This is a genomic window from Hydrogenophaga sp. GW456-12-10-14-TSB4, assembly GCF_059424305.1.
Genome location: NZ_JBWKZH010000004.1, coordinates 56,388 through 109,368 on the forward strand (window position 1 = coordinate 56,388; position 52,981 = coordinate 109,368).

Consider the following 52,981-nt stretch of genomic DNA (forward strand, 5'->3'; position numbering starts at 1 on the left):
AGCCAGTCGTCGCCGCCCGAGGGGTAGTGGCCCTCGACGCCGACGGGACAGCCGAACAGGTCGGCGCAGCGCCGCGCGTTGTCCAGCATCTGCGGCAGCGTGGCTTGGCTGCGGCGTCCCGCATGCGCGGTGTAGGCAGGGGCCTCCAGTCGCCGGCTGATGCGCGCCGCCTGGACAAACCAGTCGGCGTGCAGTGCGAACCCTGAGAGATCCGCCATCACGTGCCGGGACAGGACGCGCACATTGGCGTGGAGCCGCCAGCGGGTGCCGGGGCAGGCCGCACGGAGGGCGTCGACCAGTGCGTCGTCGAGCACGCCCATGCTCTGGGGCACGAGCTGCACGTGCGCGGTCGACAAGCGGCCGAAGCAGGGCTCGTTCGGCGGCTCAGCGAGCCGCTGCACCGCGTCCGCGTGGCGCAGGCCAGGCCAGCAGGCCAGCGAGACATGCACCTTCACAGTTTCGTCTCCGTGAAGTCCGACTCCGTGCGGTACTCGGCGTGCTCGATGCGCACCGTGTCCGACGCGCAGTCGAACACCACTTGGCCGCTGCCGCCTTCGCCGTCGTACCAACCTTCGTGGCGGCTTTCCACCGCCTCCATCGCGAAGTCCGACAGCGCCTGGTGAAGGGGTTCGTCGTCAAGCTCGGTCCAGGTGTGCCATTGCTGGTCAGCGTAGCGGCTGCACTCGGTGAAGACGTCGACGGTAGTCGACAGATCGACCGTTCTGCCGTCGGCGTCGACAGCGCAGGTTTCATCGGCAGCGCCTTCGTCTCCGCCGCCGCTGTAGGTAACCGTGGCGCGCACGGCTCCGAGGCCTTTGAGGGCCTCCAGCAGAAGCGCCTTGTTCCGCCGCATGCGTTCTTCCGCAGGCAGGGCGGGGTGTTCTGGGTTCAGTGTGTCAGGGGTCATCGTTGTTTCCCCAAAGAGATCGAGGGACGGCCCCGCCCCGGAGGGGCGGATGCCCCTCGGGGTTGCATGGCGGCCGCCGGTCAGGGCGGACGGTTTCTTGAATCGCTAGCGCCGCGAGGCGCTGCGGTTCCTGGCATTGCCGGGCTTCATGGCGGCATGCCGTTGGCCGGAGGGCTCTGCCCTCTGCGGGGGCGAGCCGGGGTCATTGGAAGATGCGCGGTTCGACGGTCTCGCCGCGCATGAAGGCGACGTAGGCGCCGGCCTTGCCGATGTCGGGGAAGCGGGCGAGCACGTCTTCGTGGTCCAGCACTTCCCAGGCGAGCTTCAGTTCCCCGCCGCGCCGGATCGACAGTTCAGGTGCGCGCCAGGCCGGGTGGCGGTACAGGAATGCGCCGCTGTCCCAGTCCACGATTGCCAGCAGACTGGCCGTGAGGATCGCCACGCCGCCATCGGCGCCGGGCTCAACCAGCAGCGGGACCTTGAGCGGTCCCGTCGAGCGGCCGATCCTGCCGACCACATCGTGTTTATCGAACCAGACGCGTCCCGTGGACGTGTCACCGGGGACGAGGCGAACCTGGGTGTCCTGCTGCCGGCAGCGCTCCAGCACATGGGCGGCCTTCGGATCGGTCCCCGGGGCGAAGTAGGTCTGCCGGCTTTGCGGGGCCATCGCCCAGGCTTGCACGGCGGCCTGGTACTTTTCGTAGCCGCTGAACGCGCCGAAGTCGCCGGCGCTGAAAGCCAGCTCCGGCTGCTGCAAGCGTTTGGCGATCTGTGCGGCGTGGTCTCGCGCATTGGCGAAGCCGAAGCAGGTGTAGCCGTCTTCGCAGGGAATGACGTACAGCCGCTGTTCGGCATTCAGAGTCACATTCATGGTGGGTTCCTCTTGAGGTCGAACGGAACCCGCCCCGTGGGGCGAGCCCCGCGGGATGGTGAAATGGAAGACAGGCGCCGGAACGCCCGCCGGGTGGCTCAGGCGGCCAGGGCTTGTGGCCGTGTCTGCACCGGGATGACGAACAGGCGCCGTAGCGCCGTGAGGTCGCCCTGGCTGAACTCCGTGCAGGCCTGCGCGACTTGCGGCTCGACCTCGGGCGTGAGCGGCTCGCACGGCGAGATGCTGGCGACGAGCACGTCGCCGCCGCCCAGGAAAGCCAGTTCGCCGTTGGCGGCACAGTGCGTCACCTCCCACACCGGCTGGGGCCGCTCGGCCAGGTGCTGGCGCACTAGCTGGGCGGCCGAGGCCAGTGTCTCGACGAGGGCCGCGCGCTCCAGGTCACCGAGTTCGTGGCCGTAGAGATGGACCAGGTACTGGTCCGGCTGGAGCGGCTCCAGCGAGTCGATCGGGAGCAGGGGAAGCTCTGGTCCCCCGGGCGCGGAAGACGGCGCGGCGGGGCAGGCCGCAACGGTGTCGACCTGCTGGCAGCGTTCCAGATGAGTCAGCTTGAGCAGCAGCGCATCGGCGTGCGCGCGGTCCGCGAGCGTGAGCTGGGTCCGCAGTGCGAGGATCTCCTGCGTCATCAGGTGCAGTTCCTGCACGATGGCGCGCTCGGCGCGACGCTCGATGGCGCACAGGGTTTCGGTGATGGTGGTCATGGGGATGGCCTTTCTGAAATGGATGAGCCCGCCCACGCCCTCAACGGGGACGGGAACGGCATGGCGCGGCCAGGCCGCGGGTGAAGAAGGGGAGTGCGCCCAGAGGGCGCCGGAACTGGGGCCGGGATGGCCGGCGAAAGACGGCCGCAGGTGCGGCGGAGGCAACTTGGCAGCAGAGCTGCGCCAGGCGGGTAACGACCGCAACGCCCGAGGTTCTCGGGGAAGAGGATGGTCAGCAGCGACCACCACTCGGAAGATGGCACCAGTCTGCCGCGATGGGAACTGGAGGGAAAGCCGTCGCAGGTCCTCGGCATCCGCAAGGGACGGAAGACTCCGTCGTTTGCCGGTGGCGACTGCAGGGACCGGTGTCCCTGCGGATGCTTTGGCCCCCGTAACGGGCGGGACCGGCTGTCAGCTTGCGTGCAGGAGGACGGGTGGCCGGTCGAGGTGGTGCTCAACCACCCGGTTGTCCGACGGGATACTTTCAATCGACGCGAAGAGGACGGCAGGATGGAAGAAACCGAATTTCTTATGGGGAAGACGATCAAGTGGGCTGGCATCCTGGTCGACCAAGCCACTGGTGACGCTGAGTTCGTCATGCAGTTCACGGATGGACCCAGCGTCTCGGTCGGAGCGTGGCAACGAGAAGGCTACCCCGTCGAAATGAGCGCAAAGCGCCTCACCAGCTAGGGCTCGTACTGCCTGACGCAAAGTCGATGCCACACGATATTTCGAATGGGTGGACTCCCGACCCGCAGCGATGGATCGCCGAGGGGGATGGGCTGCGGGCGTCCGCGCTGGCGATGCGAGAGCAATGGGTCGCCCTTCGAACGCGGATTCGGCATGTCGACGATGGCGAGACACATCCCTTGCGCCATGCCGCCACGGCGCCGCGCACGTGGTCAGAGCTGCAGGGCTGGCCGCGCGCTTCGATGCTGCTGCTTGGATATGCGGTGGAGATGTACCTCAAGGCCGCTCTGGTGAAGGCCTACAGGGGATGCCGTGGCGCGTATGGCCAGCAGACGGGTATGTTCGATCGCGATGTCAGGCGATTCGGGCATGGCTATGTGCGGCTTGCCGCCGCGATCGAGTTCGCCACCTCGGATTCGCAGCGCCGCGAGTTGGGGCTGCTGCACGAAATGGTCGTGGATTCCGCGCGGTACCCGCTGATGCCGGATCACGCCATGACCGGCACCGACCCGCACCGTGTCGACGCGCTCAACGCGACGACACGTGCGATCTGGAGCGAGGATCAGTTCGTTTCCCTGGACGACTTGGTCGGGCAGGTTCGCGAGCATGCCAGCCGGATCGACCAGGATTCGAAGGTCCCGGCGCACTTCGGGCCTTGTGTCCGGATCGATGACGACGGCTATTTTGTCAGCCGTTCCGGCGGACGTCTCTCGCCGCGCATCGTGTTCCGGTACAGCCGGAAGATGACGCAGACGGGGCGTGGCCACCTCGAGGCCTTGCGCGAGGAAGTGGTCGCGAGCTGCGACTGGCATGCCGCTCACGTGTGGAATTCCGCCACGATTCTCGAAGCCGGAGCGCAGAGGACGCATTGCCGGCGGGGCGATGGATCGTTCGCGCCGGCATGATCGAACTGTGAAGTGCTTGAGCGGCTCAGCGCGACTTGCCTGCAGCATCACTTGATCGAGGTCGTGTGTGAGGGAGAGTGGAGGGGCGGCACTTTGGTGCTGCGCCATTGGACCAGCACATGGGCTACCTCAACCCTCTCTTCAATCTACCTGCCGCGCAGGACTTGCTGTCGCTGGGCGCGCCGGAGAAGGCCGCGCTAGGTCGCCTGATGATGGATCTGCGGCGGCAGGCGAACGACGAGGCCGAGCAGGCCTGGAAACGGCGCAAAGGCCCGATGGCCTGCTACTGGAGGGCAGTTTCGACCTATGCGCGGCATGTCGCCCACGTGTTGAGGCATGGTGGCGGCACGCAGGCCAGCGCCGTGGACAGTGTCGAGGCGGCTCGACTGCGACGCGAGCTCGACATCGCACGGCGACAGGTGGCTCTGTTGGTGGACGCGGCTTCGGTGGCCATACCGCCCGCGGCGCATCCAGCGAGCCCCTCCCCGGAAAGCTGGGCCTGCCAGTTGCGTGCGCTTGCGCGCCGCGATGGCGCGACGATGCTCTCGTGACGAGCTTCGAGGCCGACACCGATGTGTTGCGCCTCGATGCACAGGACGCCGGACAGGGGATCGCTTGAAGGCAGAGCGCCAATGCCTTGGACCCTGGTTGCGCCGCTTTTGGGTTATGGTGGATATGATGAATCTATGGTAACCTTGATCATCAAATCTGGAGCATGCCATGACTGCCGTTCACGAACCAACTGCCCTTGGCCCCTTGGTGGGAACACCCCGGGAGGTGCGTGATCGCCTGGGCAAGTTCAAGGCCGATCAGGTCATCGTCATGCCCGTGGCACGGGCCAGCGCCGCGCATGCAGGCGTGCTGGCGCAGACGCTGACCGACGTCCTGGTGTTCATCGAGACGGCGCTGCGCGACCAGACTGCGCAGAACGCGCAGGCCCTCAAGGCCCTGGTCAGCGCGGTGGTACCCAGGACCCCGCCCACGCCCACCCTGCTCAAGGAAGCCGCGATGCTCGCGCGTTCGCGCAAGGCGGTCTTGGAGGGAGCGGACTGGCTGACAGCGGCCAAGCTGGCCGAGCTGGCGGGCCTGAGCACGACCAATCCGAGTGCTCAGCCCAACAAGTGGAAGCGCTCGCAGCAGATCTTCGCGATCCAGCACAACGGCGTCGACTACTTTCCCGGCTACGGCCTGGACCCGCAGGCCAACTGGCGGCCGCGCAAGGCCCTGAAGGCCGTCCTGGAGGTGTTCGGCAATGACAAGGACGGCTGGGGGCTTGCCTACTGGTTCCTCTCTGCCAACAGCTTCCTCGGCGGGCGGCGCCCGCAGGACGTGCTGGCGACGGACCCGGAGCAGGTCGTTGCCGCCGCCCGCGACGAGACGGAAGACGTCGCGCATGGCTAAGGCTCCAAAGGCCCCGGGGACGCGGAAGTCGCCGTCGCCGGCCCGTGCTGCCGCGCCCGAGGGCGCCGGCAGCCAGGCCACTCCGGAGCCTCCGGACACGCTCCACGTCACGCCGTGGACGCTGTCCAGCAAGCAGGTCTTGCACCGGGTCCACCAGGACCTGTACGCAGGCGACCAGTTCAATCCGGGGCTCAAGGGCAATGCACGGTTCAGCCCGATCCGGGACGCCGAGGGGGATCCCATTCCGACCCTCTATGCGGCGGCTACGTTCGACGCCGCCGTGATGGAGTCCGTGTTCCACGACGTGTCCCACGCACCGGGTTTCAAGCACTACGACAAGGGAAAACTGAAGGGGCAGTTGCATTCCGAGGTCAAGGTCACGCGCGACCTGAAGCTGGCCGATCTCGGCAATGTCGCGCTGCGCAAGCTGGGTGTGCAGCGCAAGCAGCTGATCGACACCGAGAAGGACCAGTACCCGAAGACGCGGTCCTGGGCCGAGGCCATCCATGCCAAGCACAAGGACATCCAGGGCCTGTCCTGGATCTCCCGCCAGGACGACTCGGCGCGCGCGGTGATGTTGTTCGGCGACCGCATCCCCAAGGGGGCGTTGCAGCAGGTGGGCGACTCGCGCAGCCTGCTCACGGACGAGCGGGGCTATGCGCAACTGCTGGATCTGGCCGATCGCATCGGCGTCGATCTGGTGCCGGGCAAGGAGTAAGGTGGCGCAAGGGATGAGCCGACAACAACCGCCGCCGCCCATGCAGCCGTTGTCCGACGTGGAGCGCCAGCACTATCGCGACGAGTTGCGCGCGGGGCGCTATGCCGCGCTGGCGGACGCGGAAGGTTTTGAGCAGATCTGCTTCGCGCTCGAGGCGCTGGGGTTGCGTCTCCTGGGCAAGGAGGGCGACCTGGGGCAGTACGAGCACCGGATCGGCTCCTACGCGCGGCTGTCGCCCGTGCTCACCGAACTCGCCGGGACCCATCCCTCTGGATTCAAGCCTTTCGAGGCGCTCTATGCGACCGTGCGCAAGGCACGCAACGACAACATGCACCTGGGTGCCTATGCGCGCCATGCCACGCACGCGGCCATCGAGTTGTGCATCGGATTGGAGGAAGCGCTGATGGCGGATGTCACACCCACGGTCGGCCACGTCATGGTCAAGTCCGTCATCACCGTGGAGCCCTGGCGGCCCGTGGCCCATGCCCGGCAGCTGATGCTGATGCACTCGTTCTCTTTTCTCCCGGTGCGGCATGGGCAGAAGTGGTTTCTGCTCTCCGAACTGGCGCTGGCCCAGTTTCTGAACGTGCGTCCGGCCGACGTCCGGAAACGCCGGCTCGGGATGGTGATCGGGGAGGCCGTGGCGCATGTCCCGCCCCTGGAGCTTGAGGAGGTCCCGCCGGATCGCCTGCTCGCCCCGTCAATGACCATCGATGACGTGCTCCAGCGCGCCAGGGCCGGTAACGGTCCGACGCTCTGGCTGGTGGTGGACGCAGGGCGTGAGGAACACCTGGCGGGCGTGCTGTCGCCGTTCGAGCTGATGTAGCCGGTCCATCCGCACCGGCGGCTGCAACGGTTTGCAGTCCTTGCTCGACGACAGGCAATGTCTGCGGATGTAAGCCATTGATGGGATTGGATTTTCTTCCAATCAGCACGGTCAGGTGGTAAGATGCGCCCAGAGGCTCCAGACCATGAAACTCCAGGATCGCATGCGTCTTTCGGTCCGGCGTCGCGCCGGGCAGGTCGTGCTGCGCGCCGAACTCGCGGAGTTGGGCAGCGCTTCGCAGGTGTCGCACGCCCTCAAGGCGCTGCAGCGCGACGGTGAACTGATCCGCCTGGGGGTCGGCGTCTACGCGAAAGCCCGCAAGGACGAGAAGACCGGCGCGATTCGGCCGCTGGCCGATTTCGAGACCCTGGCACGGGAGACTGCCGCCAAGCTCAAGATGGACTTGGCTTCGAAGAACCGGGATGCGGCCGGCGCCATGAAGAGCCTGAAGGGTTCCCGTGATTCCGTTGTGCTGGATACGGGCCACCGCCGCGTCTCGCGCAAGCTGCGCCTGGGCGATCGCACCGTGGCCTACGTCAACGACCGGACGCGCAAGCACCCCGATGTACTCCTTTCAAAGCGGCGGCTGGCGATACCGACCACGGGCGTGGCCCAGTTCGTCCGTGATCTCGCGCGGCAGTTCGGGGTGAGCTACGCCCGCACGCCCTCCGACCAGTGGGCCGAGACCGTGACCCGCCTGGCGGGCGACGAGGTGCGATCCGGGCCTGTGCAGGATCTGTTGGTTGCGCTGAAGCGCGCCGGCACGCTCTCGACCGACGACATGGCCGCACTGCTGGTCAACTACCTGCGGGAGCGCAAGCAGGGTGTTCGATCCATTTAAGGATTTCGCCCAGGCCGGCTATCTGCGCAACCGGTTTGGCGAAAAAGACCCGAAGATCGTCCAGGAGCTCGAGCACCAGCTGTTCCGGGCGAGCCTCGACGACGCGATCGCCTACCTGGCCAAGCGCAAGGCCCTTGCCTACGCGGACTTCCTCGAAGTCCACCGCATCCTGTTCTCGGCGTTCTACCCCTGGGCCGGCCAGGATCGCGCCGTCACCGCGCCAGACATCGCCGTGACCAAGGCCGGCACCTGGTTCAGCCACCCGCGCGCCGCCAGGCTCGCCGTGGAGGAGGGGCTGCGGATCGCGAGCGACGAGCAGCAACTGGCGCGGCGGCCGGGCGAGGTCATGGGGCTGTTCGCCTACGGCCACCCCTTTCTCGATGGCAACGGCCGCACCATGCTGGTGGTCCACAGCGAACTCTGCCACCGTGCGGGCTTCAGCATCGAGTGGCACCGCACCACGAAGGCGGACTACCTGGCCGCGTTGAGCCGGGAGATTGAGTCACCAGGGCGTGGCATCCTGGACGCATACCTGTTGCCATTCGTGGGTGCTCACCAGGAGCGCCAGCTGTGGGGCGGGGCGATCGGCGCGCTGCCGGGGCTCGATGGCAAGGGGGCGGAGGACACGGTGGCCGGTGAATACCGCGATGCCAGCGTGGCAGAGCAGTACCGGGAGTTCGAACAGCGCCGCGGCTACCGGATCGAGCCTCATGATCCAGGAGCCCGAGGATGACGCTCGCCGTTCGGTCAAGGGCAACCCGTGGACGACGGTCGGCCAGCGTGCTCACGCAGGCACTGGAGTCCTTCCTGCTGGAGCAGGGTTACCGTGAGCTACGGGTGATCGGCGACGTGCTGTGCGGGCTGCGCCGCTACAACTTCACGACCGGCCTGGCGGTCGGGCTGACGTACGAATGCTACGAACGGCGCTACTGCTATGAGCACAGCGAGGAAGCACTGCGGGCGCTGCTCGATTGGGATGGGCTGGGGCATCCTGCAGGGCCGTGGATCAAATGCAAAGGCGCAGGCATCGACCTGCTCAATCCCGCGCTGACGGCGTGAGCGACTGGTATTCGACCGGCAGCGGCGGCAGGAGAAGCATTGCGCGCAGGTCCGTCAGTGCGTCAGTCACGGCGGCTTCCAGGCTGATGACGCCCGAGAAGAAGGAGCCGATGATCACGTAGTCCTGGTCGAGCGTGTCGTTCAGAACGGTCTTCTCCCCGGCGGGCTCGATCCCGCCGTCCACCGCCCACGACAGCGCGTGGTGCGCGAGCATGTAGCACCAGCGCAGGCACATGCCCTGCTGCGCCTTGAGCTGACGCGCGACGGCGAGTGAGGCGCCAGCACTCTCCATGTAGGCCTGGTAGAGGCCGTCCCCGATGTTGCGCGCGACGATGACCTTGGTCAGTCTCCCGGTTTGCGGATCCCTGCATGACCGCAGCTGCCTGCGGCAGCAGCTTGCTCCGGATTTCGCGGACGCGGCCGACGAGCTCATCCTTTGCTGCGGCCGCGTTCAGGTCGTGCGCGGGAAACCCGGCGCGCAGCGACGGCATGCTCGAGCGGATCCTGGCCAGGGTTGCGTTGCCGTCGGATGCCTGACTGCCCTCGATCGCGTCCCGCAGCAACTGTGCGAAATCGTCCGGCAGCAGCAGTTGGTGGCTGCTTTGCCCATGCAGAAGCTCCAGTTCCCGGGCTTCTTGCACAGACAGCGACATGAAGCATCGCGAGGCGTGGGCCTGGAGCGGCGCGAGGTTGCGGCGGAAGGTGTGCTCCCATTGGTCGCTCTTGCTCATCTCGACCAACGCCGTATCCGGGAGCACGAGGTTGGCTTGCGGATTCTGGCGGATGAATTGCGCCAGCGCCGGCCGTTGCATCACGTTCTGATCGAGCACGAAGAGCCCCTGCATCGGATCGAATCCTTGTTGCTAGGGCGCGATCCCGCGCAGAACCCGGCTTGCGCCAAGCTGCGTGCGCGATAGGTCTTGCCATGCCGTTGCCGTCATCACGAAATGATAGTGGCGCGCAGGGCACGCGACGGCACCCTCCATGGCGGCGCAGTTGGGGCTGTTGCATGAGCGAGGTTCACCAAGACGGTCAACCTTGCAGCGAGGCGGTCCACTGGGAAGCTCAGGCCATGGACACCACTACCGATGGCCGCCTGGGGCCGCTCTACCATGGCACGCGCAGCGCGAGCGGGCGGCGCATCTTGCGAGAGGGTTTTCGCCGTTCGGCCTCGCTCAGCTACACCGGAACCGGGATCTGCCTTAGTGAGTCGCTGACCCTGGCTTACGAGTACGGCATGTACGAAACGGGCGGCTGTGTGCTGGAGGCCTGCATCGCGCCAGTGGCGCGCTGGACCGACGGGATTGACGCGGAGGGCGGGCGCCATACAAAGGGCGAGTCCTGGGACCGGTTCTTCCTGAACTCGGGCAATGACGCGGTGCGAGGCTTCGGCGGCAACGTCTGGGTGGTGTGGAACCCCGCGGTGCTGGTCGCCGTGCGCCGGCTGAGCCATCGCGAGGCGCTGCAGCGCTTGTGCGCGGAGTTCGAGGAGGACGGGCCGGACTGCGGCTACAACGGCGTGGTGTCGGACTACGCCAGCATATGGTGGGGCGTGGAAGCCAGCGACCCCAACCTCAGGCGATTCCCAGAGCCCCTGTCCACGCTGCAGATGCGGCTGCGGCTGCGACGCATGGTGGGGCGGTGCAGGTCGGAGCGCGTGGCGGTGACAGGACCGCCCGGCTGACCGGGCGGCCGCTGCCGGTCCGCATCAGAGCGCGGCGTCCTTGAGCTTCTTGAGCGAGCGGACCTTGATTCGCACCGTGGCGGGCTTGGCGGCGAAGACCTGTTCCTCTTTCGTGAACGGGTTGATGCCCTTGCGCTTGGGCTTTGCGGGCACCTTCTGAACGCCGATCTTGAGCAGACCGGGCAGCGTGAACTCGCCTGCGCCCTTTTTGTTGACCGCGCCGAGCACGGTGGCTTCCAGCGCGGCAAGCACCGCCTTGACGGCTTTGGGCTCGACGCCGGATTGCTCGGCCAAATGGTTGGTCAGTGCGCCCTTGGTGAACGTGTCCTTGATCGGACGGATGCCGGCGGTGGCTGGGGCCTTGGTGGCCTTTTTCGCTGGCGCGGCCTGGGTGGTCTTCTTTGCAGTTGCCATGGTTCTCGATGTTGATCTTTGTGATGAAGGGATCGCGCAGCGCCGGATGGCACATCGCGCGAGGATCGATTTTATCGGGCTGGGGTGTGCGTCTCGGGTCGATGGCGGTGGGCTTGCATCGGCCGGAAGGCACGAGATCCTGACACGGCGGCGATGGTGCCGCCGTTCACGGATCTACTTCTCATGGACATCCCACACTTTGCCGACGAGATGCGGCGCCAGCTCCAGGCCGACGGATACCAGGTCCACCATGGGCATCGGGAGGATGGCCCGGAACTGGCCGGCGCATTCTGGTTCACCTGGGCCAAGCCGGGCATGGCCGACGCCGAGGTCGGCCCCTCCCTGGGGGGCGAATGGGCTGCCTGGGCTTCGGCCTTGGCGCACCGGCTCTCCCAGAGCGCGATCGCGCTGCACAGCGGCTTGCTCCCGCTCCTTCGCCCGCAATGGGGCCGTTCCATGCGGCGAGCCTGCCGCTCAGCGCGTTCGACGCCGACGTGCTGGTGGCGCGCCACGGTCTCACGCGCGAGGCGGCGATGCAGCAGGTAGAGAAGCTGCGGCGGCAGTCGGTCTACATGAACGAGCGCTACCAGGTGAACGTCGAGACGGTCTCGACGCCCTTCGGACCCGACACGGGCGACGTGTTCTGGCTGTCGATCAAGCGCCGGGACCGAGAGGCCATCCACGATTGGCGCGAACTGCAGGCGATCAAGAACATGATCGTCGGCGACGAGCATGAAGGTTTCGAGGTCTACCCGGCCGAGTCTCGCCTGGTGGACTCCGCGAACCAATTCCATCTGTGGGTGTTCGCGGACCCCCGTGTGCGGCTGCCGGTCGGGTTCCGCGAGCGCGACGTGATGGACGCTCAGGCTGCGGCCGCTGAGGGCGCCCGCCAGCGGCCCTTCGCGGTCAAGCCGGCTGTGACTGATTCTTCCCGCGGTACCGGACACTGAGCGGCGCTGCCGCCTTCATTTCAGAGGAGATTTGCGATGCAGATCAGGATCACGGACGCGGCTGGATTCGACCGGATGTCGCCGGGCGCGGACCTCGCCGTTGTCGTCATCTCGCGCGCGGACATCGAGGACTTCCGCGTGGGCAGCACGGTCGGGCACCTGATGCTCTTCAGCGACGACGCGGCCCAAGTCCGCCGCTTCGCGGGCCGCATGGTGGTGCAGGTCGAGGGCTACGACGATGATCCTCGGCCGCTGCTGCTGATCCCGGAATGCGTGCGGTTCTTCCGGGCCGTCGATGCGCAGTGGAACCACTGGCTGCACTTCCTGCTGCCGCTGCCGGATCAGCTCAAGCTGATCCTGCTGATGCTGGTGGACGTGGACCTGCAGGAGGACAGTGGCACCCAGGCCGGCTACCGGCTGCGCCAACCTGCGCAACTCGGTCGCGTGCTCGAGCGCCTGTTCGCGTCGATGAACGTCTTGCATGAGACGTTCGACGTCCCGCAGGCGCACAACGAGTCGATGACGGAAGCCGTTGTCGCGGCGCTGGGGCTGTCCACCTGAGGCCGGCTTACGGCCGGGAATCCAGCGTGGCAGGCACTGCTTCGGCGCCCGGTGACGGCTGCGATGCCGACTGGGCAGGGCGGGGCAGGGTGGCCTCCAAGGTCGGATGCTGCGGTCCGTGCAGGCGCAGCTCGCCCACGTTCGTGCAGGAGCGGATGCGCAGGCGCAGTGCGATGTTGTTGCCAGGTCCCAACTGGTTGTTCAGCCATCCCACGCAATGTGCGTCCTCGGTCTCATGGCACGCCATGATGTGCAGCGGCGCATCCGGGTCCGGCAGCGCGCCGGGCGCGGCGATGGTCGACGCCAGCGCCGAGTGCTTGTCCACGCAGTAGCCGTTCGGAATGGTGCGCGGGTCGACGTCGACGCGCCACGGGCACTTGGGGCATTGGGCGGTGCGCTTCAGCGACCAAGCGCTCATTGGGCCTCCGCTACGGCGGTCTGTGGGCTGTCGTCCTCACTGAGGGGCGTGCCGTAGTTGAAGCAGCCATCGTGGGCATCGATCGCCGTGTCGTCGTGCTCCATGTCCCAGGCGCAGTCCTCGTGGTAGGCGCAGCGGTACAGGCCGGGCGACCCGTCGTCCAAGTGGCCCTCCACGTACAGGGCTTCGCCATGGATCGTTGCGTCTCAGATGCAGCAGCGCAAGTGAGGCGGCGCCAAGCGCAGCGCGCGAGAGGTTTCGACCAGTTGGACGTCGCACATGGGCGCATTGTCGCGCGGCGTCGGCATGCGCAACCGTGCCCGTTGATGCAGCGCACCTGCTGCCTATCCTGGAATCAGGAGGCACCCCGTGCAACAGATCCAACTGCCAGGGCTCGCGTTGGCCGAGCCCCAGGCCCCGCGAAGTTTTCCGTCGGCATCCGGCCAGCGCTTCGGCATCGCCCGCGATCCGCAGGTCGACGTGGCGCTGGCGGGCCACGCGCCGGTGTATGTCGGGGTCAGCGGCGGCAAGGACAGCCAGGCCCTGGCCTATCGCGTGCAGACCCATCTGGACCACATTGGCCATGCCGGTCCCCGGGCCTTGATCCACAGCGATCTTGGTCGCATCGAATGGCGCGATTCAGCACCCGTCTGCGAGCGGCTGGCCGAACGTCTTGGGTGGGAACTGCTGACCGTGCGCCGGCCGGCCGGGGACATGCTCGACCGTTGGCTGTCGCGATGGGCCGCGAACGTGGAGCGCTACCGCACGCTGTCGTGCGTGAAGCTGATCATGCCGTGGAGTTTCGCGTCCCATCGCTTCTGTACCAGTGAGCTCAAATCGCAGATCATTTCTCGCGCGATCCGTGCCCGCCATCCTGTCGGTCCGGTGGTGTCGGCGGTCGGGCTGCGCTGGGACGAAAGCCCCGCGCGCAGGCGCCAGCCGGTGGCCAAGCCCGATGCCGGCCTGACCCGCGTCCGCGGTGTCGGATTGTCCTGGCACGCGGTCATCCACTGGTCGCGCCAGGACGTGCTGGACTACATCGCGCAGCGAGGCGGTGTGCTGCACGAGGCCTACCGCATCTACGGCAGCAGCCGCGTGTCCTGTGCCTTCTGTGTGCTGGCGTCCCGTGGCGACCTGCAGGCAGCGGCGCGCTGCGAGGACAACGCCGCGATCTACCGCGAGCTGGTCCGCCTGGAGGTCCGCAGCACCTTCTCGTTCCAGAGTGCGCAATGGCTGGCCGACGTGGCGCCAGGGCTGCTCGATGCCCCGCTGCGTGCCCAGGCCCAAGAGGCCAAGGAACGCGCCGCGCGGCGGCAGGCGGCCGAGATGGAGATTCCCGCGCATCTGCTCTACGAGGCGGGGTGGCCGGTCTGCATGCCGACGGCAGCCGAAGCCCGGCATCTTGCATCGGTGCGCCGGCGTGTCGCGGAGGCAGCGGGCATCTCGGCCGACTGCCTCGACGGCGATGCCGTCAGTGCGCGCTATGCCGCGCTGATGTCGGAGCGCGACCAGCGCCGGGTCGCTTGAGGCTTCAGTTCAAGTGCTGATGCACCAGCCGCCGGAACTCGGGGCGCAGCGCCGCATCGGGATCCGCCAACAGTGCGTTCCGCCGCCCGTTGTGCCACCGCAGTTCACCCCGCTGTCCGTCGAGCGCCAGGACGGCGCCATCGAACACGCGCAGCGTGGGCGTGCCTTCAATGGCAGGGTGCAGCAGCGTCACCCAGTTGGGCTCGATCCAAAGCCAGCGGCGTTCGCCGCGCGGCATGTCCGGGTGCGCCAGCTCGATCTCGACGAGACTCCCCTGGGCGGAGTCGAACAGCTGGAGCATGGCGAAGTGGACGGGCATGGCAACGGAGGACTGCGAAGCAATGGCCGTATTGTCCCCGCCACCGCTTCGAGTCACCTCCTTCGGCTTGGTATCGCGATCCGACGATACCAAGGCACTCAAGCTCTCAGGATCGCCTGGGCCTTCGCACGCGCCTGGCGGTGCTGGTCGTGTTCCATTTCGGGCAGGACGAGTCCTTCGTCGCCATCGACGTACAGCGGCCCGCCAAAGTCGCTGTCGTAGAACTCGCCGTCGTTCGAACCGCCATCGTGACGCGCAGCCAGCGTGGAAAGCGTCAAGTCCTTCCCGCGCGCCAGCCCCACGTACTGCCAGATCCAGGCGCGCACCGGATCGCCTTCGGCGAGGGCGCGCTCGGCGGCGTCCCGCAGCCAGTGCATGCTGGCGCGGGGAGCCATGCGCTCTTGCGCCCAGGGGTCGCCGAGGTCGGCGAGGTCTTCCAGTGCACGGCGAGAACCCGCTTCGGCGGCATGCCGCAGCCACCGGGCTCGGGCCTCGGGGCTTGAGGCCACCTGCGCCATCTGCTCGGGGTCGACATCGCCATCGAGGCGCTCGGCCAGGGCAATGAACTCCGGACGCTGGAAGACCGTCCCGTATTCCAATGCGGCGGCGCGCACGCCGGCTTCGGCTGCGGCCTTCAGGTGCGCCTCGTAGCGCACGTACCGGGGTGCCAGCAGCAGGTACTGCTCGACCCAACCGCGTTCGCTGGCGGTGAGCTGGCGCCCCTTCAACGACTCTTCGTAGAGGTAGGGGTTGGGCTTGCTGCAACGGAGCAAGGCAGCGAGCAGGTAATGCGCGCGCGGATCCTTCGTCGCGGCCGCCGCCAAGCTGTCCAGCAGAAGAGCGGAGGCGAGAAAATGCTCGCGGGGGAGGGCGGTCGCGTTTTGGACTGGGCGGGGTGCATCGTCCTGGCCCGCCAGGTCTTCATCCCATTCATCGTCCTCGTCATCCTCGCCGAGTCCCTCGGACGGCGTAGAAATGGGCAGCAGCGGCGCCAGTGCCGTCCAGCGCACCAGCCCCAGGTGCTGGTCGGCGATGAACTGCATCAGCGCGCCTGCCATGGCCAGCGCCTCGGTCTGGCCGTACTGCAGTTGCAGCGCCCGCCCAGTGATCTGCGGCCCAGCCGAAGCCTGCGGCGCCTGCCCGACGCCCTGGTCGGCCAGCAGCGCGTCCGTGGTCAGGGCGGCCCAGGTTCTGTAGCCGAAAGCTGCGGCCAGCAGTTCGTGAACGTGGCTGTGGCGGATATCGCAGCCCGCGCGGGACTGCAGGGAGTGGTGCGCGGCGCGCGCCAGTGCTTTGAACGTCATGCGTCTTCCTTTCGGTTCACCTCGTCGCATCGGGGCAGACGCACGCGTTTAAGTCCCCGGCGACGAGGCCCGGAAGGGAAATCGATGACGATGGAAGGAAGAACCTGTTTCTACTCGCGTGCAAGTACGGCGGGCGCCTTGCACAAGATTGTAGTGAGACGGATGTCGGTTGGTTCGCCGCAGCAGAGATCGGATTGGTTCGTGTCGGATAATTGACACCTGTTTCACCGTTGGATTCTGTTGAGCGACCGTGCATGCGCCTCGACGTCGATAGGACGTGGATGTGCCGGGGCCGCACCCGGCCGTCCTTCCATGCGCAGGCTCAAGCTCCTTACCCACCGTCGCCGTCTTGTCGCCAGCAACCGGGCGCTGGGGTTGCTGCTTGCCTTCAATGCCGGTGCGGTGAACGCCGGCGGCTTCCTCGTCCTGCACATGTACACCTCGCACATGACGGGCTTCACCTCCCAACTGGCGGACGGGCTGGTGCTGGGCAATGCGACGCTCTGGCTCAATGCCCTTGGCGCCATTCTGGCGTTCGTGCTGGGGGCGGCGGTCTGCGCCATGCTCGTGAACTGGGGCCGGCAGCACCGGCTGCACAGTGTCTATGCCTTGCCGCTGATGCTCGAAGCGGCGCTGATGTTCCCATTCGGCCTGATGGGGGCCATCACGCTCACTTGGCCAACGCCGTTCGCGGTGCCGATCACGGTGCTGCTGCTGGCATTCATCATGGGCCTGCAGAACGCCGTCGCGTCGAAGGCCTCCGGCGGCAGCATCCGCACCACGCATATGACCGGCAACATCACCGACGTGGGCATCGAACTCGGCAAGATGCTCTACTGGAACCGTCGACGCAGCGACGCGCAGACGCAGGTGCGGCACAACCCGGCGCGTCTGCAGCAGGCCGGCGGTCTGGTCGGGATGTTCGTTCTGGGCGGGATCGCGGGAGCCGTGGGCTTCAAGTACGTCGGGTTCATCTGCGTCGTTCCGCTCGCGGCATTGTTGCTGGCCCTGTCGCTGCCTCCACTTTACCGAGATGGCCCGCAATTGCTGGCGCTGGTGCGCAGGCGCCCGGCCTGATCCCCATCGGGGCACGAACAACCCTGCCGACCTGACTTTTGGTGACCTACATGAAGAGGCGATAGGGATAGCTGTGCGCGGGCAGGCTTGGCACATTCGAGATGGTGCGCGACAGTCGTTGCGAGTACATGATCGTCACCGGCAAGGGGTCGTAGAGCGCATCGTTGTTCCAGTCCATCTTGGCGAGCGCCATGGCCTCGGAGGCGAGGAGCTCGAAGGGGCCGCGCCCCATGTGACGACGAAGAACAATGGGTTTCGGGATGCTCTTGCCACCCTGGAAGTAATCCCTGCCGCCAACCGCTGACGGTGCATTGCCGGCGAGCCACAGGAGCGCCGCGTTGCCCGAGGTCATGACCAGGGTGCCGCGTGGAACAGGGAAGCGCGCTGGCTGGATGCTGGGTTGCTTGCCTGGCGCCTCGACCATCCAGACGCCTCGCCATGCCGAGCTCGAGCCGATCTCGATGCACTCGACTTCCGGGATCGACTGCGTCGCGTCCTGCACTCCCTTGAGCTCGCTCTCGGTAAAGGCGGTGGTCTTGTGAATCACAAGGCGACGCGGGACGCGGCCTGCATGTCCTTCGAGGTAGAGCCGGACGCTGCGCGTGAGGACCGCCCGCATGTCGGCTTGCGACAGAAAGGGGTTGCGCCGTGCTTCGGCTTCGTCGGTAATCGCATCGTTCGCCTCGAAGGCGATGAACTGCATGCCGCCTCCTTCCATGTCGAAGACCTGCGAGCAGCAGGTCACATAGTGGGCCTCGTCCGAGGATCGACGGATGGCATAGGCCAGCCCGATGTAGGCGGTGTCCCCGGGAATGCCCTCGATCGGCGCCAGCTTCCAGGGCGTCCCACCAGCTTTGGCATACAACGCCACGGACAGGCGCCATGCGCGTGCCCCCCAGTTGCCGAACTTCAGCGACTTGTCGTTGATGACCTGGGTCGGAATGCCCAATTGAGCCCCAAGCGCCTTGAGTTCGTCGTGCGCATCGAACTCCTTGGTTCGAAGATGCGGAAGCCACCGGTCGGGAAAGTACACCAGGGCCACGTCAAACTCGGCGCGCGCCGCCTCAAGGCGCCGGAGTGCGTGATGGAGCGCTGCACGCACCCGCTCGCTGACCGTGTCGCCCTGACCGAGGTCGAACAGTTCCTCGGGCCACACGACATGGGCCTGCTTGTCGGCACTGAGCAGGTCTACCCCGAAGAGGTCTTCGAATCCCGGATAGGCTTGCGCGTAGCTGTTGTTGTCGGTGTTGCGCTGCGGTCCACGCAGGCTCTCTCGCATGTCACGCACCAGCGCGGCGCCCGACCTAGGGCCCACATACGCGACGCGAAGGTCTCGGCTGTAGTGCCGGTACGATGCCTGGTCGAACGCGCCGAACCGCGACAGTCCCAGCAGTGGATGCCGGTGTCGGGCCTTGGGGTCTCCAGATGCGAAGGCCAGTTCGGGCTCCTCCAGCAACGTGAAGGCGGGCAAGCTGATCGGGAGTGGCTTCTCGACACTCATCGTTGCCCCCGCTGCACATGAAAGAAGTCGTGGTCGTGCGCGGGCCTGCTGCGCGCGGTCTTGGCGCCCAGCTCGAATATCGCGTCGACACCCGTCTCAGTGGCCAAGCCGTAGGCACTGCGCCGGGGACCTTGGGCATGCGTCAGTAATTCCACCCAGGCATCCAGGATGGCGGACCAGCGGTGGTTGTACTTCTGCACCCAGCGCTCCCTGCGCCAATCCTCGGCCTTGCGCCATTCGGCGGTCATCTGCGGGGTATCGGCGTCAGCAGTGCGGCGGTCAAGGTCGATAAAGGTCGCAGGCTCGAACACGGCCCACCAGCGATCGTCTGCCTGCTCCAGCCGGATCGACAGGCCTTCGGAGTACTTGCCGGAACTGCCCGGGACAGGCCCGGTCAATTCGGAGCCATACGCAGTCTTCAGGCGGGACAACAGGTCTCGCCTGGCCTGGGCCAGTTCCCTGGGAAGTTCACTGTTAGGACGCGACACCGACAAGCTGTGGCCTCGGCCATGCAAACGTGCAAACAGCGGCAGTTCCCTGCAGAGCGCGCGAAGGAGGGCGTCGTAGATCACGCCTTTGGCCCAGGAGTCCTTGGCGATGTCAAGCGCGACCTCGCCGGCCAACTTCGCGCCGAGGGGAGCGAGCGCCTTCTCCAGTGGCGCGTCAGCTCCGAATGCGGCCAGTACACCCAGGCCTCCCGCTTGCCCGACGGTGGCTCGCACACCGGCCTGCTTGAGCAAGGCGCGAATGTCGGCGATGCCCGCGTTCGCGTTCAGGCTGATCTTTCGGGCCGACCTGGGCATCTCGATCAATGGCATCGCCGACAGCCTCAGCACCGGCGCTTTCAGTGCTGCCTGCCGTTGCAGCGGTACCTGCGCGACAGCGGTGCTGCTGCGGTCGCCGAACACATGGGCGACCAGAGAGGCGGGGAGGTCCGTGACGTCTGCGATGTCTCCGCACAGCTCATCGAAGGTGGTACCCCTGACCAGATGCACATCCACCTGTGCCAATTCGGCCTGTTCAAGTAGTCCCCGGACCGCGGGAAGCAGGCTGTCGGCGTCACGGCACAGCCAGTAAATGCCCTTGGGATAGCGAACGGGCGATCGAAGGACCGCGTTCAAGGCTTGCATGATGGAATCGTCGCGCCCGCTGTAGCCGACGACGACCAATCCGAACCGCTGCAGCGATTGGGTCAACACCAGCCTCAACTGGGCGTCCTGCTGCGCCAGTTCCTGATCGGTGTTCTTGAGTTCGACAGACTGGTAGTCGCCGTGCAGCTTCACGATCAGCGGCCACTCGCTCTCGCGCAGGCAGGTTTCGGCGCGGGCCGCGTTGTCGATGGCGGCGAGGGTGGGCGTGCCGCGCTCGCTGGCGGGCAGCAGCTGGGACGCAATGGTGGCAGCGCTCTCGACGAGCGAATCGAAATTCGTCGTGAACACGCAGGGAGTTTTCCGTGCTCCCAGCAGCGAGCCCAACACCTTGTGGCCGAGCGACGGGCTCCCCTTGCTGACCTGGTTCCTGATGAAAAGCCGCCGATCCTCCGGCGTGGGGTACAGGGCCTCGAACGCCCGGCTGTATTCCGAGGGGTCTCCCTTGGGCGGGAGGACCCCCTTTCTCTCATGGTGCAGGTCGATGCGCGACTGCCAAACAGGGTCCGCCGGATCGATTTCGCGCAGGCTGATGCCGGTTTCCGAGGCAAAAAGGCGTGTGCGGAACTCCTGGATCATTTGATAGCCGGTCGGTATGCCCGCGGTGGCGGAAGCTCCGGCACCGAGTAACCACGCAAAGCCCGAAGGGTTCAGAGCAAAACGCTCTGCAAAGGCCCGGCCACTGATTTCCTTCATCCTGAATTCCTTGTGATCGCTTCTTCTTGCTGGTTTGTAACGTATCACAAGCACAGTCCGGTGCAGGCGTGGTTCGCGTTGGGCATGGCCGGGCGACGTCACGCGTTGGCTCGCGTACGCGCAACGACTGCCTGGCTTTACCATCTGTGCCAAGCACTATTGATCGAGTTGAATGTTTGGAGGCAGTTGAGGCGATGGCAAAAAGAGATCCCGCAAAGACCCTGCGCAATCAGAAGATCGCCAAGTTGACCGATGAAATCAACGAGCTTCTTGAAGATGTGCTTGATTTGACGGACTATGAGAACGAACACTCTCTGAATGCGACTTACGGCGGAAAGTACGCGGAGTACATCGACATCAAGAACGAGGTGATCGACACGCCGGAACAGTTCGTGGCCTTGTACCTCCAGGGCTTTCTGCGAACTCTGGAGGGCTTGGGCATCTACGCACGGGCAGGCAACCGTTACTACGATGCTTATGTCCATGTCCGACAGCACAGGAAGGTGCTCAAATGGCTCAAGCTCTTTTTGACGCGCACCTATCTCAGGAACTATGACGCCCTGTCCAGGAAGCGGCCAGAAGTCGAAGAGGCGGAGATCTGGATCGGCCAGAAAAACGCCGCCTATGGAATCTTCGTGACGCCGAGGTTCAAGAACGGGGCATGGGAGAACGACAAGAGCGAGATCCGGCATTTCAAGCCGAAGTACTGGACGATCGGACATATCCTGGAGACTGGATTCGTCATACCCGATGAGGACGAGCGCATCACGTTCAACGACGTCGAGCAGTACCTTTCGTTCTTTCGCAACACCCTTGTGCGGAACTCAGGCTCGGCCCATGAGCTTGCCATTGCCAAGCTTTACTGCGAGTTCGTTCGAGACAGCGCAGTACCGGAAGATGTGCCTCTGCTCATTCCCGAACTGCGCTACGGCGGGAAAGATGTCAAGCACGAGCACCGACTGGATTTCACTGTCATCGACCCGTACACGCTGTCGAAGGTTGGTTTCGAACTGTCTCCCTGGTCGACGCATGGCCTTCTGTCCGGTACCAAGGGCAAAACCCAGAAGGCCATCAACGAAGAGGCGCAAGCCAACTTCGAGAGGGAGATGTCGAAATTGAAGGCGTACTTCCGCAAGCGTGGGATCCCCGTGATCGTCTACACGGACAAGGATCTCCAGGACCATGGCAAGATCTTTTCCGATATCGAGGACTACCTGACGCCGGCCAAGCTACCCAAGCAGCTGGAGTTCCATGCGTTAGAAGACTTTCTTGCGTTCAAGCCACCGAAGTGATGCCAGGGCGCGGCGCATGGCGCTGAGCATTCGCAGTCGACCGGCCGTCTCCAGCTGCGGGCTCCGCTCTACAAGGTGAATACTTGGTCCTGTCGGGAAACCACTGCGTTCCAGCCGAGTTCGCGCTCCACGCGCTTGCGCAGGGCGTCCGCGGCATCGGGCTCTCCGTGAACAATGAAGACCCGCCGAGGTGCACGCCGGAATCCACCCAGCCAACGCAGCAATTCCTGGCTGTCGGCGTGCGCGGACAGCATGGGAAGTTCCGCGACCTCGGCGCGAACCGGGACCCACTGGCCGTGAATCTTCACCTCTTGCGCACCCTGGAGCAGCGAGCGGCCCCGGGTACCGGCCGCCTGGAATCCCGAGAACAGGATGGTGTTGCGGTGGTCTGTCCCGAAAGCGGCGAGGTGGTGGAGTACCCGCCCGCCGGTGGCCATGCCACTGGCGGACACGATCACCTTGGGAAAACGGTTGGCTGACAGCGCCTTGGATTCCTCCACGTCACGCACATAGGTCACGGCCCCGCACGCTGCCTCGTAGTCCCGTGCCTTGAGCTTGTGGTCTTTCGGGTAGTCGTGCAGCAACTGGCTGGCGCTCCCCGCCATCGGGCTGTCCAGGTAGACGGGGAGGTTGCGCAGACGCCCGGATTCCTTGAGTTGCCAGAGGTGGTAGATCAGGGACTGGGCACGTCCGACGGCAAAGGCCGGTATCACCACCGTCCCCCCGCGCTTGACGGTACGTTCGACCACGGCACCGAGTGCCTCGACAGGATCGGCCACCTCATGGCGTCGGTCGCCGTAGGTGGATTCGATTACCACGTAGTCCGCTTCAGGTACGGGCTCGGGATCGTTCATCACAGGATCGTCATAGCGGCCCAGATCGCCCGAGAACACGATGCGCCGTCCGGCGATGTCGATCTGCGCCGTCGACGCCCCCAGGATGTGACCCGCACCGCGCAGGAGCAGGGAGGCGTCGCCCGGCAGCGCGACGGACTTGTGCGATGGCACCGGTACGAAGGCCTGAAAGGCACGCTCGGCCTCGCGCACACCATACAGCGGCAAGGCGGGATGGTGCTTGGAGAATTCCTTGCGATTGGCGAAGTCGGCATCTTTTTCCTGGAGGTGGGCGCTGTCCTTCAGGATCAACTCGGCCACGGCCCGGGTGGCGGGGGTCGAGTAGATGCTTCCGGCAAAGCCATCCTTCACGAGTTTCGGCAGATAACCCGAATGGTCCAGGTGTGCGTGCGTGAGGACTACCGCATCGATGGAGCGGGGATCCACAGACAACGGCTCCCAGTTGAGCTCGCGCAGATTCTTCAGGCCTTGGAAGAGACCGCAATCGACGAGCAGGCGTGTCTGGCCGTGGGTGAGCAGGTGTTTGGAGCCGGTGACGGTGCCGGCACCACCCAGAGAAGAGAGCGTGAGCATTCGGTTTTCGTGCTGATTGATCAGGCGCGGGACTAGGAGAACCGGCAGGGCGCTGGGCCGCAGGAGTCGGCCGTGCTTGATCTCCGAATGGAACCTCGCAAATGCCGAATCCGAAGGTTCTCCCAGGCGATCTTGCGCACCGCCAGGGTCCGAACCCCGCTGGCCGTGTTCTTTTCAAAGTGACAGTAGCACGAAAGTTGCGCTCTCTAGGCTACGCACCGGCCTAATGGCCCACCTCGACTCGGCGCTTGGCCTGGTCGTTGACATGGATCAACTGAACGGAGCCGGTCGGCCCGGATACTGGTCCCAGTTCAAGGCATGCGCTCAAATCGCGTCCTGCCCGGTGGGGCGGGGGGTGCCGTGTCCCTGCGACGTTCAATGAAAGCGAAGGCGATCCGATGTTTCCTGAGTACCGAACGCTCATCACAGCGCTCAAGCACAGCGACCAGCACTTCACGCGCTTGTTCGACCATCACAACCACCTCGATCAGAAGATCAAGAACATGGAGGCGCAGATACAGCCAGGAACCGGCTTGGAGATCGAAAGCCTGAAGAAGGAAAAGCTGCGACTCAAGGACGAGTTATACGCTGTGCTCAAGAAGGCCAGCGGCCACTGAGCCCGACATCCTGTTCTTTGAAACCGTACCGGGAGTGCATATGGCCGCGCTGATGAAAGCCGCAGTGTTCGTCGAGAAGGACCGCATCGAGGTGGTCGACAAGCCGATCCCCGACGTGGGCCCCAACGATGCGCTGATCCGCATCACCACCACGACCATCTGCGGCACCGATGTGCACATTCTCAATGGCGAATACCCGGTCGCCAAGGGCCTCACCGTCGGCCATGAACCGGTTGGCGTGATCGAGAAGCTGGGCAGCGCGGTGCAGGGCTACGGCGAAGGCCAGCGCGTGATCGCAGGAGCGATCTGTCCAAACTTCAACTCTTATGCCGCACAGGATGGCGCGCCTTCGCAGGACGGCAGCTACCTGGTCCCTCAAGGCCTGTGCGGCTGTCACGGCTTCAAAGCCACGGCTGGCTGGCGCTTCGGCAACCTGATCGATGGCACCCAGGCCGAGTACGTGCTGGTGCCGGATGCGCAGGCCAACCTGGCCCCGATCCCGGATGGCCTGACCGATGAGCAGGTGCTGATGTGTCCCGACATCATGTCCACCGGCTTCAAAGGCGCGGAGAACGCCAGCATCCGCATCGGCGATACCGTGGTCGTGTTCGCCCAGGGGCCTATCGGCCTGTGCGCGACGGCAGGGGCGCGCTTGCTGGGCGCTTCCACCATCATCGCGGTGGACGGCAACGACCACCGCCTGGATATCGCAAAGAAGATGGGGGCGGACCTCACGCTCAACTTCAAGGACTGCGATGTGGTCGACGAGATCATGAAGGCCACCGGCGGACGCGGCGTGGATGCATCGATCGAGGCGCTGGGGACGCAGGCCACGTTCGAGTCGGCCCTGCGCGTGCTCAAGCCGGGCGGGACACTCTCCAGCCTGGGCGTGTATTCGAGCGATCTGACCATCCCGCTGTCTGCTTTCGCGGCAGGCCTGGGCGACCACCGGATCGTCACGGCGTTGTGCCCCGGCGGGAAGGAGCGCATGCGCCGGTTGATGAACGTCCTCGCTTCCGGGCGAGTCGACCTCGGTGTGATGGTCACCCATGAGTACAAGCTGGAGCACATCGTGGCCGCCTACGACCTGTTCGCCCACCAGCGCGATGGTGTTCTGAAAATCGCCATCAAGCCCTGAGGCCAGTGCCTGCAGCAGTCGCACGCACGGCGCAGGCGCCTGCGGCGGCAGATCCGAACCGCTGACCAGTTCTGCATCAATACGGGAGTAAGGCGGGAGCATTGGCGAGTCCTCTCGCTTACGCCCTCCCCATGGTTCGCCCTTGAAGCCTTTGCGCGTCCCGCAACGATGGGCGCATGGCTTCAAGTAGAACCGACCATGACGACCCATCTCACGGCGATGGCCACGGCCTTGGCCGTGCGCAATGCCTGCGCGCGCCAGAGCGAAAACGACCGCCCACTCGACAACCTCGACCTCGACGCCATCGTTCGCCGGGTGATGCACTCGTTTGCGCAATGCCTGCCTTGCGCGGATGACGTGTTCGATGGCATCGCGCAGGCGATCCAGGCACAGAGCCATTGCACGCCCCTCCAGGCCTTCTCGCAGGTGCTGGGCATGGTGGACCCGGCGCGACCGTTCGACTACTCGCCCTGGCGGCACGGTGGCTGGTATGTGAGCGGGGTTCGCTATCCGAGCGGTGCCTGTGGTTGCGTCAGCCGCAACTACCCCGACAAGAAGTGGCGCATCGTTTGCGACAGCCGCAGGGGCGACTTGAACGCGCCCGGTGATGTGACCTTTCGCTCGCGGGACGAGGCGGCACGCGCCGAACAGGTGCTTGCGCTGCAAGCCTGGGTGGCGGTGATCCGTCCCTCGGCCGAGGGGAACGGCCATGGGACTTGAACATGCTGACCTCGGCGGGAGCATGGGGGCATCCCACCCGATACAGCCAGGAGGCCCCGTGACCCCAACCACCCAACCGACCCTGCCGATCCGCCGGATCGTGCAGGGCAAGAACCCCCGCGAATACTTCGATCCCGACGAGATGGCCGAACTGGAGGAGGGCATCCGCGCTGTCGGCGTGCTCGAACCCATCGTCGTGCGGCCCGTGCCGGGCACCGACCTCTTCGAGATCATCGCCGGTGAGCGCCGCTGGCGCGCCGCCAAGAACGTCTTCGGCGACGACTACGACATGCCGGTGGTCATCAAGGACGCCAGCGACGAGACGGCCGAAGCGATGTCGGTGATCGAGAACTACCACCGCGCCGCCATGTCGCCGTCCGAGGAAGCCCGCGCCGCGCAACGCCAGTTGCTGCGCCAGCGCGGCGACAAGGAAGAAACCGCCCGCCTGATGGGTTGGTCACCCGAGGTGCTGGAGCGGCGGCTGGCGCTGATGGCCTGCACGCCCACGGTGCTCAAGGCATTGACCACGCGCAGCATCCAGCTTGGCCATGCCGAACTGCTCTCGGGCATCCCCCCGGAGAAGCAGGACAGCGTGCTGGCGGGCGTCCTGGCGCAGAAGGTGCCGGTGGCCGTGCTCAAGTCGCAACTCGGGCGCTTTGCACGGCGGCTCGCCGACGCGATCTTCGACACGGCGCAGTGCAGCGGCTGCGCCCACAACTCGGCGCGGCAGGCTGGGCTTTTTGCGGAATCCCTGGGCGAGGGCTACTGCCAACACCCCAGCCACTTCGAGGAAGTGACGCTGCAAGCGGTCCAGGCCCGCGCCGACGCGCTGCGCGACGAGTACCCGGTGATCCGCATCGTGAAGGTGTCGGACGGCTTCACGCCGCTGCCGCTGACTGCCGAGGGCGAACTCGGTGTCGGCGCGCCGCAGTACACGTCCTGCCAGGGGTGCCAGTCCTTCGGCTGCACCGTCTCGGCGATGCCCGGCAGCTACGGCGAGGTCAGTCGGTCCCTGTGCTTCGACGCCGCGTGCAACAGCCAGAAGGTGGCCCTCTGGCGCAAGGCCCAGCGCGATGCGCAGGCAGCGGTGGACGAGGCGTCAGGCAAGGGCGCGAAGCAGTCCACCGCGAAGGTGTCTGGCAAGGCGGGCCAGAAGGCCAAGGCCGGGCACAAGACCGTTGCAGCATCGGCCCCGACGAACCAGACCCCGCAACGCGTGGTCGCGCATCGCCTGACCGAGTGGCGCAAGTGGCTGGCCAAGGCCCTGATGGCGCAGCCGCAGCGCAGCCAGCGCGTGCTGATCGCCCTGGTGCTGGCCGGTCGTGGCGCCGACCTGCGCGAGGCGCAGTTCCGCAATGCCTTCGACCGGATGGCAGGCCAGACGGCGCCTGCCGCGTTCGGTGTGCGGGGTGGGCTCCAGCGCGCCGACGCTGCGCCCGAAGCCCAGCTGGATCGCCTGCTGCAAGCCGCCACGGCATCCGCTGCCTTCGGCGTGAACACCAGCGACCTGGAACTGCTGCTGAACTACGCCGAGGTCGATGAAGGTCGGTACTTCCAGTGGGACAAGGCGTTCCTCGACCTGTTCACGATGAGCGAACTGGAGAGCCTTGCGGCCGAAGTCGGCCTGAAGAAGGCCATGGGCACGGGCTTCAAGGGGGCGCGCGCCAGCAAGAAGCAGGAGTTCATCGCCGCCTTGCTCAAGGTCCAAGGCTTCAGCTACCAGGGCACGGTACCCGCCGTGATGCGCTACCGGCGCCAGCGGGTCCTGTCCGATGGCGCGCAGGACGGCGCCGGCGTCGAAGCGGATGAGGTGGAAGGCTCCGAAGCTGCCGCCAGCCATTCGGACATTCAGCCGGAGACGGCTCCGGCCTGACCGCCATCCACACCCTGGACAGCAGGGGGGCCGGTCCTAGCATGGTCTGGACGGCCCCGGCGGGGGACACGTCCCCACATTCCCAAGGAGCATGACATGACGATGTTTGAAGAATTGTTCGCGCTGGCTTGCAGCACCACGCTCACAATGACGGTGAGCGCCGACGAGAAGTCGGGACGACTGACGGTCAACGTGATCCCGAAGCCCAGGCCGGATGCGGGCGAGCCCGCGCTGGCGCAGCCCCTGAGCCTGACGGCCACCCCGCAGGAGTTCGACACAGGGTTCATTGACGCCCTGCGCGGCTTCCGCGAAGTCCGCCAAAGCCTCGCGGAGCAGGCCGAAGCCACCAAGGAAGTGATCGAGGCGGCCAAGGCGGCCTCCGTGAAGAAGGCCAGTGACGCGACGACCGAGGCCGCAGCGCCCAAGCCGACCATCAGCAAGCCCGCACCCACGCCCACGGCCGCGCCCACTGCCACAGCCACGGCCACGGCCAGCCCCGCGCCGCAGGACGACGACGAAGGAGCGGACGGCGCCGATGCCCGGCCCCAGGCGGCAACGGCAGGCGCTGCCACGGGGGATGGCGAGTCTTTCGACCTGTTCGGATGAGCCGCCGCAGCGCCCTTGCGCCGAGGGCGTCCGGCGAGAGACTGACTGCAAGGCCATCGCCGTGGTGGCCGCACCGACCCGCTAGGAGCCATCCCCATGTCGATCCAAGTCACCCCCATCGTCCGCACTTTCACCTACAACGGCATCCTGCTGCCGGACGTGCCCGGCCTCGAACCACGCGAAGTGCGCGATCTGTACAGCGCCCAATACCCCGAACTGGTCAGCGCCGAGGTCGAGGCCGGCGTGGTCGCCAACGGGCGGCAGGACTTCACCTTCCGCAAGGCGGTGGGCACCAAGGGCGCGGGCACCCATGACCCTGCGCGGCAGCTGCCGCCCGGCCCGCGTCTCGCCGCGCTGCTGGCGCAGGTTCAAGCCACAGAGAGCGGCACGCAGAGCGCCACCGGCAAGCTGTCGCGCGCCTTGTCGCGGCCCACCGTGCAGGCCCGCTCGGCGGCCTGGAGCCGCTTCGCTAACCGCACGCAGGAGAAGGCGCGTCAGGATGCCGCCGTCCACCGCACCAGCGCCACCAGCGACATGCTGTCGCCACTGCCATGAGCATGTGCGCCACACCCACCGCCGCGCCGATCCTCGCGCTGCCGGTCCTGTCTGCGGCGGTGCCGCTCACCGTCGCATCGACCACCCAGGCGCAGGCCAATGCCTCGCTGTGCCGTTTCCTGATCGATGCCGGTGCGGTGCGCGAAGAGGACTTGCCGCAGGCGGAGCCCGACCCCCTCAAGGCGTGCGAACATGCCATCGACGCATGGATCAAGCGGCAGGTCGGCAGGCTCCAGTGCCTGGAGCCCCGCTTCGCGGTCAGCGTGCTGGACGAGCACGGCCACTACCCGGCCATGCGCGCCGGGCGGCAGACCGCCTATGCCCAGCTCGACGTGTACTGGTGCGAGTACCGCGAGGCCGAGTGGGCGGTCGGCGAGCGCCTGGAGGCACTCAACGCGGCCATGCCGAACCTGGGAATCACCGTCCTGCAGGTGCTGCGCGAGCAGAGCCGCTATGTCTACCCGCTGTTCACCCCGGACATTGCCGTCGACGTGGCGTCCTATGTGTACTGGCAGGGGGAGATGGATGAGGAAGCCGCGCTGGACATGATGTGCGAGGACGGCGAGGAGGCCGACCGCGAAGCCATGCGCGAGGAATTGGTGACGCGCCGCATGTTGGATGCGGCCTACCCGGAGTGGGCGCGGCGCTGGCAGCACCGACCTGCCAAGGGAGAGCGACGGCGCAAGGGCGCTGCGGCGTGGCGGCCATGCAGCCTGCGCCAAGCCGCCAAGACGCTGGCCGACCCGCATCTGCGCCAGATCGCCGCCGATGCGCTGGCGCTGTCCCGCCTCACGCTCACCGACGACTTCAAGCCCGAGATCGAGGGCGAATACATCGGCTTCGGCGCGGTGCTGTCCTGGGACGAGGGTGACGTCACCACGCGCATCTATGACGACCTGCTCAATCTCGCGCATCAGGCAGAGCACTGCGACCGCATGGGCGAGGTCCAGATTCCCCTGAGCGACCCCGGTGCGCTGGGTGCCTGGTTCCACCGGATGGGCCAGCGCTTCGAGGCCATCGGCCTGATCGACCGCTTGATCTATGCGCTGTCCCTCGGAGACTGAACGCAGGAGGTTCTACCCATGACTGAAGCGGAGTTTTCCATCCAGACGCCGACCGACAACGTGCTGACGCTGGACAAGGCCGTGCTGTTGTACCACGGACGCTCGGGCGGCGCGCTCGCCACCGTCCACGAGGTCCTGACCGTGGAAGGCGCGCCGGTGATCGGCGCGGGCCGTGCCATGACGGCCCAGGCCGCACGCGAACTGGCTTCGGCCTTGCTCCAGCGGGCCGCGCATGGCGGCTTCCTGCCCGAGACGGTGCTGTACGTGCATGGCGACGTGCTGGTGTGGTGGGTGCCCCCGGCGCGCCGACACATCGCATTCCGCGTGGGCGACGATCATGCGGAGTCCTTCGGCGGCACGGAGCGCGGCGAAGCCGTCCCAACGCCAGGACTCGTCTTTGCCGCATCCAGCCGCGCGTGGCGGGTGTGGGCAGTCAAGGGCACGCGCCGCCCGACGCCGAAGACGCCGCTGTTCCAGGCACCGTTCTTCAATGTCGATGGCCACGGCCGCATCTGCCAGGGCAACGTGCCAGTGCCGGAAGGCACCACCGTGGAGAAGATCGGCGCTTGGAACGACGCTTTCCTGCGCTCCTACTTCACCCATCCCAACGTGGCAGGCAAGCTGCTGCGCTACCGGGGCGGCTCCTATGCCTTCTGGCGCGACCTGCTCGACCAGCGGTTTGTCCGCTTTCCCGAGCGCGTGCTCGTCGATGCCAAGACCACGCTGGGCCAACTGCTCGGTGAGCCGGAGGACGCATGATGGACATGCTCGACCCCAGGGACCAAGCTCTGCTGGCCGCATGCCCGGTGGTGGCTGCGCCGCGCTTCGGCAAGCTGCCTGACATGGCGAACGGCCAGCGCATCATCGTCGCGCGCAACGGGTGGTTCGTGCAGACCCGCCTCGACTGGCTCGACAGCATTTCGGCGCTCGGTCTGGACGCGCCAGCCATGCGCCTGCCCTACGGCGAGGTCCAAGAGCGCCTGCGGTTCAGCTTCGGCCCGCTGCCGATCAAGTTGATCGAGGAATTCGTGGCCTACGGCCGCGAACACCTTCCCAATGAAGTCGCCGGGGTGTTGATCTACTCGCGCAGCACTGGGCGCCTGCGCCTGGACTTCTGCGATGCCGAGTGGTCATCGCCGGTTCGCATCGACTACCGCAGGCCGCCGATGGCGCGTGACGAGACGGTGGCCGTGGACCTGCACACGCACGGTCGTGGCCCGGCGTTCTGGTCAGCCGACGACGATCGTGACGATCAGGGAATCGCGGTTGCGGGCGTGTTCGGCCTGCTGGACCAGCCTGCGCCGATGGCGTGTTTCCGCCTCGTGATCAACGGCCTGTACAAGTCGCTGCCACGCCACCCTTGGCAGGGGCCGCCGGCGCTGCCCTTCACCCCGGAGAGCGGTGATCCCGGCTACGCAGGCGACGGCTGGATGCGGCGCGTGATGCGCCGCTGGCACCGGGCTTGAAGGCGACGCCCATCGCGCGAGACTGACCGCAGGACATTGAACTGGAGCGACTGGTGGAACACCTGATTCATCCGAAACTGCTGGGACGCCGCGTGGCGGTGCACTTGGTCGGCATGGGCGGCAACGGCGCGCAGATGGCGGCCTGCCTCGCCCGCCTGGACATTGCGATGCGCGCGCTGGGCCATCCCTACGGCCTGCACGTCACCGCGTTCGACGCGGACCGTGTGAGCGAGGCCAATGTCGGGCGGCAGTTGTACAGCGCCGCCGACATCGGCCGCCACAAGGCCCTTGTGACCATCCACCGCCTGAACCAGTTCTACGGGCTGGATTGGGAGGCCCATCCGATGCGCTACGAGGACCACGTGAACGGCGAGCGGTTCTCAGCCGGCGCCGATTTGCTGATCAGTTGCGTGGACAGCCGCTCGGCGCGGGGCATGCTCCATCGCATCGCGTGGCGCGACAGCAGCCGATACCGCTACTGGCTCGACCTGGGCAATACCGAGGCCACGGCGCAGGTGGTGCTGGGCGAGCCCGAAGGTGGGTCGGCGTCGGAGCCGGGCGCAACCGGGCCACGGCTGCCGTGCGTGACCGAACTGTTCCCTGAATTGCTCGACGACAGGGCACCCGAGGACAACCTGCCGTCCTGCTCGGTGCGCATGTCGCTGGCCTCGCAAGGACTGTTCGTCAACGACGTAGCGGTGCGCTTCGCGGCGCAATTGCTCTACGAGTTGTTCTCCAAAGGACGCCTGTCTGCGCACGGCGTCGTTGTCAACCTGGAGTCCAAGCGCAGCGGCCCCATCGAGGTCGACCCGCGCACTTGGGCGCGATTCGGGTTCCAGCGTGAAGTCGCGGCGGCCGAATCCACCGACTCAGAAAGCGTCACCGAAGCATGAAGCGAATGGGAATGACGCGATGGAATGTGCGCGTGCTGCGCGAAGGGCAAGGCATCCACATTGGGCAGGTGGCCGAGTCCACGGAGGCATTGGCACGTTGCGCGGCGCTCTCGCACTATGGCTTGTGCGAGGACGAGGTAGAAACCGCTGGGATTCGATTGCGCACGGCAGTCATCTATCCCGACGAGGACTTTGAAGTATCCATGGCGATCTGAGTCGCCAGCGCTGGAGTTGGGTCGCATCCAGGGCGTGCTATAGACTCCCACTGCGGTTTGGACGTACACGTCCTTGCCGATCATTGGGTTCTTTCAAGTCCACTCGCACCAATACTTTCATGGCTCGCAACAAACTGACGCTCAAGGAAATCGACGCGGAGATCGCCAAGCTCCAACAGCAGGCGCACGCCATTCGTGATTCGGAGAAAGCGGATGTCATCGCGCGTATAAAGGATGCCATCGGCTACTACGGCATCACCGCATCGGACTTGGGCCTCGGTTCCGCCGCTCGCAAGGGGAGCAAGGCCGTCAAGTCAGACAAGGCAGCCGAAACGGCTGGCAAGACCAAGCGCGGAGCCGGGCGCATCAAGTTCAAGGATGGTGCCGGCAATTCGTGGTCAGGCTTCGGCCCGAAGCCCAAGTGGTTCAACGAAGCGCTGGCCAGCGGCAAGACCGCTGACGAACTGAGGGCTGGCTGACCGCGCATCTTCGCTCGGTCGCGCACTGGCATCTGCAACGCTCAGGTGCTGCGGTTGCTGGGGATCGGTCGTGGCAGCATGGCGCCGATGTAAGCCGTGCTTGCTCTCATCCTCGAATGGCCGGCTCGCTCGGCCACGGCGAGTCGGGCCGCCCGATCCAACTCTGGCGCCACGGGTCCGCCGCCTCGCACTGGCGATGGCACGCCCGTCACGTCCTCATAGAGATCATTGAAGTTGCCGTGGCGCAGCCCGTGGCCCGTGGTGCCCGCCAGGCGCTTGGTGATACCGAACTTCTCCAGCGCGTAGTCGAGCCGACGCAGGTTGCGCTTCAGGCTCAGCGCCGGATCGCCCATGTGCGCGTCGCGGCTCGTGACCAGCGAGCGTGCAAGCGCCACCGCTGCGCGCTGCTGCTCAGTGGCCAATGCGACCCAGCGCGCCCGGCCGCCCTTGCCCTTGGTCCACACATACTCATCCGCTTGGCGTTGCTCGGCCGGCAGGCCTGTCTGCTCGAACGCCACGACGTGCTCGAACGGGCGGAACATCACCGACTCCTTGCGCCGCAGCGCCAGCACGTCCCCCAGCCGCATCGATGCGGCGATCCGCGCATCGTATTGCGCCACCTGGGCGAGAACGGTGTCCACGTCGATGCCTTGCGCGCTCCAGCTCTTGTCGTGCTGGGCGTACTCGTGCCGCTGGTACTCCTCCAGACTCAGGCCGTAGCGCGCGGGCGGGAGGACGAGGCCTGGCTTGTTCATCCACGACGCGAGCCCACGCAGGAAGCTCATGTAGGTCTGGATAGTCGCGGGCGCCAGCACTTCGCGCTTCCATACCTGCACCATGGCGTGCAGGTGCTTCTGCCCGAGGTTGCGCGGATCCGGCACGGTGTGAAAGCCAGCCTTGAGTTTGAGGTCCAGGAAGAAGCGCCGCAGGAAGCGCGCTCGTTCGGCGCGGGTCTTGTGCGAGACGGTCTTCTCTCGCGCCGTGTGCCGGGTGTTGAACAAGCCGATCAGGGTTTCCAGCACACGCATCGGATCGGCATGACCCGGCCGCAGGCGGGCGAGGATTTCCTGGGGTGTCTTCCCCGCCCAGGCTTGGGGGCGGGGTTGATCCATGCCCCGGATGCGTCCCGGGCTCCCAAAGTCGGCCGGGCGGCGTGAAGTTTTCGTCGTCATCATCTTCTCCAAGTGAAGTGAACGACGCGCCGCCCGAACGGCGCGCCGGCAGGAATCCGGTAAGACCGGCTCCAGCGACGGATTCCGTCATCCGCTGGAGCGGGTGGTCAGGCATTCGCGGCAGCGCGCGCGACCACAGCGCGCGCCGCCGACCCAGGGGTTGCGCCAGCCACATGCGTGTGCAGGGGCCAGCTCGGTCGGTCTTAAAAATGAAAACGTGTGATCCGGCTCCGTACGTGCATTTCTGCAACCACGGAGGCTGTTGACGCGCCACCGCCTCTGGGGCGGGCAGCCGCGTCGGCGCCGAGATCGGGTCTCGCGCCTACTGGTGGATCAATCCTGGAATTCGCAGCGCCATCTGCGCGCATGGGTCCGCCCCTGACCGAAAGTCCAGGGCGGTGTCGAGCAATTGAGCGGGGACCAGCGTGGAGCCCATGAGGGCAAGCACAACCGCTGGCGGCGTGGAACACGCGTGCTCAGGTGATGGCGGGATCGGGAACCGGCATCGGGTGCCGGGTCAGTCAATCGACGGCCTTGACGCACTTCCAAGAGCGCCCAGCCACAGGGCTGGCGAAGGTCGAAGGCGCATGCACTACGAAACATAACCTCGGGGCGGTCGCCTCGGGGGCGACGGCCACCCCGGTTCAGGACCGGGGCTTGAAGGGCAGGTAACGACTGCGACGCCTTTTGCTCCGCGATGGAGCGGGCCAAGGTAGGCCCTCGGGAGTCTGTAGTGGATGACGAAAGGGGCTTGCAGGTCAATGCGGGCGTAGCAATGCGACGGCATGAAACCAGGGTTGCCGTTGGCGCTTGCGGACACGCGACGGCGTGATAGGGCCGATTTAGTGTCCCGCAGGGCCGCAGAGCGAAGCTGCATGCGGGCTTGACAGGGAAAAGCTCTGCCTCTGGTCCCGGACCGGTGCGCTCAAGGTGGGCGAGGGCGGCGGCGTCGCGCCGGTCGTCCGCGTGCGGGCGGGGTTGACGGGTATCGAACGGGTGAGACCGTGGTGACACACATGCGATCCGAGGCGGCTTGGAAGCTCGGAAGGTGTCAGGGCGCTGTGGCTGTTCTCACATCGAAGTGACGGTCGGAAGTGCCCGATGCCGAAATCCGGTTCATTTCATTCGGATTGCAGGTGGCATGGATGCGTCGGATTTTCGATGCTGATTGGCATGGTTTTTCACTTCTGGAGCACTCTCATGGAATTGATCGTCAGGGCGGTGGATGTCGGGTCCGGCAACACCAAGTTCGTCACCGGCGTCACAGGCGCCGACATTCGCTGCGGCAGTTTCCCGTCGGTCGCGTATCCGTCCAGCGGCGAGACGCCGCACTGGCCGGCCAGCGAGCGGCGCAAGACCGTCTGCATTCCGGTTGGGCCGTTGTTCTACGAGGTCGGTCCGGATGTAGGCTTGGCTGCAGACACATTCCGGGCTAAGCAATTGCATGACGAGTACACCGACTCGCCGGAGTACATGGCACTGCTGCGCGGCGCGCTCAGCATGATGAAGGTGCCCCACATCGACCTGCTGATCGTCGGACTGCCGGTGGCGCTCTTCACGCTGAAGAAGGCGGCGCTCGAGAAAGCCATGGTCGGCGACCACCAGGTCGGCGGCGGCAAGACCGTGACCGTCGCCAAGGCGATGGCGGTAGCCCAGCCGCAAGGCGCGTTGGTCCACTACGCGGCCGAGCACGAGAAGATGACGACCATCGGCACTGAGCAGAGCTTGGTGATCGATCCCGGCTCGCGCACCTTCGACTGGCTGGTCACGCGCGGCATGCGCCTCGTGCAAAAGCAGTCGAACTCGATCAACCGCGGCATGTCCGACGTGTTGCGCCTGCTGGCGACTGAGATCTCCAAGGACATCGGAACGCCGTACCGTGACTACGACGCGATCGACCTGGCCCTGCGCACCGGCAAGGCGCCCGTGATCTTCCAGAAGCCCTACGACATGAAGCGGCACCTGCCGCTGGCCGAGAGCGTCGCGCAGCAAGCGGTCTCGACGATGCGCCAGTGGATCGAGACGCCCGAGAGCTTGCAGAACATCATCCTCGTGGGCGGTGGCGCCTTTCTGTTCAAGAAGGCGGTCAAGGCCGCATTCCCGCAGCATCGCATCCACGAGGTCAAGGAACCGATGTTCGCCAACGTGCGCGGATTCCAGTTGGCGGGACAGAACTACGCCGCCAGCGCGCTGGCCTCCGGCCGCGACCGCGGGGCAGGGGAGGTCGCATGAACGGGAACACGCAGCAAGACCCCAGGCCGGTCCGGCTGGTGTTCGAACTGGCGCGCGCGGACAACCCGCGGCTGTACGACGAACTGGTGCGCTTTGCGCAAGGTGCGAAGCGGGTCAACAGGCTGCGCGTGCTGGCATACGACGGGCTGCTTGCGCAGTACGGGGTCTTCGGCCAGGCAGACGGAGTGGTGACAGGGCCGGTACGCAGAGAGACTGCGCCTGGATCGGCGGCGGTGACCAACGAGGTCTTCGCGCCCGGGCTTGCCGAATGAGGTTCACATGTCAAGGCACCGGGTGGACCGCCGGGGTGAGGTGAGTGCCAAGGACTTGGCCGAGATGGGCTTTTGCGAGAAGCGGGTACTGCTCGCGCAGCTGTACGGCGACCGTGCAAGTCCTGCCCAACGCGCGGCGATGATCCGTGGGCGCGACCTGCACGTTCAGTACTACCGAGAAGGCCAGGCCTCAGCAACTGATCGCCGGTGCTTCGTCGCGACTTTCCTTTTCGGCGAGTCTGCCCCTGAGACGCATGCGTTGCGCAGGTACCGGGACGTTGTGATGCTGCGCAGGCCATGGGGCCGTTGTTTCGTTCACTGCTACTACAGCATTGGCCCGACAGCTTGCTGGATCCTTGACCGGAGTGCACTGCTGCGGAGGTTTACGCGTCGAGTGCTCGCTGACCTCTCGCAGCGATGTGGACAGGCAGTAGGAAGGAGGGATGCGGGATGACGACGATATTTTGGATGTTGATGCTCGCGTTCGTCGCGGCTGTCCTGTTTGCGTGGCGCCGACGGGGTGGCCTCGGCGCTGGGGAACTCGCTTCCCGACCACGTGAGCTGGAGGGAGCCTGGCTCGTGTACATGGAGAAGCAGTTTCGCTCGAGAAGCCCTATCTCGCTGGTCGCCAGGCTTGATCGAGCCTACCGACTGCCGAATGGACGCATCGTTCTCGTGGAACTGAAGACCAGATGGGCCGACCGGGCTTACCTCAGCGACATCATTCAGCTGTCGGCGCAGAAGCTCGCCCTGGAAAGCCAAACTGGAGAGGTGGTTGAGCCGTACGCGTTCGTCACGGTTCTTCAGCCGACCCACCGTCGCCGCTGGCAGTCGCATCGCGTGATGCTGCTCGACGCGGGTCAGCTGCTTGCGTTGGCGCGACGCCGTGAAGCAATCCTGGCTGGCCGAGTTGCTCCGACATATGCGGCTTCGAGTCGCGCGTGCGTCGACTGTGCGTTTCGCTCCCGTTGTGATCGGGCCGATGCACGGGGTTGACACGCGTGTCTGACGTGCTTTCATGTAGGGGCGGGTCCGTAGTGACGTGAATCCTGCGTACTGAAAGGAGAAGTAGAGATATGGCAGCAGGGATGGAGAAGTTGACTGCGCTGAAGGTGGCGCCGCTGAACAAGCCCGGTCGCTATGCGGACGTCCACTCCGCCATCAAGTTCTTTTTAATTGTTGACTTGAAAGAAAAATGCCACCTTCGGGTCAATGCCAATCAGTTAAGCCCTGACTGGCATTTTTTGTAGGGAAATTTGCTGCGAGAGCGCTTGACCTCGCGGGGGAAGCTTCGCCCGATACGACGTGCTGGAAGCACGAAGTAACGGGCTTGCTCAAGCAACCGTTGCAGGTGGTTCTTGCACCACTTCATGGCGCAGATTGTCCTTGGCACGCATGAGCCAATAACGCTGGGCGCCGGCCTGCTGCCAGTCCATCAAGAACGCTGCGGAGAAATACGCGCGGTCAAACAGCGTGATGGAATGATCCAGGCCGCGCAGATCGGCCCCCAGCGTCAACTCGCCGCAGTCGTAGCCCCCCGGCTTGGCATCGAGCAACTCGTGGCTATCCGTATCGAGCAGGCACACGCCTCGCACCATGGGCCAAGGCTGAGGGCCCTATTGGGTCAAACCACTGCCCAGCACCTGGCGGTTGTCCCGGCTGTCGGGCGCAGACCAAACCACACCATCGACTGCCAACACGCGCAAAGACTCTGGATGCACCGGCTGGGCTCGCCCCAGGCGTCGGTGAGCAGGCCAAACAGATGTGCCAAGGGTTCAGCCCCCAGTCTTGGACGGGCCTGAACACTGCGGCTGGGCACAGGTAAATCCGGCCCATCGAGAGTGAGCGCCATCTCTTGCACGCCCTGCCACAGCGGCATATGCGGGAGGTTGAAATCAGGCGGGCAGCGGCACGAGAGAGTTGTCGAACATCGGGTCCGCCTCCTTTGACGCCAGCGCCTTGACCAGGTCGATGCCCAGCGCCTTGGCGACCCCAGCACCGTAGGCCGGGTCGGCGGCGTGGCAGTTGCGGATGTGGCGGAACTTGATGAACTCGGGCGCGTCGCCCATGGCGCGGCCGGTGTTGCCGAACAGCGCTTCTTTCTGCGCACCGCTCATCAGCTGGAACAGCTTGCGCGGTTGTTCGAAGTAGTTGTTGTCGTCTTCGTGGTACGACCAGAACTTGGCCGCGCCGGTCAGTTTGAGCGGCGGCTCTTCAAACTGTGGCTGGGCCTGCCACTGGCCGAAGCTGTTGGGTTCGTAGTGCGGCCGGCCGCCGTAGTTGTCATCTACGCGGCCCAGGCCATCGCGGTGGTTGCTGTGAACCGGGCAGCGCGCGCGGTTCACCGGGATTTGCTGGTGATTCACGCCCAGGCGGTAGCGCTGCGCGTCCGCATAGTTAAACAGGCGAGCCTGCAGCATGCGGTCGGGGCTGACACCGATGCCTGGCACCAGGTTGCTGGGCGAGAAGGCGCTTTGCTCGACGTCGAGGAAGAAGTTTTCAGGATTCTTGTTCAGCGTGAACTCGCCCACCTCGATCAGCGGGTAGTCGCCCTTGTACCAGACCTTGGTGAGGTCGAATGGGTGCAAGCGGTACTGCTCTGCCTCCAGTTCGGGCATGACCTGGATGTACATCGTCCACTTGGGGAAGTCGCCACGCTCGATGGCGTCGTACAGGTCGCGCTGGTGGCTTTCGCGGTCCTTGCCGACCAGTGCCTCGGCTTCTGCATCGGTCAGGTTCTTGATGCCCTGCTGGGTACGGAAGTGCAGTTTGACCCAGAAGCGTTCGCCATCCTGGTTCCAGAAGCTGTAGGTGTGCGAGCTGAAGCCGTGCATGTGGCGGTAGCTGGCGGGAATGCCACGGTCGCTCATCACCACGGTGACCTGGTGCAGCGCCTCGGGCAGCAGCGTCCAGTAGTCCCAGTTGTTGCGCGCGCTGCGCAGGTTGGTGCGCGGGTCGCGCTTGACCGCCTTGTTCAAGTCTGGGAACTGGCGCGGGTCGCGCACAAAAAACACCGGCGTGTTGTTGCCGACCATGTCCCAGTTGCCCTCTTCGGTATAGAACTTCAGGGCAAAGCCGCGGATGTCGCGCTCGGCGTCGGCGGCGCCGCGCTCACCGGCCACGGTGGTGAAGCGGGCGAACATGTCGGTCTTTTTGCCGACTTCGCTGAAGATCTTGGCGCGGGTGTATTTGGTGATGTCCTTCGTCACCGTGAACGTACCGAAGGCGCCGGAGCCCTTGGCGTGCATGCGGCGCTCGGGCACCACTTCGCGCACGAAGTTGGCCAGCTTCTCGTTCAGCCAGACATCCTGCGCCAACAGGGGGCCGCGTGGTCCGGCGGTGAGGCTGTCGCGGTTGGTGACCACCGGCGCACCGAAGTCAGTGGTCAGGTGGGTTACGGGGCAACGCTTGGCATCATCTTTCATTGTGGGACTCCTGGGGGTAGAAAGACCAGCGGGACGCCGGATGGGCGGCTGGTCGGGGTATGATAGCTAACATGTATTAGTACGTGGATTTGATAGTTTTTATTGCGCCCATAGTCGACAGCCCAGGACCGCTCGGCGACGCTGAGCACTCGGCCAGCACCTTCCAGCCCGGCTCCATCACACGCTGGCACAAAAGGGCTCGATCGCAGGTGGTCACCCGGCCAGTGCGTTGCGGTTCCAGGGCATGTGCATCAGCACCCGAGCCAGCCCGCAGAACCCCGAGGCGCCGGCGAAGACCAGTCCCGCGCCCACGAAGCCCGAGAGCGCATGGAACCACGGCGAGACCGTGGCGCCCAGCACCGCCCCCAGCACGATCAAAGACCCGGCAGCAATCTGCACCTGCCGTTGCAACTCCAGGGGTTGAGAGGCATCGGCCACGACGGGCAGGCCCGCTTTCTTCCAGGCGTCCAGCCCCCCTTCGAGAACGTAGGCGTCGCAGGCCGCGCAGGCCCCCAGCGCCGACGCGTTCACCCGCGTCCGGTTGCCCGAGCGGCAATGGAAGATGACGGCCGAAGCGCCGTCGAGCGGCAGGCCGCCGCTTTGTAGGCGGTCCATGGGCACATGGCGCGCCTGCGCGATGCGCTCACGGGCGTGTTCGTCCGCGGCACGGATGTCCACCAGGATGGCACCCTGGTTCACGAGTTCGCTGGCGGCTTGGGGCGAGATGGATTTCAGGGACATGGGGATGGCCTCCGTTGGCAGATCATGGGCAGAAGATGGTCTTGAGCGTGGCGATGAGCTGCGCCACGTCCGGGTTTTCAATGCGGTAGTGCAGGGTCTGCGATTCGCGCCGGTAAGCCACCAGGCCTTCCTCGCGCATCTTGGCCAGGTGTTGGGACAAGGCGGACTGGCTCAGTGCCACGTGCTCGTGCAGGGCGCCGACGGTCATCTCGCCGTGCTCGATCAGCAGGCAGAGAACGAGCAGGCGATGCTCATTGCCGACCGCCCGCAGCATGGCCGCGGCTTTGCTCGCGCCGTCCTGCAAAAACGTCTGGTCTTTCTTGTTGAGCGTCATGGCAACTTGTACTTCATTAAATTCTAATTTAGTATAAACTAATAAATAGTCAAAACACCTCTTCCAAAACAGGACACTCCCCATGCAATCCGCTGCCCAGATTCAGGCTTTCTTCGATGAGGCCACGAACACCGTGACCTATCTGGTGTCCGATCCCGCGACGCGGCAGGCGGCCGTGATCGACCCGGTGCTCGACTACGACCACCGCAGTGGCAAGGTGTCGACCACATCGGCCGACCAGGTGCTGGCTGCTGCGAGTGCGCAGGCGCTGGAGGTGGTCTGGATCCTGGAGACCCATGCCCATGCGGACCACCTGAGCGCGGCACCCTACCTCAAGGCACGCACCGGTGCGCGGGTGGCCATTGGGGAGCACATCCGCGATGTGCAAGCCATCTTCCGGCCGGTGTTCAACCTGGACAACGTGTCCGGCGACGGCGGGGAGTTCGACCGCCTGCTGCGCGATGGCGAGACCTTGAGCATCGGCAGTTTGGCGGTGGACGTGCTGCACACCCCAGGCCACACGCCTGCGTGCGTGTCCTACCGCTTGGGCGACGCCGTGTTCGTGGGCGACACCTTGTTCATGCCGGACTACGGCACCGCGCGTGCCGACTTCCCGGGCGGCAGTGCCCACACCCTGTACCAATCGATCCGCAAGCTGCTCGCGTTGCCACCCGAGACGCGGCTGTTCATGTGCCACGACTACAAGGCGCCCGGCCGCGACAGCTACGCCTGGGAGAGCACGGTCGCCGAGGAGCGCGCACGCAACGTGCACGTCCACGACGGCGTGGGCGCGGACGCGTTCGTGGCCATGCGCCAGCGCCGGGATGCGACGCTGGCCGCGCCCACGTTGCTGCTGCCTTCGATCCAGGTCAACATCCGGGCGGGCCGGTGGCCCGAGGCCGAATCCAACGGGGTTCGCTATCTCAAGATCCCGATGCGCCTGCCCGCATGAGCGCACCGCAGGCCACCTGATCGCACGTTTCGGCAAGATCGCCATCACGGCACTGGGGCTGGTGTTGATCGCGGCCTCGGGCCTGCTGGCGCTGGCCGGACTCGCACGGCTGCACTTCTGGGGCTCGCTGATCGTGCTGGACGGAGGTTGGAACTTCGGCTTCATCGGCGCCACGGCCAGGGTGACCGACTGCGACCCCACGCCCGAGCGCGCCAAGGTGCAGGCGCTCAACGACTTCCTGGTGTTCGGCACGGTGGCCGCCGCTTCCTTCGGGTCGGGCAGGTTGCTCAACACCTCGGGCGGAGACGCCATCAACAGCCCGATGCTGCCGCTCATCGCGGTTGTGCAGGCCATGCTGGCCTGGCACAACCGCGATCACTCGCCGGTGACCATCGCGCCATGAAGCCTTGTGCCAGGCCGATTCAGACAAGGCTTTCCGGGGCCAGTGCGGCAATGGCCTGGTAGTGGGTGAGGTGGATTCGTCCGCCGATGTGCGCCAGGAAGGGCGTGCGTGAGAGCCGGTCCATCATGGGCCCCTTGACTTCCGACAAGTGCAACTGGATGTCGGCCTCGCGCAGCCGCGCCTCGATGGCTTCCAGGCTCTCCAGCGCGCTGGCGTCGATGTCGTTGATGGCCGAGCATTGCAGCACCACGTGGCGCAGTTCGCCTGGTGCCTCAGCGACTGCGCCGTTGATGCGGTCCTCCAGGTAGCGCGCATTGGCGAAATACAGGCTTTCGTCGATTCGCAATCCCAGCACATGCGGGCTGGTGCGTACCCGGTGCCGCAGCACGTTGCGGAAATGCTCCGTGCCCGGCACCTGTCCGACCACGGCGATGTGCGGGCGGCCGCTGCGGTACAGGTGCAGCGCCAGGGCCAGGCCCACGCCGGCCACCAGGCCGACTTCCACACCAGCCAGCAAGGTGGCGACCAAGGTGGCCGACACCACCGAGAAATCGAAGCGCGAGTAGCGCCAGGTGCGCCGCAGCATATCCAGGTCCACCAGCGCGAGCACCGCCACGATGATGGTCGCCGCCAGTGTCGCCTGTGGCAGGTGGTGCAGCAATGGCGTGAACAGCAGAGTCGCCACGGCGATGCCGGCCGCCGTGTAGATGCCCGCGGCCGGCGTCTGCGCGCCCGCATCGAAATTGACGACCGAACGTGAGAAACCACCGGTCACTGGCAGGCCGCCACTGAAGGCGGCAGCCACGTTGCTGGCGCCGAGTGCCACCAGTTCCTGATCGGGCTCGACCCGCTGGCGCCGTTTGGCCGCAAGGGTCTGCCCGACGGAGATCGACTCGACGAAGCCGACCACGCTCAGCAGCAAGGCCGGCGCGGCCAGTTCGGCCAGTTGGGTCCAAAGGGCCGGGCTCCAAGCGGGAGGCGTGAAGGGCGGCAGGCCTTGCGGAACCACCCCCACCACGCGCACGCCATGGCTCGTGGCGAGGTCCCAGTGCCACACCGCCACCGTGGTCGCCGCGATGGTCGCCACGGGGCCGGCCTTGGCCAGCGCGTCGGCCAGGCGTGGACCGATGCCGAGACGAAGGAGCAAGGATTTGAGCCGCTTCCGCGCCCACCACAGGAAGGCCAGGACCGCCAAGCCAAGCGCCAGTGCATGGCCATTGGCGTGCGGCAGGCCCCGCCACAGCGCGGGCAGCAGTTCGGGCAGGGTGTCGCCCGACGCCGCAATGCCCAGCAGGTGCTTGACCTGGCCGACGGCGATGAGAACGCCGGACGCAGAGATGAAGCCGGAAATGACGGGATGGCTCAAGTAGTTGGCGAGAAAGCCCAACCGCAGCAAGCCCATCGCGGTCAGCATCAGGCCGGACAGCAGCGCCAGCAGCAGGGCCGCTTCTCCATAAGCGACGGAGCCCACCGCCGCCACCTGGCCGACAGCCGCCGCCGTCATCAGCGAGGTCACCGCGGCCGGCCCGACCGCCAGCATGCGGCTGCTGCCCAAGACCCCGTAGGCCAGCAGTGGCAGCATGCTGGCGTACAGCCCGGCCTGGGGCGGCAGGCCGGCGAGCAGCGCATAGGCCAGGCTCTGCGGGATCAGCATCAGGGTGACGATGCCGGCTGCCAGCAGATCGCCGGTGAACTGGTCCCGGTCATAGTGCCGACCCCACGACAGGATGGGGAGCCAACGATCGAACGGGCGTGAGCTGAAGGAGCGCGGAGCGTGAGTCGAGGATCGCATGCGGGGGGCTTGAAGCAATATATGTTTTTATAGTTTATATTTTTATGAATCAAATGAGAGGGCAACCCCCATGAACGGCCAGAAGACGCCCAGCCACACGCCCGAACAACTCCGCGAGCACGCGGGCGAGGCCTGTGCCTTGCTGAAGGCGCTCGCCAACGAAGACCGGCTGATGCTGTTGTGCCAGATCGCGCCCGGCCGCCAGAACGTGGGGGAACTGGAAGAGGCCACGGGCATCCGCCAGCCCACCTTGTCGCAGCAACTGGCCGTGTTGCGGCAAGAGGGACTCGTCGACACCGAGAAAGAGGGGAAGTTCGTCTACTACCGCCTGACCAGCGACAACGTCGTGCGCGTCATGCGCACGCTCTGGGACATCTATTGCGCCCCGAAGTGACGGGGCCGACACCATGAAGAACGACCAAGACCTGATCGGAGGCACCGTCCTCGTGGGCTCGACCATCCTTTTCTACATCGTTGGCGGCTGGGTGGTCTCGGCGCAGCTCGCCTGTCCGGCCTTGATTTCGATCTGTTGTCTCAACCAGCGAAGAGTTTTTGATGACGACGACTACAACAAGCAACTGACCCAGGACCTGATGGCCAATCTGGCTCGGCTGCGCAAGGGCGTGCCGCAGGGGGGCTGCTCCTGGCGATGCGAGCGGAGCCGCGCTTGCCGGCACGGTTGCTCCCCGGCAGAGCTGTGCTTTGCGGTCGAAGTGCGACCGCTTCGACAGGCGCATGTGAGGCCGCCGCCTGTCGGCTATTCGTTGGCTGCCGCTCTCATCACGAAAGCATGAGGCAGCTGTCTCGGGGCGTAGATGAGCGGGCCCTCCTCAGTATTCCGCTTGGCTGCCTCGACGGCATCCGTTGGGAAGTGGACCGGCTGCCCCCTGCTGATCGCGCCGAGCATCTCGCCCCAGCGATGCAGTGCCTTCCTCCTCTCGACGAAGTAGTCGTGCTTGTCGTAGACCGCCTGCCTGCCAGGCAACTTGTGGTTCAGCGCCCGCTCCGCGACGAAGGGATCGACGCCGAGTGCGCTCAACTGGGTCCTGGCGGTGCGCCGCATGTCATGTACCGTGAAGTGCTCGATGTCATCCATGGGCAGCCTTTTCAGCGCGACGTTGAGGGTGTCCGGGCTGATGTGTTCAAAGCGGTTCTTGCAAGGAACCCCGTTTCTCTTGCGAATGAGACGACGCGCGGGGAACAGGTGCGGGTTCCCGCACGCGAAGAGGACCACTTCCTTGAGCCATTCGACCACTTGCAGCGACAGCGGGATCTCGATATACGACTTGGTCTTGGTCCGGTTGGGAAGCAGTCGCCACACACCTCGTGCGAGGTCGAAGTCCGTGACCCTGGCGGACAGCAGTTCCATCTTTCGAACGCAGAGCGCCAGCAGAAGCCAGACCGCCAATTCGTTGATGCGGCCGAAGTTCGGCGTCTCCCGCATGTCCCGTCCAAGCGCCATCAGCTCCTCGTAGCTCAGGAAGCGGTCCCGGGGCGCTTCGGTACCTCCTGCGTCCGACAGGTCGAAGCCCGCGACCGGGTTCGCGTCCGTCCATTTGCGCTTGGCCGCGTAGTGGAACATGCGGAACATGTAGCGCATCGCATCGTTGGCCACGGTCGGCGCGCCCGCATCGACGATTTTGCCGAGAACCGCATCGATGTGATGGGGTCGTACCTCATCGATGGCGAGCTTGCCGATCACTGGATAGATGTGGCGGCGCAGCACGCGCTCGACAACCTGCGGGTGCTTGATCTTCGCGAGGATGTGCCGCTCGTACCAGACCTGGCCCAGCCCCTTGACGTCCTCCATCTGCAGGGCTTTGAGCTTCTCCTGGCGCTTCTGGGCGTTGACGTCGATCCCTTGCTGGATCAGCGCCCGGTCGCGACGGGCAAGCTCCCGCGCGTCTTTGAGAGAGATGTCCGGGTAGCGCCCCAGCACCTTCTCGTGTCGCCGTGTGGCGATGCGGTATCGAAGGATCCAGCTTGCTTGTCCCTGGCGCGCGGCTGACTCTTTCGCGAAGAAGATCAGTCCGCCTCCGATCCCCTTGTCCACGGACCCGGCGCTTAGCCAAGCTCGCAGCGTTCTATCTGAAACATTTTGTGTAAACCCAGTCATGGTGCGGCCTCCAGCAGTGTGTGGCGGGTTCGTGATCTGGAGGGTCGCGAAAGATGGATTCGGCATTCCGAACCCGCCAACGAACCCGCCAAAAAACCCGCCAGAAAGCATGCGCCTGTCTGGGATGGTGTGCTACCGCTTGGGAGAGCTTTCCATTGAAAATCAACGACTTAGAGCGTCGTTTCAGGGTGGCATAGGCCCCCCTGAAACCCTACTCAATGTTCTGGACCTGCTCGCGCATCTGCTCGATGAGCACTTTCATGTCCACCGAGATGCGGGTGAGTTCGAGGTTGGACGACTTCGAGCCCAGGGTGTTGGCTTCGCGGTGCAGTTCCTGGATCAGGAAATCCAGCCGTTTGCCGATCTCGGCGCCCTTTTTCAACAGGCGCTCGATCTCGGTCAAGTGGGAATCGAGGCGGGTGAGTTCTTCGGCGACGTCGATGCGGATGGCGAAGGCGGTGGCCTCGGTCAGGGCGCGGTCCTGCGCCATCTCGGAGGTGATGGTGCTGCCCTGCGCCGTGGCCGACGCACCGGCACCCAGGGCCTCGTTCCAGCGGTCGATGAAGCGCTGGCGTTGCTGCGCGACGAGCTGGGGGATCAGCGGCTGTGCGTCCTTGGCGAGCCGGCGCAGCTGGCCCAGGCGGTCGAGCAGCATGGCGGCCAGGCGCTTGCCTTCACGCTCCCGGGCGTCGGTCAGCCCGTCGAGTGCGGTTTGGGTCACGGCCACGAAGGTTTCGGTCAAATCGCCCGGGTTGCTCTGTTGCCGCGAGGTGAGCTGCAGCACGTCGGCCACCGACAGGGGCGAGGCCGTGGGCAGCCAGGCGCGCACATTGTCCTGCAGGCCCACGAGCTTCTGCAGGTCGAGCGCGCTGGGCGTGCGGGGAACCGTGTCGGAGCGGCCTTCGATCCAGGCCCGCACCTCCACCTTGCCGCGCTTGAGGCGCCCGCCCAGGAGTTCGCGCAGCGCGGGTTCGGTCGCGCGCAGGTCGTCCGGGAGTTTGAAGGTGAGGTCGAGAAAGCGGCTGTTGACGGAGCGGATTTCGACGCCCACACCGGCCTGTGACTCGGCGCTGGCCGGGGCCGCGGACCCGCCCGAGTGGGCCGTGGCGTAGCCGGTCATGCTGTAAACTGCCATTGAACTTTGCCCATCAGGGTGAGTGGTCCAAAACGAGGCGTTCCGGAAACCATCCGAATTATGTCAAAGGTCAAGCCCGCACCGCTGCCGCCGGACACCGTGATCGGTGGATACCGCATTGTCCGCAAGCTGGCGGCCGGCGGTTTTGGCGTGGTGTATCTGGCCGTCGACACGGAAGGCCAGCAGGTCGCCGTCAAGGAATACCTGCCTTCGTCGCTGGCCTCGCGCGGCCCCGGCGAGTTGCTGCCGCAGGTGCAGCCGGAGAAGCTCTCGCTCTACCGGCTGGGCCTCAAGAGTTTCTTTGAAGAAGGCCGGGCCCTGGCCCAGATCTCCCACCAGTCGGTGGTGAGCGTGCTCAACTTCTTCCGCGAGAACGAAACCGTCTACATGGTCATGAACTTCCTGGAGGGCGCATCCCTGCAGGAGTTCATCATCACGGCGCGCGAACTCAAGAAGCAGAAGGTGTTCCGCGAATCGACCATCCGCTCGCTGTACGACGAGGTGCTGCGCGGCCTGCGCATCGTGCACCAGCACAAGATGCTGCACCTGGACATCAAGCCGGCCAACATCTTCGTGACCGACGACAACCGCTCGGTGCTGATCGACTTCGGCGCGGCCCGCGAGGTGCTGAGCAAGGAAGGCAACTTCATTCGCCCGATGTACACGCCCGGCTTTGCCGCGCCCGAGATGTACCGGCGCGATTCCTCCATGGGCCCGTGGACCGACATCTACGCGATCGGCGCCTGCATCTACGCCAGCATGCAGGGCTACCCGCCCAACGATGCCCCCCAGCGGCTGGAGAAAGACCGCCTCTCGCTGGCGCTCTCGCGCCTGCGCGGCGTGTATTCCGACAACCTCATCGAGGTGGTCGAGTGGTGCATGTCGCTGGACCCGCTGTCGCGTCCGCAATCGGTGTTCGCGCTGCAAAAAGAGCTGAGCCGCGAGACCGAACGCAGCTACACCAAACTTACCGTGGCCGAGAAGATGCGGCTGCAGTTCGACAACATCGTGTCGGACAACAAGAAGTCCCTGCGCAAATCCACCAACGCCGCGACCAAGTTTCGATGAAGTTTTCGGTCTACCAGATCAGCCGCCAAGGGGGCCGGGAGCGCAACGAAGACCGAATGGGCTATGCCTACACCCGGGAGTCGGGCCTGTTCGTGCTGGCCGACGGCATGGGCGGCCACCCCGAAGGTGCGATGGCGGCGCAGCTCGCGCTGCAGACCTTTTCGGCCTACTTCCAGAAAGCCGCCAACCCCACGGTGCGGGAAGTGCCGGAGTTCCTCTCCAGCGCCCTGATGGCGGCGCACCACCAGATCATCCGTTACGCCGCTGAAAAAGGCATGCTCGACACCCCGCGCACCACGCTGGTGGCGGCCGTGATGGAGCGCAACCACGTGCACTGGGTGCACTGCGGCGACTCGCGCCTGTACGTCGTGCGCCACGGCGAGATGCTCACGCGCACGCGCGACCACTCCTACATGGAGCAGCAGCAGCACCTGGGCCGCGCCACCGATCACATCAACCGCAACATCCTCTTCACCTGCCTGGGCTCACCCGCCAAGCCGGTGTTCGACCTCTCCGGCCCGGTTCACCTGATGCAGGGCGACCGCGTGCTGCTGTGCTCGGACGGCTTGTGGGGCACGGTCAGCGACGAGGAGATCACGGCCGAGCTGTCCAAGCGGCCGCTGGAGCAGGCCGTGCCCGAGCTGGTGGAGATGGCGCTCAAGCGCGGCGGCCCGCGCTGCGACAATGTGACCGTGCTGGCGATGGAGTGGGAGACGGCGGACGAATTCCAGTCCACCCGCGTCTCCACCGAAGACATCGACGACGGCGTGTTTGCCTCCACCATCCAGTCGGGCATTCCCGACCCTTCCATCGAAGACATGGACGACGCGGCGATCGAACGCTCGATCGCCGAAATCAATGCCGCGATCCGCCGCACGGCCGAACGCAATTCCTGAACTCCCGAGGTTTCCCATGAGCGATATGACCCGACCCGGCCAACGGGCCGCCGATGCGTTGCGCCCGGTGCGCATCACCCGCCACTACACCATGCACGCCGAAGGCTCGGTGCTGATCGAGTTCGGCAACACCAAGGTGCTGTGCACCGCCTCGGTGGAAGAAAAAGTGCCGTCGCACAAACGCGGCAGCGGCGAAGGCTGGCTGACGGCCGAGTACGGCATGCTGCCGCGCGCCACCCACACCCGCAGCGACCGCGAAGCCGCCAAGGGCAAGCAGAGTGGGCGCACGCAGGAGATCCAGCGCCTGATCGGCCGTTCGCTGCGCGCCGTGTTCGACCTGAAGGCCCTGGGTGAGCGCACCATTTCGCTGGACTGCGACGTGATCCAGGCCGACGGCGGCACGCGCACCGCGAGCATCACCGGCGCCTACGTGGCCGCGCACGACGCGGTGGCCAAGCTGATGGCGCAAGGCAAGCTCCCCGTGTCACCGATCCGCGACCAGGTGGCCGCGATCTCGGTCGGCATCCTGCGCGGCAAGCCGCTGCTCGATCTGGAGTACGTGGAAGACGCGGCCTGCGACACCGACATGAACGTCGTCATGACCGGCGCCGGGCACTTCGTGGAAGTGCAGGGCACGGCCGAGGGCGCGGCCTTCACGCGCAGCGAAATGAACGAGTTGCTGGCGCTGGCCGAAAAAGGCATCGCCGACCTCGTGGCGGCGCAGCGCGAAGCGCTGGGTCTGGCATGAAGCTGGTGCTGGCGTCCAACAACCCCGGCAAGCTCGCCGAGCTGCAGGCCTTGTTCGCGCCGCTGGGCGTGGAGCTGGTGTGCCAGGCAGACCTGAACATCCCGGAGGCGCCCGAGCCGCACCGCACCTTCATCGAGAACGCGCTGGCCAAGGCGCGCCATGCGGCGCGCGAGAGCGGCCTGCCCGCGCTCGCCGATGACGCCGGCCTGTGCGTCGAAGCCTTCGGCGGCCTGCCCGGCGTGGACACCGCCTACTACGCCACGCAATTCGGCTATGCCAAGGGCGACGGCAACAACGTGCGCGCGCTGCTCGAACAGATGGCGAGCGTGACCGACCGCCGCGCTGCGCTCGTCAGCACGCTGGTGGCCCTGCGCAGCGCCGACGATCCCGAACCGCTCGTGGCCAGCGGCCGCGCGCCCGGGCTGATCACGCAGCAGCCGATCGGCGACAAGGGCTTTGGCTTCGATCCCGTGATGTACCTGCCCGAATTCGGCCAGACCTTCGCGCAGCTGCCCACCGAGGTGAAGAACGCGAACAGCCACCGGGGCCGCGCGGCGCGGCAGATGCTCGAACTGATGCGCGAGCGCTGGTTCTCGCCCGCGCCCTCGGAAACACCATGAGCGAACCCACCGGCGTGCCGATGTCCTGGCCCGGCGGCCAGCCGGCCGCCGCAGGGCAGGCCGACCCGGCCTGGAATGACGTGCGCCACTGGATGCGCCCGGGCACGCTGCAGTTGCAGAGCCTGCCCCCACTGTCGCTCTACATCCACCTGCCCTGGTGCCTGAAGAAGTGCCCCTACTGCGACTTCAACTCGCACGAATGGAGCGCCACCGCCGCGCCCGGCGAGGCGCTGCCGGAAACCGCCTACCTCGAGGCCCTGCGCGCCGACCTCGCGGCCTCGCTGCCGCTGATCTGGGGCCGCACGGTGCACAGCGTGTTCATTGGCGGCGGCACGCCCAGCCTGTTCTCGCCCGCCGCCATCGACCGGCTGCTGGGCGACGTGCGCGCGATGCTGCGGCTGGAGGCCGACGCGGAGATCACGCTGGAAGCCAACCCGGGCACCTTCGAGAAGGACCGTTTCCGCGCCTTCCGCGATGCGGGGGTGACGCGCCTGTCGATCGGCGTGCAGAGTTTTAACGACGCCCACCTCAAGGCGCTGGGCCGCGTGCACGATCGGGCGCAGGCCCTGGCTGCGGTGGAAGAGGCCGCGCAGGCCTTCGACACCTTCAACCTCGACCTCATGTACGCGCTGCCGGGGCAGACGCTGGCCGATTGCGAGGCCGACGTGCGCACCGCGCTCTCGTTCGCGCCGCCGCACATCTCCATCTACCACCTCACGCTCGAGCCCAACACCTACTTCGCCAAGTACCCGCCTGCGTTGCCGCCGGAGGACGAGGCCTGGGACATGCTGGACCGCATCACCGAACTCACCGCCGAAGCCGGCATGCGGCGCTACGAGGTCTCGGCCTACGCGCGCGAGGGGCACCAGTGCTGGCACAACCTCAACTACTGGCAGTTCGGCGACTACCTGGGCATCGGCGCCGGTGCGCACAGCAAGCTCAGCTTCGCGCACCGCGTGGCCCGGCCGGTGCGCGTGCGCGAACCACGCCTGTACATGGAGCGGGCCCTCGTGGGCAACGCGGTGGTGAGCGCCGACGAGGTCTCGCGCAAGGCCTTGCCGTTCGAGTTCATGCTCAACGCCTTGCGGCTCAAGGACGGCTTCACGCTGCTGCAGTTCATGGAGCGCACGGGTCTGCCGCTCTCCAGCATCGCGCCGGCGCTGGCGCAGGCGGAACAGAAAGGGCTGATCGCGCGCGACGCCACCCGGGTGTGGCCGACCGAGCGCGGTTTTGATTTCCTGAGCGACCTGCAGGAACTGTTCCTGGCGGACTGAGCCGCCGGCCGGGGCTCAGGCGTTGGCCGGGTTCGTCTGCAGGCTGAAGCCCACGCGCGTGACGCCGCCGCTGGATTCGGCCGCCGGGAAACCGTCGTGCATGCGCGCGATAGCCGCCACGATGGACAGGCCCAGGCCATGGTGCGGTTTTTCCATCTCGCAGCGCGCGGCGTCGGCGCGGAAGAAGCGGTCGAACAGGCGCGGCAGGTGCGAGGGCTCGATCGACGGCCCGGTGTTCTCCACCCACAGACGGGCGCCGCTGGCCGACTCGGGCGCGATGCGCACGCGCAGTGCTGAACCGGGGTCGGCGTAACGGATCGCGTTGCCCAGCAGGTTGGAGAGGGCCCGCTTGATCAGTGGCGCGTCCACCGACAGGTGGGCATCGCCCTCGATGGTCACGCGCAGCCCGCGCTCTTCCATCGGGGCTTCGTGGAACTCCACCACCTGCTGCACCAGCTCGGCCAGGCTCACCGGTGCGCTGCGCCGTGCCTTCACACCCCGGTCGGCCTGCGCGAGGAACAGCATGTCGTTGACGATGGCCGCCATGCGCTGCAGCTCTTCCAGGTTGGAGTGCAGCGTTTCCTCCAGCTCGGGCACGCTGCGCTCGCGGCTGAGCGCCACCTCGGTCTGGCCGATCAGGTTGGCCAGGGGCGTGCGCAGTTCGTGCGCCACGTCGGCGTTGAAGCCCTCGAGCTGCACATAGGTGCGCTCGACGCGGTGCATCAGGCCGTTGAACTGGTCGATCACGGGCTGCAGTTCTTCGGCGGGTTCGTCCAGGGCGATTCGCTGGCCCAGGCGCCGCGCGTCGATGGCCTTGGTCTGGGCCGCGAGGTCCAGCAGGGGGCGCAGGCTGCAGCGCACGCGCCAGAACGTGCCCCAGCCCACCAGGGCGCCGCCGGCCAGCACGGCACCGATCAGCA

The 52,981-nt window shown here is 66.0% G+C and carries 63 protein-coding genes and 1 pseudogene (2 of these 64 only partly in view); 42 read left to right on the forward strand and 22 right to left on the reverse strand.

The features are described from left to right. From AC07ZS_RS03275 to AC07ZS_RS03290, 4 genes are all read right to left on the reverse strand, one after another. Positions 1-455, reverse strand: partial view of a hypothetical protein gene (locus AC07ZS_RS03275; protein ID WP_494797201.1) — the 5' portion only. 304 nt of this gene lie to the left of the window's left edge; the window shows 455 of its 759 coding nt (coding positions 1-455); the start codon lies at positions 453-455; its stop codon lies off the left edge, out of view. Then, the gene (locus AC07ZS_RS03280; protein WP_494797202.1) at positions 452-907 is read right to left on the reverse strand and encodes a DUF6878 family protein; all 456 of its coding nucleotides are present in this window, start codon (positions 905-907) and stop codon (positions 452-454) included. The genes AC07ZS_RS03275 and AC07ZS_RS03280 overlap by 4 nt, the downstream gene beginning before the upstream one ends. A gap of 202 nt (positions 908-1,109) precedes the next feature. Continuing rightward, positions 1,110-1,778, reverse strand: a complete 669-nt coding sequence (locus tag AC07ZS_RS03285) for a hypothetical protein (protein ID WP_494797203.1) — start codon at positions 1,776-1,778, stop codon at positions 1,110-1,112. Between the two features lie 98 nt (positions 1,779-1,876). Then, positions 1,877-2,497: a hypothetical protein gene (locus AC07ZS_RS03290; RefSeq protein WP_494797204.1), complete on the reverse strand. Its 621-nt coding sequence runs from the start codon at positions 2,495-2,497 to the stop codon at positions 1,877-1,879. A 510-nt stretch (positions 2,498-3,007) separates the two neighbouring features. On the opposite strand from AC07ZS_RS03290, the gene AC07ZS_RS03295 reads away from it, so the two are divergent. From AC07ZS_RS03295 to AC07ZS_RS03335, 9 genes are all read left to right on the forward strand, one after another. Beyond that, entirely contained in the window at positions 3,008-3,187 is a 180-nt protein-coding gene (locus AC07ZS_RS03295; RefSeq protein ID WP_494797205.1) for a hypothetical protein, read from the forward strand. A gap of 179 nt (positions 3,188-3,366) precedes the next feature. Then, on the forward strand, positions 3,367-4,092 hold the full coding sequence (locus tag AC07ZS_RS03300; RefSeq protein WP_494797206.1) for a hypothetical protein: 726 nt from the start codon (positions 3,367-3,369) through the stop codon (positions 4,090-4,092). A gap of 119 nt (positions 4,093-4,211) precedes the next feature. After that, entirely contained in the window at positions 4,212-4,643 is a 432-nt protein-coding gene (locus AC07ZS_RS03305; RefSeq protein ID WP_494797207.1) for a hypothetical protein, read from the forward strand. A gap of 169 nt (positions 4,644-4,812) precedes the next feature. After that, a complete protein-coding gene (locus AC07ZS_RS03310; RefSeq protein WP_494797208.1) occupies positions 4,813-5,493 on the forward strand; it encodes a hypothetical protein in 681 nt (226 codons plus the stop codon). Next, on the forward strand, positions 5,486-6,211 hold the full coding sequence (locus AC07ZS_RS03315; RefSeq protein ID WP_494797209.1) for an RES family NAD+ phosphorylase: 726 nt from the start codon (positions 5,486-5,488) through the stop codon (positions 6,209-6,211). Before AC07ZS_RS03310 ends, AC07ZS_RS03315 begins: the two co-directional genes overlap by 8 nt. Before the next feature lie 40 nt (positions 6,212-6,251). Next, positions 6,252-7,037 carry a hypothetical protein gene (locus AC07ZS_RS03320; RefSeq protein ID WP_494797210.1) on the forward strand — a complete coding sequence of 262 codons (786 nt, stop codon included), beginning with the start codon at positions 6,252-6,254 and terminating at the stop codon, positions 7,035-7,037. A gap of 145 nt (positions 7,038-7,182) precedes the next feature. After that, a complete protein-coding gene (locus AC07ZS_RS03325; RefSeq protein WP_494797211.1) occupies positions 7,183-7,878 on the forward strand; it encodes a DUF6088 family protein in 696 nt (231 codons plus the stop codon). Next, positions 7,862-8,611: a Fic/DOC family protein gene (locus AC07ZS_RS03330; protein ID WP_494797212.1), complete on the forward strand. Its 750-nt coding sequence runs from the start codon at positions 7,862-7,864 to the stop codon at positions 8,609-8,611. The genes AC07ZS_RS03325 and AC07ZS_RS03330 overlap by 17 nt, the downstream gene beginning before the upstream one ends. Next, positions 8,608-8,937, forward strand: a complete 330-nt coding sequence (locus tag AC07ZS_RS03335) for a hypothetical protein (RefSeq protein WP_494797213.1) — start codon at positions 8,608-8,610, stop codon at positions 8,935-8,937. The genes AC07ZS_RS03330 and AC07ZS_RS03335 overlap by 4 nt, the downstream gene beginning before the upstream one ends. On the opposite strand, the gene AC07ZS_RS03340 is transcribed toward AC07ZS_RS03335, so the two are convergent. Beyond that, positions 8,915-9,370, reverse strand: coding sequence for a hypothetical protein (locus AC07ZS_RS03340; protein ID WP_494797214.1), 456 nt, complete (start codon positions 9,368-9,370; stop codon positions 8,915-8,917). The genes AC07ZS_RS03335 and AC07ZS_RS03340 overlap by 23 nt on opposite strands. A gap of 175 nt (positions 9,371-9,545) precedes the next feature. On the opposite strand from AC07ZS_RS03340, the gene AC07ZS_RS03345 reads away from it, so the two are divergent. After that, entirely contained in the window at positions 9,546-9,854 is a 309-nt protein-coding gene (locus tag AC07ZS_RS03345; RefSeq protein WP_494797215.1) for a hypothetical protein, read from the forward strand. Positions 9,855-10,009: 155 nt separating this feature from the next. Then, on the forward strand, positions 10,010-10,621 hold the full coding sequence (locus AC07ZS_RS03350) for a hypothetical protein (RefSeq protein ID WP_494797216.1): 612 nt from the start codon (positions 10,010-10,012) through the stop codon (positions 10,619-10,621). Positions 10,622-10,645: 24 nt separating this feature from the next. Here AC07ZS_RS03350 and AC07ZS_RS03355 read toward each other — a convergent pair whose 3' ends face one another. After that, entirely contained in the window at positions 10,646-11,035 is a 390-nt protein-coding gene (locus tag AC07ZS_RS03355) for an HU family DNA-binding protein (RefSeq protein ID WP_494797217.1), read from the reverse strand. Positions 11,036-11,478: 443 nt separating this feature from the next. Here AC07ZS_RS03355 and AC07ZS_RS03360 point away from each other — a divergent pair, with 443 nt between their 5' ends. Both AC07ZS_RS03360 and AC07ZS_RS03365 read left to right on the forward strand, forming a co-directional pair. Continuing rightward, positions 11,479-11,985, forward strand: a complete 507-nt coding sequence (locus tag AC07ZS_RS03360; protein WP_494797218.1) for a DUF7694 domain-containing protein — start codon at positions 11,479-11,481, stop codon at positions 11,983-11,985. A gap of 36 nt (positions 11,986-12,021) precedes the next feature. Next, positions 12,022-12,546 (forward strand): hypothetical protein, encoded by a 525-nt coding sequence (locus AC07ZS_RS03365; RefSeq protein WP_494797219.1) that lies wholly within the window; start codon positions 12,022-12,024, stop codon positions 12,544-12,546. Between the two features lie 7 nt (positions 12,547-12,553). On the opposite strand, the gene AC07ZS_RS03370 is transcribed toward AC07ZS_RS03365, so the two are convergent. After that, positions 12,554-12,964: a hypothetical protein gene (locus tag AC07ZS_RS03370; RefSeq protein WP_494797220.1), complete on the reverse strand. Its 411-nt coding sequence runs from the start codon at positions 12,962-12,964 to the stop codon at positions 12,554-12,556. Then, complete coding sequence (locus AC07ZS_RS03375) at positions 12,961-13,128, reverse strand: hypothetical protein (RefSeq protein ID WP_494797221.1); 168 nt, start codon at positions 13,126-13,128, stop codon at positions 12,961-12,963. The genes AC07ZS_RS03370 and AC07ZS_RS03375 overlap by 4 nt, the downstream gene beginning before the upstream one ends. A gap of 205 nt (positions 13,129-13,333) precedes the next feature. On the opposite strand from AC07ZS_RS03375, the gene AC07ZS_RS03380 reads away from it, so the two are divergent. Next, on the forward strand, positions 13,334-14,491 hold the full coding sequence (locus AC07ZS_RS03380) for a phosphoadenosine phosphosulfate reductase domain-containing protein (RefSeq protein WP_494797222.1): 1,158 nt from the start codon (positions 13,334-13,336) through the stop codon (positions 14,489-14,491). Positions 14,492-14,495: 4 nt separating this feature from the next. On the opposite strand, the gene AC07ZS_RS03385 is transcribed toward AC07ZS_RS03380, so the two are convergent. After that, a complete protein-coding gene (locus AC07ZS_RS03385) occupies positions 14,496-14,912 on the reverse strand; it encodes a hypothetical protein (protein ID WP_494797223.1) in 417 nt (138 codons plus the stop codon). Then, positions 14,909-16,114 carry a hypothetical protein gene (locus AC07ZS_RS03390; protein WP_494797224.1) on the reverse strand — a complete coding sequence of 402 codons (1,206 nt, stop codon included), beginning with the start codon at positions 16,112-16,114 and terminating at the stop codon, positions 14,909-14,911. Before AC07ZS_RS03390 ends, AC07ZS_RS03385 begins: the two co-directional genes overlap by 4 nt. Before the next feature lie 312 nt (positions 16,115-16,426). On the opposite strand from AC07ZS_RS03390, the gene AC07ZS_RS03395 reads away from it, so the two are divergent. Next, entirely contained in the window at positions 16,427-17,191 is a 765-nt protein-coding gene (locus tag AC07ZS_RS03395) for a YoaK family protein (RefSeq protein WP_494797225.1), read from the forward strand. A gap of 46 nt (positions 17,192-17,237) precedes the next feature. Here AC07ZS_RS03395 and AC07ZS_RS03400 read toward each other — a convergent pair whose 3' ends face one another. After that, positions 17,238-18,692, reverse strand: coding sequence for an argonaute/piwi family protein (locus AC07ZS_RS03400; protein WP_494797226.1), 1,455 nt, complete (start codon positions 18,690-18,692; stop codon positions 17,238-17,240). Beyond that, positions 18,689-20,536: an SIR2 family protein gene (locus AC07ZS_RS03405; protein ID WP_494797227.1), complete on the reverse strand. Its 1,848-nt coding sequence runs from the start codon at positions 20,534-20,536 to the stop codon at positions 18,689-18,691. The genes AC07ZS_RS03400 and AC07ZS_RS03405 overlap by 4 nt, the downstream gene beginning before the upstream one ends. Before the next feature lie 245 nt (positions 20,537-20,781). On the opposite strand from AC07ZS_RS03405, the gene AC07ZS_RS03410 reads away from it, so the two are divergent. Further along, positions 20,782-21,828, forward strand: coding sequence for a topoisomerase (locus tag AC07ZS_RS03410; RefSeq protein WP_494797228.1), 1,047 nt, complete (start codon positions 20,782-20,784; stop codon positions 21,826-21,828). Between the two features lie 68 nt (positions 21,829-21,896). On the opposite strand, the gene AC07ZS_RS03415 is transcribed toward AC07ZS_RS03410, so the two are convergent. Next, positions 21,897-23,255 (reverse strand): MBL fold metallo-hydrolase RNA specificity domain-containing protein, encoded by a 1,359-nt coding sequence (locus AC07ZS_RS03415; RefSeq protein ID WP_494797229.1) that lies wholly within the window; start codon positions 23,253-23,255, stop codon positions 21,897-21,899. 398 nt (positions 23,256-23,653) lie between these two features. On the opposite strand from AC07ZS_RS03415, the gene AC07ZS_RS03420 reads away from it, so the two are divergent. The 12 genes from AC07ZS_RS03420 (at position 23,654) to AC07ZS_RS03475 (ending at position 32,881) form a co-directional block, all read left to right on the forward strand. Next, on the forward strand, positions 23,654-23,872 hold the full coding sequence (locus AC07ZS_RS03420) for an HP1242/YdcH family protein (RefSeq protein WP_494797230.1): 219 nt from the start codon (positions 23,654-23,656) through the stop codon (positions 23,870-23,872). A gap of 40 nt (positions 23,873-23,912) precedes the next feature. Then, positions 23,913-25,010 (forward strand): NAD(P)-dependent alcohol dehydrogenase, encoded by a 1,098-nt coding sequence (locus AC07ZS_RS03425; protein WP_494797231.1) that lies wholly within the window; start codon positions 23,913-23,915, stop codon positions 25,008-25,010. A 198-nt stretch (positions 25,011-25,208) separates the two neighbouring features. Then, the gene (locus tag AC07ZS_RS03430; protein WP_494797232.1) at positions 25,209-25,730 is read left to right on the forward strand and encodes a hypothetical protein; all 522 of its coding nucleotides are present in this window, start codon (positions 25,209-25,211) and stop codon (positions 25,728-25,730) included. Between the two features lie 22 nt (positions 25,731-25,752). Continuing rightward, positions 25,753-27,603, forward strand: a complete 1,851-nt coding sequence (locus tag AC07ZS_RS03435) for a PRTRC system ParB family protein (RefSeq protein ID WP_494797233.1) — start codon at positions 25,753-25,755, stop codon at positions 27,601-27,603. Positions 27,604-27,699: 96 nt separating this feature from the next. Beyond that, entirely contained in the window at positions 27,700-28,209 is a 510-nt protein-coding gene (locus AC07ZS_RS03440) for a PRTRC system protein E (protein WP_494797234.1), read from the forward strand. A gap of 96 nt (positions 28,210-28,305) precedes the next feature. Continuing rightward, on the forward strand, positions 28,306-28,764 hold the full coding sequence (locus AC07ZS_RS03445) for a PRTRC system protein C (RefSeq protein ID WP_494797235.1): 459 nt from the start codon (positions 28,306-28,308) through the stop codon (positions 28,762-28,764). Then, positions 28,761-29,828 (forward strand): PRTRC system protein F, encoded by a 1,068-nt coding sequence (locus AC07ZS_RS03450; protein WP_494797236.1) that lies wholly within the window; start codon positions 28,761-28,763, stop codon positions 29,826-29,828. The genes AC07ZS_RS03445 and AC07ZS_RS03450 overlap by 4 nt, the downstream gene beginning before the upstream one ends. An 18-nt stretch (positions 29,829-29,846) precedes the next feature. Further along, positions 29,847-30,587, forward strand: a complete 741-nt coding sequence (locus AC07ZS_RS03455) for a PRTRC system protein B (RefSeq protein ID WP_494797237.1) — start codon at positions 29,847-29,849, stop codon at positions 30,585-30,587. After that, positions 30,587-31,294, forward strand: coding sequence for a PRTRC system protein A (locus AC07ZS_RS03460; protein WP_494797309.1), 708 nt, complete (start codon positions 30,587-30,589; stop codon positions 31,292-31,294). Before AC07ZS_RS03455 ends, AC07ZS_RS03460 begins: the two co-directional genes overlap by 1 nt. A 53-nt stretch (positions 31,295-31,347) precedes the next feature. Continuing rightward, positions 31,348-32,187, forward strand: coding sequence for a PRTRC system ThiF family protein (locus AC07ZS_RS03465; protein ID WP_494797238.1), 840 nt, complete (start codon positions 31,348-31,350; stop codon positions 32,185-32,187). Next, positions 32,184-32,402: a hypothetical protein gene (locus AC07ZS_RS03470; RefSeq protein ID WP_494797239.1), complete on the forward strand. Its 219-nt coding sequence runs from the start codon at positions 32,184-32,186 to the stop codon at positions 32,400-32,402. Before AC07ZS_RS03465 ends, AC07ZS_RS03470 begins: the two co-directional genes overlap by 4 nt. Before the next feature lie 119 nt (positions 32,403-32,521). Next, on the forward strand, positions 32,522-32,881 hold the full coding sequence (locus AC07ZS_RS03475) for an H-NS histone family protein (RefSeq protein ID WP_494797240.1): 360 nt from the start codon (positions 32,522-32,524) through the stop codon (positions 32,879-32,881). A 41-nt stretch (positions 32,882-32,922) separates the two neighbouring features. Here the strand turns inward: AC07ZS_RS03475 and AC07ZS_RS03480 are convergent, their stop codons facing one another. Then, entirely contained in the window at positions 32,923-33,993 is a 1,071-nt protein-coding gene (locus tag AC07ZS_RS03480; protein ID WP_494797241.1) for a phage integrase N-terminal domain-containing protein, read from the reverse strand. Positions 33,994-35,253: 1,260 nt separating this feature from the next. On the opposite strand from AC07ZS_RS03480, the gene AC07ZS_RS03485 reads away from it, so the two are divergent. The 5 genes from AC07ZS_RS03485 (at position 35,254) to AC07ZS_RS03505 (ending at position 37,807) form a co-directional block, all read left to right on the forward strand. Continuing rightward, positions 35,254-36,285, forward strand: a complete 1,032-nt coding sequence (locus AC07ZS_RS03485; RefSeq protein ID WP_494797242.1) for a PRTRC system protein D — start codon at positions 35,254-35,256, stop codon at positions 36,283-36,285. Further along, positions 36,282-36,557 carry a hypothetical protein gene (locus AC07ZS_RS03490; protein ID WP_494797243.1) on the forward strand — a complete coding sequence of 92 codons (276 nt, stop codon included), beginning with the start codon at positions 36,282-36,284 and terminating at the stop codon, positions 36,555-36,557. Before AC07ZS_RS03485 ends, AC07ZS_RS03490 begins: the two co-directional genes overlap by 4 nt. A gap of 139 nt (positions 36,558-36,696) precedes the next feature. Next, positions 36,697-37,011 (forward strand): CFI-box-CTERM domain-containing protein, encoded by a 315-nt coding sequence (locus AC07ZS_RS03495; protein WP_494797310.1) that lies wholly within the window; start codon positions 36,697-36,699, stop codon positions 37,009-37,011. After that, positions 37,008-37,553 carry a PD-(D/E)XK nuclease family protein gene (locus tag AC07ZS_RS03500; protein WP_494797244.1) on the forward strand — a complete coding sequence of 182 codons (546 nt, stop codon included), beginning with the start codon at positions 37,008-37,010 and terminating at the stop codon, positions 37,551-37,553. Before AC07ZS_RS03495 ends, AC07ZS_RS03500 begins: the two co-directional genes overlap by 4 nt. An 80-nt stretch (positions 37,554-37,633) precedes the next feature. Beyond that, positions 37,634-37,807 carry a hypothetical protein gene (locus AC07ZS_RS03505; protein WP_494797245.1) on the forward strand — a complete coding sequence of 58 codons (174 nt, stop codon included), beginning with the start codon at positions 37,634-37,636 and terminating at the stop codon, positions 37,805-37,807. Positions 37,808-37,891: 84 nt separating this feature from the next. On the opposite strand, the gene AC07ZS_RS03510 is transcribed toward AC07ZS_RS03505, so the two are convergent. The 4 genes from AC07ZS_RS03510 to AC07ZS_RS03525 form a co-directional block, all read right to left on the reverse strand. Next, positions 37,892-38,143 carry a hypothetical protein gene (locus tag AC07ZS_RS03510; RefSeq protein WP_494797246.1) on the reverse strand — a complete coding sequence of 84 codons (252 nt, stop codon included), beginning with the start codon at positions 38,141-38,143 and terminating at the stop codon, positions 37,892-37,894. 309 nt (positions 38,144-38,452) lie between these two features. Then, the gene (locus AC07ZS_RS03515; RefSeq protein WP_494797247.1) at positions 38,453-39,982 is read right to left on the reverse strand and encodes a catalase; all 1,530 of its coding nucleotides are present in this window, start codon (positions 39,980-39,982) and stop codon (positions 38,453-38,455) included. Positions 39,983-40,195: 213 nt separating this feature from the next. After that, positions 40,196-40,723, reverse strand: coding sequence for a rhodanese family protein (locus AC07ZS_RS03520; RefSeq protein WP_494797248.1), 528 nt, complete (start codon positions 40,721-40,723; stop codon positions 40,196-40,198). Positions 40,724-40,745: 22 nt separating this feature from the next. Further along, the gene (locus AC07ZS_RS03525) at positions 40,746-41,057 is read right to left on the reverse strand and encodes an ArsR/SmtB family transcription factor (RefSeq protein ID WP_494797249.1); all 312 of its coding nucleotides are present in this window, start codon (positions 41,055-41,057) and stop codon (positions 40,746-40,748) included. A gap of 82 nt (positions 41,058-41,139) precedes the next feature. Here AC07ZS_RS03525 and AC07ZS_RS03530 point away from each other — a divergent pair, with 82 nt between their 5' ends. Both AC07ZS_RS03530 and AC07ZS_RS03535 read left to right on the forward strand, forming a co-directional pair. Then, positions 41,140-42,009 carry an MBL fold metallo-hydrolase gene (locus AC07ZS_RS03530; RefSeq protein WP_494797250.1) on the forward strand — a complete coding sequence of 290 codons (870 nt, stop codon included), beginning with the start codon at positions 41,140-41,142 and terminating at the stop codon, positions 42,007-42,009. A 10-nt stretch (positions 42,010-42,019) separates the two neighbouring features. Next, a pseudogene (locus AC07ZS_RS03535) lies at positions 42,020-42,412 on the forward strand (MFS transporter); the annotation flags it as partial. 19 nt (positions 42,413-42,431) lie between these two features. On the opposite strand, the gene AC07ZS_RS03540 reads toward AC07ZS_RS03535, so the two are convergent. Next, on the reverse strand, positions 42,432-44,204 hold the full coding sequence (locus AC07ZS_RS03540; protein ID WP_494797251.1) for a SulP family inorganic anion transporter: 1,773 nt from the start codon (positions 44,202-44,204) through the stop codon (positions 42,432-42,434). A 70-nt stretch (positions 44,205-44,274) separates the two neighbouring features. On the opposite strand from AC07ZS_RS03540, the gene AC07ZS_RS03545 reads away from it, so the two are divergent. Both AC07ZS_RS03545 and AC07ZS_RS03550 read left to right on the forward strand, forming a co-directional pair. After that, positions 44,275-44,598 carry a metalloregulator ArsR/SmtB family transcription factor gene (locus AC07ZS_RS03545; RefSeq protein WP_494797252.1) on the forward strand — a complete coding sequence of 108 codons (324 nt, stop codon included), beginning with the start codon at positions 44,275-44,277 and terminating at the stop codon, positions 44,596-44,598. A gap of 13 nt (positions 44,599-44,611) precedes the next feature. Beyond that, on the forward strand, positions 44,612-44,998 hold the full coding sequence (locus AC07ZS_RS03550; protein WP_494797253.1) for a hypothetical protein: 387 nt from the start codon (positions 44,612-44,614) through the stop codon (positions 44,996-44,998). Here AC07ZS_RS03550 and AC07ZS_RS03555 read toward each other — a convergent pair. Both AC07ZS_RS03555 and AC07ZS_RS03560 read right to left on the reverse strand, forming a co-directional pair. After that, positions 44,962-46,320: a tyrosine-type recombinase/integrase gene (locus AC07ZS_RS03555; RefSeq protein ID WP_494797254.1), complete on the reverse strand. Its 1,359-nt coding sequence runs from the start codon at positions 46,318-46,320 to the stop codon at positions 44,962-44,964. The genes AC07ZS_RS03550 and AC07ZS_RS03555 overlap by 37 nt on opposite strands. Positions 46,321-46,531: 211 nt before the next feature. Beyond that, the gene (locus AC07ZS_RS03560) at positions 46,532-47,455 is read right to left on the reverse strand and encodes a YicC/YloC family endoribonuclease (protein ID WP_494797255.1); all 924 of its coding nucleotides are present in this window, start codon (positions 47,453-47,455) and stop codon (positions 46,532-46,534) included. Between the two features lie 60 nt (positions 47,456-47,515). Between AC07ZS_RS03560 and AC07ZS_RS03565 the strand changes: the two genes are divergently transcribed. The 5 genes from AC07ZS_RS03565 (at position 47,516) to hemW (ending at position 52,061) form a co-directional block, all read left to right on the forward strand. Continuing rightward, positions 47,516-48,523 carry a serine/threonine protein kinase gene (locus AC07ZS_RS03565; protein ID WP_066268004.1) on the forward strand — a complete coding sequence of 336 codons (1,008 nt, stop codon included), beginning with the start codon at positions 47,516-47,518 and terminating at the stop codon, positions 48,521-48,523. Continuing rightward, positions 48,520-49,419: a PP2C family protein-serine/threonine phosphatase gene (locus tag AC07ZS_RS03570; RefSeq protein ID WP_494797256.1), complete on the forward strand. Its 900-nt coding sequence runs from the start codon at positions 48,520-48,522 to the stop codon at positions 49,417-49,419. Before AC07ZS_RS03565 ends, AC07ZS_RS03570 begins: the two co-directional genes overlap by 4 nt. A 67-nt stretch (positions 49,420-49,486) precedes the next feature. Next, positions 49,487-50,167, forward strand: coding sequence for a ribonuclease PH (gene rph, locus AC07ZS_RS03575; RefSeq protein ID WP_494797311.1), 681 nt, complete (start codon positions 49,487-49,489; stop codon positions 50,165-50,167). Further along, positions 50,164-50,787 carry an RdgB/HAM1 family non-canonical purine NTP pyrophosphatase gene (rdgB, locus tag AC07ZS_RS03580; RefSeq protein ID WP_494797257.1) on the forward strand — a complete coding sequence of 208 codons (624 nt, stop codon included), beginning with the start codon at positions 50,164-50,166 and terminating at the stop codon, positions 50,785-50,787. Before rph ends, rdgB begins: the two co-directional genes overlap by 4 nt. 20 nt (positions 50,788-50,807) lie before the next feature. Continuing rightward, positions 50,808-52,061 carry a radical SAM family heme chaperone HemW gene (gene hemW / locus AC07ZS_RS03585; protein ID WP_494797312.1) on the forward strand — a complete coding sequence of 418 codons (1,254 nt, stop codon included), beginning with the start codon at positions 50,808-50,810 and terminating at the stop codon, positions 52,059-52,061. A 15-nt stretch (positions 52,062-52,076) separates the two neighbouring features. Here hemW and AC07ZS_RS03590 read toward each other — a convergent pair whose 3' ends face one another. Further along, a protein-coding gene (locus AC07ZS_RS03590) for a heavy metal sensor histidine kinase (RefSeq protein WP_494797258.1) crosses the window boundary here: on the reverse strand, positions 52,077-52,981 show its 3' portion. Its footprint extends 493 nt past the window's final position; the window shows 905 of its 1,398 coding nt (coding positions 494-1,398); its start codon lies off the right edge, out of view; it ends in the stop codon at positions 52,077-52,079.

Excerpts from the sequence above, each read along its gene's own strand:
- AC07ZS_RS03280 (WP_494797202.1), bottom strand. The coding sequence starts at position 907 with ATGACCCCTGACACACTGAACCCAGAACACCCCGCCCTGCCTGCGGAA.
- AC07ZS_RS03285 (WP_494797203.1), bottom strand. The coding sequence starts at position 1,778 with ATGAATGTGACTCTGAATGCCGAACAGCGGCTGTACGTCATTCCCTGC.
- AC07ZS_RS03290 (WP_494797204.1), bottom strand. The coding sequence starts at position 2,497 with ATGACCACCATCACCGAAACCCTGTGCGCCATCGAGCGTCGCGCCGAG.
- AC07ZS_RS03295 (WP_494797205.1), top strand. The coding sequence starts at position 3,008 with ATGGAAGAAACCGAATTTCTTATGGGGAAGACGATCAAGTGGGCTGGC.
- AC07ZS_RS03305 (WP_494797207.1), top strand. The coding sequence starts at position 4,212 with ATGGGCTACCTCAACCCTCTCTTCAATCTACCTGCCGCGCAGGACTTG.
- AC07ZS_RS03310 (WP_494797208.1), top strand. The coding sequence starts at position 4,813 with ATGACTGCCGTTCACGAACCAACTGCCCTTGGCCCCTTGGTGGGAACA.
- AC07ZS_RS03315 (WP_494797209.1), top strand. The coding sequence starts at position 5,486 with ATGGCTAAGGCTCCAAAGGCCCCGGGGACGCGGAAGTCGCCGTCGCCG.
- AC07ZS_RS03320 (WP_494797210.1), top strand. The coding sequence starts at position 6,252 with ATGCAGCCGTTGTCCGACGTGGAGCGCCAGCACTATCGCGACGAGTTG.
- AC07ZS_RS03325 (WP_494797211.1), top strand. The coding sequence starts at position 7,183 with ATGAAACTCCAGGATCGCATGCGTCTTTCGGTCCGGCGTCGCGCCGGG.
- AC07ZS_RS03335 (WP_494797213.1), top strand. The coding sequence starts at position 8,608 with ATGACGCTCGCCGTTCGGTCAAGGGCAACCCGTGGACGACGGTCGGCC.
- AC07ZS_RS03340 (WP_494797214.1), bottom strand. The coding sequence starts at position 9,370 with ATGAGCTCGTCGGCCGCGTCCGCGAAATCCGGAGCAAGCTGCTGCCGC.
- AC07ZS_RS03345 (WP_494797215.1), top strand. The coding sequence starts at position 9,546 with ATGCAGAAGCTCCAGTTCCCGGGCTTCTTGCACAGACAGCGACATGAA.
- AC07ZS_RS03350 (WP_494797216.1), top strand. The coding sequence starts at position 10,010 with ATGGACACCACTACCGATGGCCGCCTGGGGCCGCTCTACCATGGCACG.
- AC07ZS_RS03355 (WP_494797217.1), bottom strand. The coding sequence starts at position 11,035 with ATGGCAACTGCAAAGAAGACCACCCAGGCCGCGCCAGCGAAAAAGGCC.
- AC07ZS_RS03360 (WP_494797218.1), top strand. The coding sequence starts at position 11,479 with ATGGGGCCGTTCCATGCGGCGAGCCTGCCGCTCAGCGCGTTCGACGCC.
- AC07ZS_RS03365 (WP_494797219.1), top strand. The coding sequence starts at position 12,022 with ATGCAGATCAGGATCACGGACGCGGCTGGATTCGACCGGATGTCGCCG.
- AC07ZS_RS03370 (WP_494797220.1), bottom strand. The coding sequence starts at position 12,964 with ATGAGCGCTTGGTCGCTGAAGCGCACCGCCCAATGCCCCAAGTGCCCG.
- AC07ZS_RS03390 (WP_494797224.1), bottom strand. The coding sequence starts at position 16,114 with ATGACGTTCAAAGCACTGGCGCGCGCCGCGCACCACTCCCTGCAGTCC.
- AC07ZS_RS03395 (WP_494797225.1), top strand. The coding sequence starts at position 16,427 with ATGCGCAGGCTCAAGCTCCTTACCCACCGTCGCCGTCTTGTCGCCAGC.
- AC07ZS_RS03400 (WP_494797226.1), bottom strand. The coding sequence starts at position 18,692 with ATGAGTGTCGAGAAGCCACTCCCGATCAGCTTGCCCGCCTTCACGTTG.
- AC07ZS_RS03405 (WP_494797227.1), bottom strand. The coding sequence starts at position 20,536 with ATGAAGGAAATCAGTGGCCGGGCCTTTGCAGAGCGTTTTGCTCTGAAC.
- AC07ZS_RS03415 (WP_494797229.1), bottom strand. The coding sequence starts at position 23,255 with ATGCTCACGCTCTCTTCTCTGGGTGGTGCCGGCACCGTCACCGGCTCC.
- AC07ZS_RS03420 (WP_494797230.1), top strand. The coding sequence starts at position 23,654 with ATGTTTCCTGAGTACCGAACGCTCATCACAGCGCTCAAGCACAGCGAC.
- AC07ZS_RS03425 (WP_494797231.1), top strand. The coding sequence starts at position 23,913 with ATGGCCGCGCTGATGAAAGCCGCAGTGTTCGTCGAGAAGGACCGCATC.
- AC07ZS_RS03430 (WP_494797232.1), top strand. The coding sequence starts at position 25,209 with ATGACGACCCATCTCACGGCGATGGCCACGGCCTTGGCCGTGCGCAAT.
- AC07ZS_RS03435 (WP_494797233.1), top strand. The coding sequence starts at position 25,753 with ATGGGGGCATCCCACCCGATACAGCCAGGAGGCCCCGTGACCCCAACC.
- AC07ZS_RS03440 (WP_494797234.1), top strand. The coding sequence starts at position 27,700 with ATGACGATGTTTGAAGAATTGTTCGCGCTGGCTTGCAGCACCACGCTC.
- AC07ZS_RS03445 (WP_494797235.1), top strand. The coding sequence starts at position 28,306 with ATGTCGATCCAAGTCACCCCCATCGTCCGCACTTTCACCTACAACGGC.
- AC07ZS_RS03450 (WP_494797236.1), top strand. The coding sequence starts at position 28,761 with ATGAGCATGTGCGCCACACCCACCGCCGCGCCGATCCTCGCGCTGCCG.
- AC07ZS_RS03455 (WP_494797237.1), top strand. The coding sequence starts at position 29,847 with ATGACTGAAGCGGAGTTTTCCATCCAGACGCCGACCGACAACGTGCTG.
- AC07ZS_RS03460 (WP_494797309.1), top strand. The coding sequence starts at position 30,587 with ATGGACATGCTCGACCCCAGGGACCAAGCTCTGCTGGCCGCATGCCCG.
- AC07ZS_RS03470 (WP_494797239.1), top strand. The coding sequence starts at position 32,184 with ATGAAGCGAATGGGAATGACGCGATGGAATGTGCGCGTGCTGCGCGAA.
- AC07ZS_RS03475 (WP_494797240.1), top strand. The coding sequence starts at position 32,522 with ATGGCTCGCAACAAACTGACGCTCAAGGAAATCGACGCGGAGATCGCC.
- AC07ZS_RS03480 (WP_494797241.1), bottom strand. The coding sequence starts at position 33,993 with ATGGATCAACCCCGCCCCCAAGCCTGGGCGGGGAAGACACCCCAGGAA.
- AC07ZS_RS03485 (WP_494797242.1), top strand. The coding sequence starts at position 35,254 with ATGGAATTGATCGTCAGGGCGGTGGATGTCGGGTCCGGCAACACCAAG.
- AC07ZS_RS03490 (WP_494797243.1), top strand. The coding sequence starts at position 36,282 with ATGAACGGGAACACGCAGCAAGACCCCAGGCCGGTCCGGCTGGTGTTC.
- AC07ZS_RS03495 (WP_494797310.1), top strand. The coding sequence starts at position 36,697 with ATGATCCGTGGGCGCGACCTGCACGTTCAGTACTACCGAGAAGGCCAG.
- AC07ZS_RS03500 (WP_494797244.1), top strand. The coding sequence starts at position 37,008 with ATGACGACGATATTTTGGATGTTGATGCTCGCGTTCGTCGCGGCTGTC.
- AC07ZS_RS03505 (WP_494797245.1), top strand. The coding sequence starts at position 37,634 with ATGGCAGCAGGGATGGAGAAGTTGACTGCGCTGAAGGTGGCGCCGCTG.
- AC07ZS_RS03515 (WP_494797247.1), bottom strand. The coding sequence starts at position 39,982 with ATGAAAGATGATGCCAAGCGTTGCCCCGTAACCCACCTGACCACTGAC.
- AC07ZS_RS03520 (WP_494797248.1), bottom strand. The coding sequence starts at position 40,723 with ATGTCCCTGAAATCCATCTCGCCCCAAGCCGCCAGCGAACTCGTGAAC.
- AC07ZS_RS03525 (WP_494797249.1), bottom strand. The coding sequence starts at position 41,057 with ATGACGCTCAACAAGAAAGACCAGACGTTTTTGCAGGACGGCGCGAGC.
- AC07ZS_RS03530 (WP_494797250.1), top strand. The coding sequence starts at position 41,140 with ATGCAATCCGCTGCCCAGATTCAGGCTTTCTTCGATGAGGCCACGAAC.
- AC07ZS_RS03540 (WP_494797251.1), bottom strand. The coding sequence starts at position 44,204 with ATGCGATCCTCGACTCACGCTCCGCGCTCCTTCAGCTCACGCCCGTTC.
- AC07ZS_RS03545 (WP_494797252.1), top strand. The coding sequence starts at position 44,275 with ATGAACGGCCAGAAGACGCCCAGCCACACGCCCGAACAACTCCGCGAG.
- AC07ZS_RS03550 (WP_494797253.1), top strand. The coding sequence starts at position 44,612 with ATGAAGAACGACCAAGACCTGATCGGAGGCACCGTCCTCGTGGGCTCG.
- AC07ZS_RS03555 (WP_494797254.1), bottom strand. The coding sequence starts at position 46,320 with ATGACTGGGTTTACACAAAATGTTTCAGATAGAACGCTGCGAGCTTGG.
- AC07ZS_RS03560 (WP_494797255.1), bottom strand. The coding sequence starts at position 47,455 with ATGGCAGTTTACAGCATGACCGGCTACGCCACGGCCCACTCGGGCGGG.
- AC07ZS_RS03565 (WP_066268004.1), top strand. The coding sequence starts at position 47,516 with ATGTCAAAGGTCAAGCCCGCACCGCTGCCGCCGGACACCGTGATCGGT.
- AC07ZS_RS03570 (WP_494797256.1), top strand. The coding sequence starts at position 48,520 with ATGAAGTTTTCGGTCTACCAGATCAGCCGCCAAGGGGGCCGGGAGCGC.
- rdgB (WP_494797257.1), top strand. The coding sequence starts at position 50,164 with ATGAAGCTGGTGCTGGCGTCCAACAACCCCGGCAAGCTCGCCGAGCTG.
- hemW (WP_494797312.1), top strand. The coding sequence starts at position 50,808 with ATGTCCTGGCCCGGCGGCCAGCCGGCCGCCGCAGGGCAGGCCGACCCG.